This window comes from Thermosynechococcus sp. M3746_W2019_013 (assembly GCF_015296045.1).
GTDB lineage: Bacteria > Cyanobacteriota > Cyanobacteriia > Thermosynechococcales > Thermosynechococcaceae > Thermosynechococcus.
On record NZ_DVDW01000045.1, the window covers coordinates 1 to 41996 of the forward strand.

Below are 41996 nucleotides of genomic sequence, written 5' to 3' on the forward strand. Positions count from 1 at the left end.
AAATGGGGTAGAAGTGCAAGCCAATGGCGTTGCTAGAGGGGACAACGGCACCGGTAATGATGTTGTTGCCATAGAGCAAAGAGCCGGCGACAGGCTCACGGATGCCATCGATGTCCACAGGGGGAGCAGCGATGAAAGCAATCACAAAGCAGATGGTAGCAGCGAGCAGAGTGGGGATCATCAACACGCCGAACCAGCCCACATAGAGGCGGTTGTTGGTGCTGGTGACCCAGCTACAAAATTGCTCCCACAGGTTCAGTTGCTCGCGACGTTGTAAAACAGTCGTCATAGTGATAAGTCCTGTTGAACAAAATGAATGAGGGTTACAAACCGCTCACAGGGCCAAACCGAATGCCTGAGAGGCTTCAGGAGCACTCGCTGGCTGTGCAACGGAATGTAACCCTATGTTAATCAATCTCTCAGAAAAATGTAAAGGGTTATGTCTGAATTTTATATTCTGTTAAGATTTTCTCAGGGATCAGGGGGGTCCCGGCGCGATCGCTGGCTGGGGATCCAAGCAATAGGCAAGGTCAATAGATAGCTGGTTAGAGTCGCGATCGTAATCAGGGGCAGCATTGTCGTATGGGAAATCACCGTCAGAATTATCGCCAGGCCCAAAGGCGTTTTGGTAACCACCACCGTGACTGCCGCCATCATGCCAGCCAAGGCCACACTCAAGGGCGTATTCGGGAGTGCTTGGTGCACAGCCATACCCACACAAGCACCTACAAAAAATAGGGGAAAGACTACCCCCCCACGGAACCCTCCCCGCAGACAAAGACTCAGAGCAAGGAGCTTAAAGAAGGCAACCCTCAGCAAAATGCCAATGCTGTAGCGGTTCACCACTTGGATGACTTGTTCAATTTGGCGCTCACCGTAGAACAGCGTGATTGGGTGAATCAGGGCAATTAAGCCAATCAGAAACCCCACTGCCACGATCAAGAGGAGAGGATATTGCCGATAGGGGGTCAGCCAGCGTTGAATCTGCTGATCTAAAAAGACAAAGAGCGTTCCCACGGCTGCGCCAATGATGCCGATCAACACTGCAAAGCCAATATCCTCAGGACGCAGGCTATCGTAGGTAGGAAAGCGGTAAATGCCGCCAATGGTTGTGCCTGTAATCACCCGAAAAAGGGTAAACCCAGCAACAGCAGAAATCAAGGCTGGCAGGATTGCCTCATAAAACTCAAGACTACGGCGATGGGGGAGTTCCAAAACGAATAGCGTTGCACCAAGGGGCGACTCAAAAAACACGCCCATGCCCGCTGCCATCCCACAGAGGGTGAGAATGCGGGTGCTATCTGGGGATAGATGCAAACGAGCTGCCAACCAAGTGCCTAAGCCACCATTGATGTCAATCATTGGACTTTCAGGGCCAGCACTACTGCCAAATAGCAAGGATAGGCCAGAAGCCAATGCCATACCGGGTAGAAAGCGATAACTGAACCGACCCTCATGGTGTAACTCTGCGATCGCCGCCGCGATCTCCCCCTTTGCCCCAAAGAATTTGACCGATAAACCCACCAGCAAGCCGCCAAAGGCCGTAACCAGCGGAATGTAAGGATAGAGATGTGCCCACGTGCCAATGCTCACTTGGTTAGGCTCAGTCCCCCACAACAGCGCAAACCCTAGCTTGAGACCCAGATAAAAAGCCGTGGCCACACAGCCGCCGAGAAGACCAATGATTAGGGCATACAGGAGCAAACGGGGATAGGGGCAGGAGGCTCTTGCCATGGCAAAAGTGTTAGCGTCGCCGCCACCAGACAAAGACGGCAGAACCAAACCCGATAAGGGGCAAGAGAAAGACGCTGATAATCTCTAACCAACGACTGGTGGTGACATTGAGTTGAAGGCGGCGATTCGTGGTTTGGCGAGGACGAATCGAGAGTGCCTTTTGGTCGCGATCGCCCAACCAGAGTACGGAATTGACAAAGAGATCACTATTAATCCCTTGATAGGCAATCACGCCATCGGTAGCAAACTCCGAATCTCCAAAGACCACTAGGCGGGCTTCCTTCGGTGGATTGTCACTCAACTGACGGGTAATAGCCACGCCAATCGGCAGCGGGCCTTTGGTATCTACGCCTTCGGTGAATTCAAGGTTGCCCGACTTCCAATCGGTTTCTGCCCAAGTTTGCGAGCCCGAAAGGGCAATTTCAACAATGTTATCGTCCTTTACAGGATTAATGCGAATGGCTTGCGCTCGGGGAAAGACGCTGGGACCTTGGGCAAAGCGCTCAGTAATGGGGTGATTGCCATAGGTAGTGACAATAATTGTGTCGGGCCCAAGTCCCACCTGCTGACCCACACCAGAGCCATCAATGACCCAGCGATTATCGAGGGTGAGTCCCCAGTTTTTCAGTAAATCATCAAGACCTGCGTTGACATCCACATCAAGCATCAGCAAAAGGCTACCGCCACGATTGAGGTACTCCTTGAGAAGATCCTGCTCAAGGCGTAAAAAAGGCTGCCGGGGTCCAGCGACAACAATCACATTGGCATCCTCGGGAATTCTCCCCGTCTCCAGCAAATTCAGGGGCAGGAGTTTCACCTCCCGCTGTTCGAGGAGTTTGGCCACTTCACTGAGGCTGGCGGCCCCACCAGTGAGGGGGAGTTCATTGTGTCCTGTGGTGAAATAGGCGCGGATCGTGCGATCGCTAGTGACGCGAATCAAGGCGGGGGTGAGGTTGCTTTCGGAAAGGTCTTCATCAATGCGCTGGGTTTTCTCACCGGCAACAACAATCACTTGTCCCACTTGAGTCACGTTGTACTTTTTGGCAAGGGCGGGTTGCTCTTGGGGGTCAATGAACTGGAAGGAAAAGCGGTTATGAGCCTGACGGCGATACTGTTCCAACAGCAGGCGATCGCGACTGGCAGCATTGGCATCAAACACCAACACCTGCACCGGCTGACCCAGATTTTGCAGAACATCACGGGTTTCTGCCGCTAGGGTAAAGGCACGGTTTTCGGTGAGATCGATTTCAACACTGTAGCGATCGGCCAAAAAGTTAATGATGCCCAATAGCGCAATCACCGCAACCACAGTCAAGATAGCATTGGCATTTGTTTGGGTGGAACGCCGTCCCCAAAACCCTGTGGAGACCCGACTTTGCTGGATTAGCCATAGCAGCAGGGCAATCCCCCCTAAGGCTAAAAGACCCAAGGGCAGCCAATTCCAGCGGTTGGTGACGAGGCCAGCACTCAACCCAGCGATGATGAGCAGTGGCGCCGCCCACAGGAATACCGTGGTCCATCGTTCGGGTGAGCCTAGGGCAAAGCGTTTCATGACCTGTACTCCCTAATTGCGCTGGTAACGAAAAGCATCAATGGACTGGGCTGTGAGGAAAATGCCTAGGAAAACGTAACTGCCAAAAACAAAAAGGCTACTGGTGCGGAAAATACCTCGGCTCAGGTTGGTAAAGTGCTCTAGGGGTGAGAGGTAGGTGAGGATATCACTGAGGTTTCCGCCAGTATTTTTAGCCAAGACGTCCAGCACCCAAAGAATTAGCAACACAGCAAACCCCAAAATGGCTGCCAGGATCGTGCTATCAGTCAAGGACGAGAGAAACATCCCAAGGGAGAGAACTGCCGCCGCCAAGAGAATCAATCCGCCATTGCCCGCAAGAATGAGCCAAAGGGAGAGGGGGGGCGTACTCTGCCGCAGGGCTACAAATTGGTAGACAACCACGGGCAGCAGAAGCGTGGTATAGAAGGTGAGCACTGCTAGGAGCTTACCCGTTGCCACACACCAGTTCGTAATCGGCGAGGTGGCTAGCAGTTCAAGGGTGCCGCGTTTACGCTCTTCGGTGTAGAGTCCCATTGAGAGCATCGGCAAAATAACTTGGGAAATGGAGCCTAGGAGTCCAAGAAAGCTTTCGAAAATCAGCTTGGGCACGTCAATGGCTTGGCGCGGCGCTCCAAACTGCTGTTGGAGCAAATCCTGCTGAGCCACTTGGCTAATAATTGTCGTCATCACAGTGAGGAAAAACAGGCCGCTGAGGAGCCAGAACACCCCCGCAATCACATAGTAGAAGGGGGTACTAAAGTAACTTTGGAGTTCACGGCGATAGATGGCAAGAATGTTGGCAAGAAGGACACGCAGCCCGTGGAGGGAAACGCTAAGCATGGGCTTCTTCGGTGGCATCACTGGGTTCTGCGGTGGGTTCATCGGTCGTTAGCTTCAAGAACACCTCCTCTAGGTTGGCACGGGAGCGGCGCATTTCAAAGAGTTGCACCCCATTTTGGACAAGGAGACTGGCAAGATCGGCGCCAATTTCTGAAGGACTGCTGACCTGAAGCTGCTGTCGTCCCTGAAGAGGGCGATTTTCCCATGTAATCTGTTGCAGCTCAGGCAACTGTTGCAGGAGGGATTGAATTTGGGCGCGATCGCCTGCCAGTTCAAGGTCATAGGTGTAGTTACTGCTGAGGCGTTGCAGCAGTTCATCTAGCTTGCCTACCCCTGCCACTTCGCCCTTGTGGATAATCACGGCGCGATCGCAGGTCATGCTCACTTCCGCCAAAATATGGGTGGAAAGAATCACTGTGTGCTGTCCTGCCAAGTTTTTAATCAGGTTGCGCACCTCAATAATTTGGCGCGGATCCAGACCCACCGTGGGTTCATCCAGGATGATGGCTGGCGGATCGTGAACGATCGCTTGGGCAATGCCGACCCGCTGCCGGTAGCCCTTCGAGAGTTTGCGAATAATTGTCCGTTGCTGATCCCAGAGACCACAGCTTTTGAGGGCGTATTCTACCCGCTGGGGGCGATCGCCCGCACTGACGCCCTTGATGCGAGCCACAAAGTGCAGATAGCCCGCCACCGTCATTTCGGTATAGAGGGGGGGATTTTCTGGCAGATAGCCAATGCGCTGCCGCACTGCCATCGGATCTGTGTGGACTTCATAACCGGCAATGGTTGCAGTGCCACTGGTTGCCGGCAAATACCCCGCCAAAATCCGCATTGTGGTGGTTTTACCGGCGCCATTGGGGCCAAGGAGACCGAGAATCTCACCACTAGTGGCTGAAAAGCTGACATCCCGTAGGGCTGTGGTTGTACCGTAAACCTTGGTCAGGTGTTCGACCTGAATCATGGCGTTTCCTCAACTCGCTACTGGTTCTACGGGAAACACTGACACAAAATATAGCCTTTTTTTAATCAAATGCTGAGGACTTGAATAGTGGTCTTCTGGGGCAGATTGGCTGCCGATAGACTGAGGGCAGCACCCCCACTGCGGCGAACTGGGGTTCCCTCCATGACTTTCAAAAAGTCCTCTAGCCCCGCCAGATCACAATTATTGGGGTCAGCGGCAGCGGTTCGATAGTGGCAAGGAATAACCAAACGCGGTTGTAAAACTTCAATGGCCGCCTTGGCGTCCTCAGCCCTATAGGCTTTGGCACCGCCTCCCACTGGCACGATCATGACATCAGGTTGACCCATAAGAATGCGTTGCTCGACGGTGATGGGCATCGCAATGCCGCCCATGTGCAGGAGGTTGATGCCCCCCTGCTGCCAGCGCCAAACCACATTGATACCAAAGCGGAAGCCACCAAAACGATCATGACTGGTACGAATGCCCTGAATACTTAAACCATTGACTTTATAGGAGCCTGGCTGCAAGAGCAGTTTAGGCCGACCGGGCAAGCCTTGGATGTAGCCCTCGTCCAAGAGGCGACTGCTAATCATGACAATATCAGCGGTGACGCGGGGAGGCCGCAATCCTTTGGTGCAACCAAGGGGGCGGAAGGGATTGACGAGTACCCGCTGACCACTGCCGGTAAAGAGAAAGCAGGTGTGGCCAAACCACTGGAGAGAGAGACTACCCCCTTGGGCATGGGCTGCCCAGTGTCCACCAAGGCTGGCGATCGCGCCCACTTGAGCCAAACGCAAGAACTGCCGCCGTTCCATTTTTTCTCCCCACACTCCTATTCCAGCTCAGTGTACCGAAAAGTGGCGGGCTCACAACGGTGGACTGGACAGCCGTCGCAAAAAGTTCCGTAGCAGGTCTTTGCCGCAGGTGGTGAGAATGCTCTCGGGATGGAATTGCACCCCTTCCAGCGTCGGATATTGGCGGTGGCGCACCCCCATAATTAGGCCATCCTCCGTCCAAGCGGTAATTTCCAACACCTCGGGGCAACTGTCGCGATCAATGACGAGGCTGTGGTAGCGAGTGGCACTAAAGGGTTGAGGCAGGTCTTGAAATACCCCCACACCCTTGTGGTAAATTTCCGACGTTTTGCCGTGCATCAGGGTTGGTGCGAGCGTCACCTTACCACCAAAAACCTCACCAATGGCTTGATGTCCCAAGCAAACCCCCAAGATGGGCAGTTGTCCAGCATAGCTACGGATCAGGGCTTCGGAAATCCCCGCATCCGCAGGGCGACCAGGGCCGGGAGAAATCACGACACCCGCAGGGGCAAGGGCAGCAACCTCATCGAGGCTGATCTTGTCGTTGCGAAAGACCCGCAGATCCCCAGCAATTGGGAACTCCCGCGCTAGCTCCCCTAAGTATTGGACAAGGTTGTAGGTGAAGCTGTCGTAGTTGTCAATAACGATAATCAAGGGAGAAGGGTCCTCTCATCTTCTGTGTGTCTTGATATGTGTCTTGATCCTACTACTCAAGGGGTTGGGGGAATGGTGCAGCTATGGTGTCAGGGACACTGTTTTCGCCCTATAGCAGCGGTGATCTTTGACAAGGATGGCACACTAGCCGATGTTGCCCATTACCTGAGGGTGGTGGCGATCGCCCGTGCTGTGAAAATTGCCGAACCCTTTCCCAATCTTAAGGAGTCGTTACTTCAGGCTTTTGGGGTGATTGGTGATCACCTTGATCCAACGGGGTTGCAAGCTGTGGGGACACGGCAGGAGAACCTCATTGCCGCCGCCGCCTTTGTAGCCACACAGGGAATTCCTTGGATTGCTGCCTTAGAACGGGCCAACGCTGCCTTTGGGGAAGCAGACCGAGAATTTAGCGCCAAAGCACCGTTAACCCCACCCCTACCGGGGGTCATTGAGCTAGTGCAACGGCTCCATCGGTTAGGATGTGCCTTGGCAATTATCTCTAGCGATCGCACCTCAGAGATTGAGGCTTTTTTAGACACCTATCACCTGAAGCCCTTTTTCCAACTCTGGCAGGGGGCAGATGAGCTACCCACGAAGCCCGATCCGCAGGTATTCCTGAGGGCGTGCGATCGCCTGGGGGTGCGGCCCGAACAAACCGTCGTCATTGGGGATGCCGACAGTGATGGCCTCATGGCACAGCGGGGAGGCGCAGCGGCCAGCATTGGTGTCACCTGGGGTTGGCATAGACCACCAGCGTTGAATTATTGTGATTGCATCCTTGCCTCACCCTTGGAGATCCAGATCAGGAGTGATGAGAACTAATTAGACTCAGTGGCAACAAAGGGTCAAGGGTAACTAAGACGATAGTGGAGATAAACCTCATTGCCCACCGGCAAGACATTCAGGAGGCTTAACCTCCCTGAGCAGGGGATCTCCTCTGGATAGAGGCGAGGGGCTGCCGATCCAAGGAGGAGTGGGCAGAGGGTCAACCACAATTCATCAATGGCAGCAATTTGTAACAGGGAAGCGAAAAGCTGTCCTCCCCCCAGCACGGCCAAGGTTTGCACCCCAGAGGCTTGAAGGTGGGCAAAAGCCTGCGGCCAGTCAATCGCCTCTCCCCTAGTGCACCAACAGTGATCAAAGGCAGTGGATCCTTGCCAACGGCTGGCGCCTTTCTCGGTCGTCAGTAGGGCACGAGGAATCGGCTGGCGAAAGAAGGGAAGATTGAGGTCTAGTTCACCACTAGCAGAGCAGACAATTTGCAAGGGTTGGGGCGATCGCCCTTGATGTTCGCGCTCAGCAATCAGATGAGAAGATTGAAGGCGCATCGCTGTCCCCCCCAAACGCAGTGTTGTTGCCCCAAAGAGTACCGCATCCACCTGCGCTACCTGCTGTTCCAGGTGCTGAAAGTCATAGGCCGAGGCAATGCGCTGACCGCGGGCATCGGCCCGAGCTAGGCAGCCATCTAAACTACTGGCCAAAATTGCAGTCGTGTAGGGGCGGGAAATGGGCTGGGGCTGGCTCAAGGGATCATCACTTTTTCAGTCGCTGGTGCCGGAGTCTCATTGAGCAATTCTAGCCGTTGCTGGCTGGCAGGATCACTCGGAAAAAAATTATCTCCCCCCTCTTGCACCAATAGCTCACTACAGGGGATCGTGTCGGAGAGAATGGCACTCGCCATCATGCCGCTGTGAACTTCCAGCTGTCCTGCCCGTGGCGATTCAAACACCAGTCGTTGCCCCGGGAAAACCACCCGCTCGAAATACCAGTTGGCAATATTTGTAATGCGTACCACCTGAATTTTGCTGGTGGCATTGACGTAACAGCAGAGGATGCGATCGCAACTATCGCTGGGGACGGGATCAAAGATTTGCGGCATAGGGATTAAGGATTTGTTATAGGACATGTCTTTACCCTTGTTAGCCTAACATTGCCAATTCGATGCAGTTGTAAACTCAACTACAGGATCGACAGTTGATCCCTTCCTTGAATTACCGTGATCCCCTGCTGGAAAGGCGCAAATGTGTTAAAAACTAAACAGCTATAGAGATTTATTAAGAATTTAGCGTTTCCATAGATCTTGTCTTGGGCTAACCTATGTCGCCGCGTGTCCTCTACGTCCGTCTCCCCTGTAACCCGATTTTTCCCATTGGGGTTGTCTATCTTGCAGACTATATTCATAAGCAATTACCAAGTATTGAGCAACGGATTTTTGATTTGGGGACAGTGCCGCCCCTCGATTTTCGGCCTGCCCTCGCCCAAGTCATTGATGAGTTTCGACCCACCCATCTGGTTTTTTCTTGGCGAGATATTCAAATCTATGCCCCGGTGGGCGGACGGGGGGGCAATCCCCTGCAACATGCCTTTGAGGTCTATTACGCTCGCAATCCTTTGGTGAAGCTGCGGGGAGCGATCGGGGGTCTGCGGGTGATGAGTGCCTACTATGGTGAACTTTGGCGCAACCTCAATTTGATCCGCTTAGGACTCCACCATGCCAAGCGTCACCATCCGGAAGTCACAACCATTGTCGGTGGCGGCGCAGTGAGTGTCTTCTATGAGCAGTTGGGCTCTCAACTGCCCAAAGGCACCATTGTTTCCGTTGGCGAAGGGGAAACGCTGCTGCACAAAGTCCTAACGAACCAACCCATTTCCGGGGAGCGTTGCTATGTTGCGGGTGTTGACAAGCCCCGCGATCGCCTCATTCACGAATGGCCAACCCCCATCGAAAAAACCGCCTGCAACTACGACTACATTGAGACCATTTGGCCGGAATTTGAGTATTACCTTCAGGGGGGCGACTTTTATATCGGGGTGCAAACCAAGCGGGGCTGTCCCCACAACTGCTGCTACTGCGTCTATACCGTGGTTGAAGGCAAACAGGTGCGCATTAACCCTGCTGAAGAAGTCGTCGCTGAAATGCACCAGCTCTACAATCGCGGTGTGCGCAACTTTTGGTTTACCGATGCCCAGTTTATCCCCGCTCGTAAATTTATCCCCGCCGCGATCGCCCTGCTGCGGGAAATCCTCAAAGCAGGCATGAATGATATTCACTGGGCGGCCTACATCCGTGCCGACAACCTCACCCCCGAGCTGTGTGAGCTAATGGTGCAAACGGGGATGAACTACTTTGAAATCGGCATCACCAGTGGCTCCCAAGAACTGGTGCGAAAAATGCGCATGGGCTACAACCTGCGAACAGTGCTGCAGAACTGCCGTGATTTGAAAGCCGCTGGGTTCAACGCCCTTGTCTCTGTGAATTATTCCTTCAATGTCATTGATGAACGCCCCGACACCATTGCCCAAACCATTGCCTACCACCGCGAACTGGAACGCATCTTTGGTGCAGACAACGTTGAGCCAGCCATTTTCTTCATTGGTCTGCAACCCCATACCCACCTTGAGGAATATGCCCTCGAGCGCGGCATTTTGCGTCCTGGCTACAACCCCATGAGCCTCATGCCGTGGACGGCCAAAAAACTGCTTTGGAACCCGGAACCCATGGGATCCGTCTTTGGGGAGGTGTGCCTTGCGGCTTGGCGACTCAATCCCAATGACTTTGGCCGCACCGTGATGGATTTACTGGAGGAGCGCTTTGGCCGTGCCCCTTTGGCGGCGGCCTTATCTGCTCCTCTTGAGGAACCTCCTTTGGTGCATCGTTAAAAAAAGCGAAATAAAATGACCATTCCCCCTTAGAATGTTTCCTAGATCATTTCTGGCCATGAGTTAGTAAACAGAGGAAGGGATCAGGTGGTTAGAGTCGCTATCAATGGTTTTGGGCGCATCGGTCGGAACTTCATGCGTTGCTGGTTACAGCGGAAAGCCAATAGCAAGCTAGAGATTGTAGGCATCAACGATACCTCCGATCCCCGCACCAATGCCCATTTGCTAAAGTATGACTCGATGTTAGGCATTTTCCATGATGCCGAAATCACTGCTGACGACGACTGTATCTATGCCGGCGGCCATGCGGTTAAATGCGTGTCTGATCGCAACCCTGAAAATCTGCCTTGGAGCGCTTGGGGGATTGATCTGGTCATTGAAGCCACGGGGGTCTTTACCAGCCGCGAGGGGGCAAGCAAACACCTGAGCGCTGGTGCAAAAAAAGTGCTGATCACAGCACCCGGCAAAGGCAATATCCCCACCTATGTGGTCGGGGTGAATCACCACACCTACGATCCCAGTGAGGATATCGTCAGCAATGCCAGTTGCACCACCAACTGCCTAGCCCCGATTGTCAAAGTGCTCCATGAAACCTTTGGCATCCAGCAGGGGATGATGACGACGACCCACAGTTACACCGGGGATCAACGCCTGCTCGATGCGAGTCACCGCGATCTGCGGCGAGCCCGGGCAGCAGCGATGAACATTGTGCCCACTTCTACGGGGGCTGCTAAGGCAGTCGGGCTGGTGATTCCCGAATTGCAAGGGAAACTGAACGGGATTGCCCTGCGGGTACCCACCCCCAATGTTTCTGTGGTGGACTTTGTTGCTCAGGTGGAAAAACCCACCATTGCTGAGCAGGTCAACCAAGTGATCAAGGAGGCCTCTGAAACCACTATGAAGGGGATTATCCACTACAGTGAACTGGAGCTTGTGTCTTCCGACTATCGGGGTCACAATGCCTCCTCAATTTTGGATGCGTCCCTAACGATGGTGCTGGGGGGTAATTTGGTAAAAGTGGTAGCTTGGTACGATAACGAGTGGGGCTATAGCCAGCGGGTTCTGGACTTGGCAGAGCACATGGCCACCCACTGGTCTTAGTTGTTTCATTACTTAGGAATTGGTTCGCAACTCACAATGCAAGATAAGTCGATGTTAATGATTCCGGGTCCAACGCCGGTGCCGGAATCGGTTCTTCTGTCTCTCAGTAAACATCCTATTGGCCATCGCAGCGGTGACTTTAGCGAGATCATGGCAGCGGTGACGGCAGGGTTGAAATGGCTGCATCAGACGACGAATGATGTGCTGATTTTGACGGCCAGCGGCACAGGGGCAATGGAAGCCGGAATCATTAACTTTCTCAGTGCGGGCGATCGCGTCCTGGTGGGCTGTAACGGCAAATTTGGCGATCGCTGGGGAGAAGTGTGCGATGCCTATGGCCTGAAGACGGAGCGCATTACTGCCCCTTGGGGACAACCCCTCAACCCCGATGACTTCAAAGCAGCCCTCGAGGCGGACACGGCTAAAACCATCAAAGCGGTAATTGTTACCCACAGCGAAACCTCAACGGGGGTGATCAACGACTTAGAAGCGATTAACCGCCATGTCAAAGCCCACGGCCAAGCCCTAATCATTGTGGATGCCGTCACCAGTCTTGGCGCTGTGAATGTCCCTATTGATGAGTGGGGACTAGATGTGGTTGGTTCTGGTTCCCAAAAGGGCTATATGATTCCACCGGGATTGGCCTTTGTCAGCGTTAGTGCCAAAGCATGGGAAGCCTACAAAACCGCAACGCTGCCCAAGTTCTATCTTGACCTTGGCAAATACCGCAAAGACGCCGCCAAAAACACAACCCCCTTTACGCCACCAGTGAATCTCTTTTTTGCCCTAAAGACGGCACTGGAGATGATGCAGGCGGAGGGTCTAGACAGTATCTTTGCTCGCCACCAGCGCTTGATGCAGGCCACCCGTGCGGCCATGAAGGCACTCAACTTGCCCCTCTATGCGCCGGATGACTGTGCCAGTCCCGCCATTACTGCCGTGGCACCCCAAGGGGTAGAGGCCGAAAAAATTCGCAACCTGATGAAAAAACGCTTTGACATTGCCCTCGCGGGGGGCCAAGATCACCTGAAGGGACAGATTTTCCGCATAGGTCACTTGGGCTTTGTTAGCGATCGCGATATTTTGGCAGCTATCAGTGCCCTCGAAGCTGTGCTGGGGGAATTGGGCTACAGCAACTTTACTCCAGGGGCCGGGGTGGCCGCCGCTAGTCGTGTATTGACCGCAGCCTAAGGGATGGAACCTTGGTTACAGCCAGCAGCACTCCGGCAGGCACGACGCATTTGTGTCAGTTTTCAGCGCTGGACGGGGCGATCGCTCCTCCCCAATCCTGCTGAGGATGACTGGAGCCTAGGGCAGCAATTGTTTGACTGGTCCCAGCCTGTTCTATCCCATGGGAGTGAGGCAGATCCAATTCTCAATTACGGCAACCAAGCTGCCCTCACCCTCTGGGAATACCTTTGGACGGAATGGGTGCAGCTTCCCTCCCGCTTTACGGCTGAACCGATGGCTCAAGCTGAACGGTCAACACTCCTAGCCCAGGCTGCTCGCCAAGGGTATACCAGTCACTACAGTGGCATTCGTATCTCCCGCACGGGGCGACGGTTTCGCATTGAAAATGCTTGCATTTGGACAGTCCTAGATGAGGCAGGCAACCCAGTGGGACAAGCTGCCACCTTTGATCACTGGCGTTTTCTGTAGGATTGATTTAACTAATTCTGCTTTCCTCTGAATTCGTCAGATCACCTATGAAAGAACTCTTTCTCCATTGGTTGCATCAGCTACAAGCCTTCCGCTACCATCGCCGCAAGCCAGAAAGCCTCGATCAGCTGACCCGCACACTTGATGTGGAGTCCCGTTTGAGTGTTCCCTATATCGTCTTGATTGTCACCTCCTGCGCGATCGCTACCCTTGGGCTACTGGCCAATAGTGCAGCGGTGATTATTGGGGCAATGATTATCGCCCCCTTGATGGCACCCATTCGCGGGCTAGCCTTTGCCTCTTTAAGTGGGAATATCAGACTCTTTCGAGAGGCAGCTTTCGCTCTAGGTACAGGCACCTTACTTGCTATTGGGATATCATGGCTGATTGGCCTATTTGTGCGTCTTGAAGTGTATGGGAGTGAAATTATGGCTCGCTCCCAGCCTACGCTCCTTGATCTTGGTATTGCCGTCGTGGCCGGTGTTGTGAGTGCTTACGCGATCGCCGAGCCTCGTATTTCCAATACCTTAGCCGGAACTGCCATTGCGGTTGCCCTAATGCCACCAGTGTGCACGATTGGCCTAGGGCTTGCCCAAGGGAATGCCCGCCTCACCCTGGGGGCTATCCTGCTGTATCTCACCAATCTGCTGGGCATTGCCCTTGCCTGTATGGTTTTCTTTGTTATCACCGGCTACATTCCCCTCCACCGCAGTCGCCGTCCACTGCTTATTGCTGGGGCCTTAACGGCTGTCTTAGTCGTACCGCTGGCAATTAGTTTTAGTCGCCTTCTGCAACAGGCACGCCTCCAGTATCAGGTACGGCAAGCGCTGGTGCGGGGTACGCTCACGTTTCAGCGACTAGATTTACTGAGTAGCGAGACCGACTGGGTCAGTGATCCACCCATTGTGCTCCTGAATGTGCGGGCCCGTGAACCTGTGACACCCAAGCAAGTCAGGCTGATGGAAGAGTTTATCCATCAGCACATGGGTCGCCCTTTTCGCTTAGTCCTACAGGTGTCTAGTGTGCAAGAAGTAACCGCAGAAGAGTCAACGCCCTAGTTTTTTGAGCGTCAAGCGAAAATGTTAAACTATTGGGACTCCACCCTAATTTCGGTGTCATCTGCTCTTTGTCAACGCTGCCTATTCACGCATGAGTGATTTTCTTCCCTATGCCTACCTCAAGGGTCAATTTGTGCCCTTTGAAGAAGCCAAAATTTCCGTGGCCACCCATGCCCTCCACTATGGAACAGCCGCTTTAGGCGGCTTGCGTGGTCTTCCCAATCCTGCCAATTCAAAGGAAATTCTCCTTTTCCGTCTTGAGGATCACTGTCGGCGCCTCAGTCGCAGTGCCCATTATCTGGGCTATGAATTGCCAACCAGTGACATTAAAGCAAGAATCATTGAGTGGGTGCAGAAAAATCAGCCCAGCGTGCCTTTCTATATTCGGCCCTTGGTTTATACCTCCGGGTTAGGAATTGCACCCCGGCTCCACGATATTGAAAAGGATTTTCTGATTTACGGCATGCCCCTTGGGGATTATCTTTCAGCCACTGGTGTTACCTGTCGTATTAGCTCCTGGCAGCGGCAGTGCGATCGCTCCTTTCCCCTCCGGGGCAAGCTCACCACCTCCTACATTGTCTCCGCCTTGGCCAAGACAGAAGCGGTTTCCTCGGGCTTTGATGAGGCGATTCTCCTCAACGCTCAAGGAAAAGTCTGTGAAGCGTCGGGGATGAATCTCTTCTTGGTGCGGGATGGACAACTGATTACGCCGAGCGTGGATCAGGATATTCTTGAGGGGATTACCCGCCGCAGTGTCATTGAACTGGCGCAAGCAGCTGGGGTCAAGGTGATGGAGCGACCCGTGGATCGCACGGAACTGTTGATTGCGGATGAGGTCTTTTTAACCGGCACGGCTGCGCGAATTGTGCCCGTCAGTCGTATTGAGACCTACACTCTGCCTAGCGATCGCCCCCTGACACTCCAACTGCAAAAACAATTACAGGCGATCGTTGAAGGCCGAGAGCCGCAGTATCGCCATTGGATTGATGTCATTCCGCTCTAGCTCAAGCGATTCTGATCGGTTGGGGTGAGATACTTGCACAGCCTCAGTTCAGTACCCTGGGCATTCCAATAGACCTCATCAAAGATCGCATAGATTAAAAATAAGCCCCGACCACATTCACAGTCGGCGGCTGGCAACAACTCATCAGCGGTTTCAGAAACATTACTGGGGGGGGAGAAGCCATCCCCCTGATCCGTAATCACCCACCAGCACTGATCAGGCGCAAAGGTATAACGCACCAGAACTAACTTCTCGGGGTTGAGTTGATTGCCGTGGCGAGCCGCATTAACGAGGGCTTCTTGGAGGCCGAGCCTAATTTCGTCTTTGTATTGGGGGGGAAGATCACTGATGAGAATCTCGAGGATGGGTTGGAGAAAAAGTGTCGAGGGAAATGCTAGGGTCTGCCACTGAGGCGCAACGTACATTAACGTCATAGACGGCATAACCCGCGAAGGCTAACTGGGCAGCGGGATACAGATCCGAGACAGATGAGAGTCATTGGCGGATAACCGAACCCCTCTCCCTTTAGCTTAGCAAGGGAGTTGTTGCTCACACAACCGCCGCCTGGCTGGCCAATCTTTGGGGGGCCTAATGCAGGCGATCGCCAAAATAGCGGCGGTAAAGATCACAGCGCACCTTAGCCAAATTCCCCTCTAGGGTAATCAGTCCCAAACTGTGGAGCTTAAAGCCAATAGTGCTATCAACAACACCGCCGTTGTCTGCTTGCAGAATCTTCCTAAAGGCGGGTACCAGGTCTTTTTGCTGCTGGAGATGCCACCACTGTCGCCGCAGGTGATCTCGATATAACCCCGTTTCTGAGGCTGCATTGGCCATTAGCTCCTGCCATGTGAGGTCTTGGCGGGCGAGATGATAAAGACTCAGACGAATCAGGTAGGGATGCCCCCCCACCAAGTGCTGAAGGTCTTGAAGCTGCTCTTCTGAGAGACTCAGGCCGTGAAGGCGGCACAACTCAGCAATTTGTGCTTGGGTGAATTCCGGCAGATCAACGGCTAAGCCAACGTTAAAGGGAGATTGGTTAATATCCAGGGGAATGTAAACCTCGGTGCCATGCACCACAATTAGACGGAGATTGCGCCAAATATCGCGGTTTTTGCCCTCCTCATGCCATGCCCGCAACAGGCCAAAGAAATCACTGGCCACTTCCGGATATTCAAACACCCGATCCACTTCGTCTAGGCCGAGAACAAGGGGGCGACCCTCAAATTGTGTCCCCGGTTTCTGGCAATTGGGTAAGAGATACTCCTCAAAATAGGCAGTGCAGTTATATTTACTGCCAAAAATGTCATCCCAATACTCATTGAGGCGGTTTTCTAGCCCTAGGCGCCGTCCAACACTGGCACAGAGCCAACGCAGTAGTTTTTCCAAATCACTGAAGACTTGGGCATCCGCCAGTTGGAAACTGAGAGGAACAGTGCCATAGCCCTCTTGGGTGGCACGGTAGAGCAGCCGTGCCATGAGTGAGGTTTTGCCCATTTGGCGGGGAGCTTTGATGCGAATCAGGGAGCCGGGTTGCAAGAGGGTTTCCCGACAACGCTGCTCAATAGGAGGCCGCTCAATATAAAACGCCGAGGCCACTTCCACTTGCCCTTCCGGCAGTTCTGGCTCAGCCACGGGAACAGGGGCACTATCACCAACGAATGTATTCTTTTGATCGGGTTCAGCAATGGTTTCTTGGGGGGCATCGCTACTGGTGGCCACAGGGGCCGTGGTCGCATTCACCAAGTCGAGAATTTCTTGCAGCAGGGTGTCGGTATCCGCTGGCGATCGCCAGAAGCGCTGTTGCAGTCGATGCAGGTAGCCCCGCAACTCATAGTTCAAGGGCATATCCAGCGGAAAATTGACCCGCACAGGCAAGATAAAGGGACGGCGATCGCCCCGGTGGGCTTGCAACTGTTTGACGGTGCGGACTTCCTCGAGCACCATTTCACTTTGAGCTGCCGTTTGCGAGAGCAACAGAACAAAAAAATCACACTGTTTGAGCTCCTGATCAATCCGCTGTGCCCATGCTTCCCCGAGACGGATACTTTGGCTAGCCATAAAGGGTTGGTGACCCGCCTTTTGCAAGGCCTCTTGGAGCGCACTTGCCAATTGCAAATCGGTGCCGTGACTGGAGTGACTGATAAAAATACGGCGACCTTGGTTGGGAAAGGCGGCGGTGGCTGCCGGTGGTGAGGACAGCGGTTTGGGTTCGGTGGCTTTGGGGGGTAGCGTGGAAACAGGGGGTAGTGGACGGGGTGGCGCCTCACCTGCCTTTGGCGATCGCCAGAGGTCTTGAACGGGAGTTCTGAGAAATTTGCCAAGGCGAAACCAAAAAGATTTGGGCACCTCTACCTGTTGCAGACTGGCAAGGGCATCGGCAGCCGTAGCAAAGCGTTCATAGGGAGAAGGGTGAATGAGCTTATTGACAAACTGCACTAGGCGATCGCTCACCGGTTCAGTGGCTTGCCAACACCAACAGCCGTAGGGGTTTTGGGTGAGTTGCAGGGGACTCAACCCCGTTAATGCCTGTACAGCCACCATTCCCAAGGAATAGAGATCGCTGGCCGGGCGGGGCCGTCCTTGGGCTTGCTCTGGTGCCATATACCCCGGTGTGCCAATGGCGATCGTCTGCGGATTCGCATCTCCCACTAAGGTACCACCGCCAATGGAGACCCCCATTTCCTTCACAGCACCAAAATCAATGAGGACCAAGCGGTGATCCAATTGGCGACGAATTAAGTTATCGGGTTTAACATCACGGTGGATGACACCACATTCATGCACAAAGCTGAGAACTCCGAGGGCATCTTGGAGCAGCTCAATCACCCGTGCCTCTGACCACGCACAGCCCGGCAACAATTCCTGCCGTAGGACTTGACCCTCAACGAAGTCTTGGACAAGGTAAAACTCGTTGTCCTCCTCAAAGTAGGCAAGGAGGCGGGGGATTTGGTCATGAGTGCCCAGCCGCTCTAGAATTTGTGCCTCGCGCTGAAAGAGCGATCGCGCCAAGGGGAGAAAGGCCGCATCCCTACGGGCAGGGCGCAGGTATTTAACAACACACTTGGCCCGAATAGGCCGATGAACATCCTCTGCCAGAAACGTTTGGCCAAAATTCCCAGCTCCCAAGACTCGAATGAGTTTATAGCGCCCGCCAAGGGTTTTCCCAATCATGATAATTGTTTTTTACCGGCGTCTCCTTGTTGATATATCTTGGCACAGCCCTTCCCCGCTCCACCATCAGAGTGCCCCCATGGGGTATTTGGCGCTAAGGATCGCATGCCGCACAGGAGATAGGAAAACCACCCTTGCACTCCCAGACATTGCAAAACCAGACATTGCAAAAGAGGAGATAAAAGGACTCGATGCCGCTACCGCAGGATCATGAATAGACTGACGACGAGGCTCAGTAGGAAACAGCCCACACTCCCAATGGCATGGGCCGGGAAAACTCAAAGGCCTCCCTTGAGCGATCGCCCTGGGGACAGTATTTCCTCAAATTTCTCAAAGAACTAGCTCGGTACCTTGGGCGCTGGATTCTTGCATTTTACACCTGCCACTAGGGGAAAGCAGCCTTTATAGCCTTAGCGGAATAATTTGACCAAAAAGGCCGAGGCTCCAGATGGTTTGAATGGGCAGTTCAGTTACAAAGAGGGTGGCAACGCCAAGGTTATAGGCTTGGGTGTTGTAGGCGATGTAACGTTCAATCTCTTCTGCTGGGCGGGATTCGAGTTGGTCACAGACTTCCAAAGCCACCATAGCTATGCCGCTATTGCGATTGATGATCTCTGGGCACACCTGAGTCAGAAGGAAGGTATTGATTTCCGTTGCGGTATGGCGTTGATAGTCGGCAGGGGTGGGATTGGTGAGGCAGGCCGCAATAATCCCCAACAGCAAGAAGGCACCACCGCTGCACCAGAGAGGGCGTGCCCTGATTTGGGAAAGGAGAGGCACTTTCATGGGAGAATTCTCTATGCTATGCTAGAAAACTAGCTTAGGAAGCATGGCGAGCGTAGCCAAGTGGTTAAGGCAGTGGATTGTGGTTCCACCATTCGTGGGTTCGAGTCCCATCGCTCGCCCTTTATTCTAGTGGATAATGTACCGAGCGGGTGTGTCTGTGGCACAACGGCTACTGTGGGGATGTCTTGTACTGTTGCTGAGCCTGCTGCTGGTTGCCTGTGGCGGTGAGGGGTCGCGCCAAGGGGATCACAGTCTTGTCATTGGCACCACGGCTCGCCTGCGCACCCTCGACCCCGCTGATGCCTACGAAAACTTGGCGGGCCTGCTTCTGTTCAATTTGGGCGATCGCCTCTATACCTACAAAGGCAAAGACCTCATTCCCCAACTGGCCACTGCCTTACCCGAAGTTAGCGAAGATGGCCTCACCTACCGCATTCCCCTTCGGCGGGGGGTTTACTTCCACGATGGGACGCCCTTTAATGCTGCGGCCATGGCCTTTTCCCTGCAGCGATTTATGAATAGTGGTGGCCAGCCCGCCTCCCTGCTCGCAGGACGAGTCAAAGAAATTAAGGCGATCGCCGAGGACTTGCTGGAAATTCGCCTTAAGGAACCCTTTGGGGCTCTTCCCCATTTGTTGGCCTTTAGTGGTTTGTGTGCTGTTTCTCCTACGGCCTATGGCGCAGCGGGCAATCGCTTCTTGCCGACCCAATTTGTGGGCACAGGCCCTTACCGCCTAGCGGCCTACAGGACGGATGGGGTGCGCCTTGAACCCTTTGCTGACTATTGGGGCACCAAACCCGAAAATGCTGGCATTCGTGTGCAAATTTTCTCCAGTAGTGCCAATCTCTACAATGCCTTTCGCACGGGGGCAGTGGATGTGGCGATCGGTGCTCTCGATCCCAATCAAATTCGCGCCCTCAAGAGGCAAGCGCCAACGAAGCACTGGCAGGTAATTACGGGGGCAGGCAACGCTGTGACCGTCCTGAGCATCAATGTGCGCCAACCCCCTTGGGATCAATTGGCGGCGCGGCAGGTTTTGGCTGCGAGTGTCAATCGTCAGCGCCTCGTAGAACGAGTCTTTTTGGGGGAAGCAGAACCCCTGTACTCCTTAGTGCCGAGTTTATTTCCTGTGAGTGAGCCCGTCTTTCGCGATCGCTATGGAGACGGCGATTCTAGCCAAATAGAGCACTGGTTGCAGAACACGACTATTTCACCGCAGCAGCCCTTGGTGGTGAACCTTTGGTACCGTGCCAATGTTCCCAGTAATGTCTTGGCGGCAACGGTTCTGAAAGCCTCCCTAGAGCGGGATTTGGGCGATCGCGTTCAGGTGCAACTAGACAGTGCCGATTCCGCCACGATCTACCGCAATTTAGAAAGTGGAGCCTATCCCTTGGTCTTGCTCGACTGGTACGGTGATTTCTACGATGCCGATAACTACCTTGAACCCTTCCTGAGTTGCGATCGCGGTTCCGTAGCCACCGGCTGTGAAAGGGGTGCCAGTGCTGCGTGGGGGTCGTTTTTCTACAGTCCTGAGGCCAATGCTCTCATTGTTGCCAGTCGCCGTGAGGCCAATCCCCAACGCCGCGGCGCCCTCTTGCGTCAGCTTCAGGAACTCAATGCTGAGGCCGTGGCCTTTTTGCCCCTGTGGCAGAGTCAAACCACCCTCTTTGCCCAACCCCAGTTGCAGGGGTTAACCCTTGATGTCAACCAGCTCTTTGCCTTTGCCCCCCTGCGGAAGAATCAATGACTCCCCGAAAGCAACGCTTGGATAGTCTTCTTGTGGAGCGGCATCTATGTGAGAGCCGCCAACAGGCACAACGCTGGATTCGTGCTGGCGAAGTTCAAGTCAACCATATTCCCATTGATAAGCCGGGGACGCTGGTGGCTGTGGATGCCACAATTCAGCTGAAAGCAAAACCCGCCTATGTTTCGCGGGGGGGTGAAAAGCTTGCCCATGCCCTGGGGGTCTTTCCGGTGGTGGTGCGCGATCGCGTGTGTTTGGATGGCGGTATTTCCACAGGCGGCTTTACGGATTGTCTGCTGCAAGCGGGAGCCCAATTGGTCTATGGCATTGATGTGGGCTATGGCCAAGTGGATTGGAAACTGCGCCAGGACCGGCGCCTTATTCTCAGGGAACGCACTAACCTGCGTTACCTAACCCCCGCTGATCTGTACACCGACGATGGACCCCGACCCGATCTGGGGGTGGTGGATGTCTCTTTTATTTCCTTAACTAAAGTGTTGCCGGCCCTATGGGAATTACTGCGGCCGCCGCGAGAGCTTATTGCTCTAATTAAGCCGCAATTTGAGGTGGGGCGCGATCGCCTCGGCAAAAAGGGTGTAGTGCGCGATGCCAAGGCGCGTCAAGAAGCGGTGGATCAGGTGATAACCGCAGCCGCAGCTTTGGGGTGGCAGTGCTACGGTGTCACTCCCTCGCCGATTTTGGGGCCTGCGGGCAATCAGGAATTCCTTGCCTACTTTTCCGGTGGTGCGAATGGTGTCCTGGAAAACAAGATGGTATCATCCTCCTGACAAAAATGACGGTTTTCTGAGAAGGCAGCAGGTGGCACCGTTGGACAAACGGAAGCCAGCCTCAGCCTCGGTCTCTCGGGTCGGCAAACCCTATGGCAATTATTCTTCCCCAAGCCATTTTGATTATCCTGCCCCCTTTACCAATAACTTCATGACGCTGATACAGGACGGCCCTCTTTTGGTGGGGATTGGGGTGCCCGAACTGCAAAATATGACGAGCGCGTTTGCCAATTCCATGACAAATCCGCAGCAGAAGCTCTTTGTTTATATTTTGGGGGCAATGTTCTATTTTGCCCTCTCTTTCCCCTGTCACGGCTCTGCCGCTTCCTTGAGCGGCGGTGGCAGCGATCAACTATTTCATAATCAAAACCGTTATGAGTATGATATATTAGGCATAGCTGTTAAAAAATGTAAACAGCCCTATTCAACCTATCCTAGTTAGGAGTACGAGGTTTTCTATGTCTGACTGTCTGCGTGTCGGTCAACCCGCCCCCGATTTTGAAGCGGTTGCTGTTTATGACCAAGAGTTCAAAACCATCAAGCTCTCGGACTATCGCGGTAAGTACGTTGTTCTCTTCTTTTATCCCTTGGACTTTACCTTTGTCTGCCCCACGGAAATTGTTGCCTTTAGCGATCGCTACGATGAATTTGCCAAATTGAACACCGAAATCCTTGGCGTGTCTGTGGATAGCCAGTTCTCCCACTTGGCTTGGACACAGACCGATCGCAAAGCTGGTGGTGTCGGCGATCTCAAATATCCCTTGGTGTCTGACCTAAAAAAAGAAATCAGCACTGCCTACAATGTGCTGACCGAAGAAGGGGTGGCCCTGCGCGGCCTGTTCATCATTGACAAAGAAGGGATTATCCAACACGCAACAATCAATAACTTGGCCTTTGGCCGCAGCGTTGATGAGACCCTGCGGGTGCTCCAAGCGATTCAATACGTTCAAACTCACCCCGATGAAGTCTGCCCTGCGGGCTGGCAACCTGGTGACAAAACGATGAACCCTGACCCCGTCAAATCCAAGGTCTATTTTGAAGCAGTGGGCTAATGGTCCCTCTTTCTTAGACTGATTCCTTGGGAACCTGCCCTTGAGGTGGGTTCTTTTTTGCTTCGCCAAGACCCGTGGGAAAACGCTAGGGTGGAACAAGAGGGGTTTTGCCGAATAGGGAGGCAAACATGACGGTTGATCGCCGCCTGATGCAGGCTGTAGACACACTGGGGTACCGAGTTACCGCAGGGGATGTGGCGGGTACAGTGGGATTACCGCTACAAACGGCCGAAAAAGGATTAATGGCCCTGGCTGCCGATGTTGGGGGAACGCTGCAAGTGGCCGAAAGCGGCGATATTGTCTACGTCTTCCCAAGAAATTTCCGCAGTATCCTGCAAGCAAAATACTGGCAACTGCGCCTGCGGGCGGTAGCGCAGCGGGTTTGGGGCATAGTTTTCTATCTCATTCGCATTTCCTTTGGCATTTTTCTCATTATTTCGATTGTCCTGATTTTTCTGGCGATCGCCATCATTTTGATTGCCCTTTCCAGTCAAGGGCGAGATGGTGACGATCGCGGCCAAGACAGCTCTTGGGGGGGCGGTGGCATCAATTTTTGGGTCTTTCCTGACTTTTGGTATTTCTTTGGCGATCCTTTCCCCCAGCGATCGCGCTCCCCATCAAGGGAAAATGGCGAGGAAATGAGCTTCTTTGAGGGGGTCTATTCCTTCCTCTTTGGCGATGGCAATCCCAATGCTGACCTTGAAGAACGCCGCTGGCAACTGATTGGCCAGGTCATTCGCAACAATGGCGGGGCAGTTACGGCAGAGCAAATTGCCCCCTATCTCGATTTAGAAACCAATCCGGGGGACGATGAGTGGTACATGCTGCCTGTGCTCACCCACTTTAATGGTCGTCCGCAGGTTACAGAGACAGGGCAAATTATCTATTGCTTTCCTGAGTTACAAACGACGGCGCAAACTCGCCAAGGGCCACAGCCGACACTTCCCCCCATCTTGGAGGAGCAGCTCTGGCGCTTTAGTCGGGCGCCCGCTTGGCAAGTTATGGTGGCCATTGGCTTGGGCTGTGTCAATCTCATCGGTGCACTGATGCTGTGGTACCTGCTGGGAGATGGGGCGATCGCCCAAGAGCTGGGGGGACTGGTGGCCTTTGTTGCCTCGATCTTTTGGATTTTACTTGGCTATGGCATTGGCTTTTTGGGGGTTCCCTTGGGGCGGTACTACTGGTTACTGTGGCAAAATCAACGCATTCGCGATCGCAATGCCCGCCGCTACCACTTCGCTAATCTCTTGGCCAATCCCACACCCCAGTTGCGTGCCAAATTACGGGCCGCTCAAGCCTATGCCCAGCAGCGGCAAATCCGTGAACAGGATGTCATTTATCGCTCAGATCAGGATTTAGTGGAGCAGGAACTCCCCCAATCGGAAGCCATTGATCGCGAGTGGTTACGCCGCCTGGAATCGGAATAGATCATGACCCGCTCTGCTCTACGCCGAGTAGCTGCCACAGGGAATCTCGAGGCCATTCAAGCCCTCCTAGCAGCGGCCCTTGCCCCCCAGGGGATAGGGGTCACAGTGGGTCAGCAGCCAGAATCTCTCCTGTTGCGCCTGCAGTGTCCAACGGCTGTCCCGGCTGCGATTGTGCTAACACTACTTGCTCGCGAACTGATCCATTGGCCAAGCTATGCCCACAGTAGTCTCCTGATCACAGCCTCCCAAGACAGCAACGATCTCTGGGAAGCGGTGCTTGACCTGACCCGTCCCCATGAGTTACTGCGCCTTGCCAAGGGGGAGCACCTGCGTCAGCAGCTCCCCACCCCTCCCCGCAGGGAGGAGTTTGGCATTCCTGTACAACCCCTCAGCACCCAAGATGGGCAAGTGATCGCAGCCGGGTTGGGTCTATCGCTTTTGCTCCTTGCTTCAGAGCAGGTGACATTTTTGCTCAGTCCGCTGGTGACTCTGGTTCACGAGCTGGGTCATGCAGTGATGGCGTGGTTCTTTGGCTATCCAGCGGTTCCGGCCTTTGATTTTCGCTACGGTGGTGGCGTCACCCTCCATGGCGATCGCGCAGGGGGTTTTGTCCTGCTCATCTATGCAGGATTACTGGCCTTGGCCTATTTCTACCGTCAAAATCGGCTTACCCTTATTTGCCTTGGGGTCTTGACGCTGCTCTACAGCCTTGTGGCCTTTAGTCCTATCCATGAAATGCTTTTTGTGGCCATGGGGCATGGCTTTGAACTGATTTTTGCCGTGATTTTTCTCTACCGTGCCCTCAGTGGTTGGGGGTGCCGCTACCCCGTTGAACGTCCCCTCTACAGTATGCTGGGGTTTTTCATTGTGTTTTTTAATATGCGCTTTGCTTGGCAGTTGCAGTTTAATCCTGTGTTTCGGGAGATGTACCTCATGGGTAAGGGGGGCATTGATCACGACTTTGTTCGCCTTGCCCGCGACTTTTTCCACACCGATTTAGCCACCGTGGTCGGTCTCTACGGCTTTTTTGTGGTTCTGACACCGGCGATCGCCTTCCTGCTCTATCGTTATCGCCAGCTCATGCTGTACCTATTGATTCGCCTCTTTTTCTCTAAGGGCTAGAGGCTACTCCCCTTGGCCACCTCAGCAGGTGCCAAACTAGGGGAAGATAGAAGTGGTCAACCATTGGGAATTGCTCAAAGATGTCCCTAACCCCTGGGGCGATCGCTCCCCCCTTTGAACTGGCGGATGCCACTGGTCAGCTGGTGCGTTTGGCTGACTTTCAAGGTCAGTGGGTGATTCTCTATTTCTATCCCCGTGACAATACCCCTGGCTGCACCAAAGAAGCCCGCGCCTACCGTGAGGTTAGTGCCACTTTGGGCGATCGCAACGTCGTTATCTTAGGCATCAGCCCCGACAGTGTCGCCTCCCACGCCAAATTCCAGCAAAAGCTCGACTTGCCCTTTCGGCTGCTGGCAGATGGGGATGCCAAGGTTGCCCAGGCCTACGGCAGCTATGGCCCGAAAAAGTTCCTGGGCAAGGAATATCTGGGTGTCTATCGGGATACGTTTCTCATCGATCCCACGGGTAAAATTGCCGCCATTTATCGGCGGGTCAAACCCGATGCCCACGTGGCGCAAGTGCTAGCGGATCTGGAGCGGCTGCAAGGGTGAGTGGGTTTTGGCGAGTTCTACGCTTTTTCCTGAAGGGATTCTGGCGGCATCCCTTTGTGGCGGTGTCAGTCATTGCCTTGACCGCAGGCGATCGCCTGATTTTGGTGCAACGCCGCGATACCGGTCAATGGTCGCTGCCCGGGGGTATGATGGATTGGGGAGAAACCATTCTTGAGACGGGCGCCCGCGAACTGGCAGAAGAAACAGGGCTGCGCCTCCAGAGCTTTGAAGGCCTAGTGGGGGTTTACTCTGACCCGAAGCGAGATCCCCGTGTCCATGCCGTGTGTATCGCGATCGCTGCCCGGGTGGTTGGTGAGCCGCAGGTGTTGGACGCCAAGGAAGTGCGGGCAGTAGAGGCTTTTCCCCTGAGTGACCTGCCTTTAGCCGATCTAGCCCACGACCATGCCCGACAGTTACAGGACTATTTGAGTGGACATCTAGGATTGACCTAGGCACTCGAGAACATTCTCCAAGATTGGGCGCCGCTTCCAAACAATGAGCAGCGAAAAGTAGGGCAGGGTTAACTCTGGATAGTTTGTAAGGGGGGTGTAGATTTGTTGTTTGGGCGTTGTTGCCCAGCTCACCACTGCCGCCTGTTCCAAGAGATTATGTTCCTTGAGCCAATGCCAGACGGAGCCATACACCGATCGCACCTTCATTAAAACCACCACCTCTGCCCATGCCCATACCCGTGGGAGCTCATCCCCGTGGTACATCGCTGGCAAAATCGCTAGGCGCTCCCTCCCCAAGGTGAGGGGCACCCCTAAACTGGCCGCTGCTGCCAAGGGGGAGCAAACTCCCGGAATCACCTCAAGGGCAATATGGGGGTCAAGGTTCTGGACGGCTGCTGCTAGATAGGAAAACGTACTGTAGAAACTAACATCCCCCTCAGACACAAAGACCACATCAGTGCCCTGAGCAAGGTATGCATAGACTTGATCGGCTGCCTTTTGCCATGCCCGTTTTAAGATATCTTGCTCAAGAACATAGGGGAACTCGAGGGGAAGGTAAATTTGCTGGGGTTGTTTGTAGGGAGAAATAATCTCCTCGGCAATACCACGCCGTTTCTGTAGCCCCGCCGGAAAAGCAATCACCCTTGCTTGTTGTAGGCGTCGCCAACCTTTAAGGGTAATGAGTTCGGGATCGCCAGGTCCTATGCCAATGCCGCAAAGAGTGGTCACTAGCCCCATCCCCACCAGTGCCCAAGCTGATACACACTGCCACTGACGACCCACGCCATTACCAAGGCATAGAGGATAGCAAAAATTGTAAACTGCTTGCGTTTGGATTCACTCCAGAGGGTGGCAAGGGTGCTGAGACAGGGGGTATAGAGGAGAGTAAAAAGCATAAAGCTGTAGGCCTGCAGCGGGGTCAAGTCCTGGGCGATCGCCTGCTGTAGGGAGGTACCCGAAAGGTGATAGATAACTGCCAACGCGCCAATGACAATTTCCTTGGCCACAAAACCGACAATGAGGGCGATCGTCAGTTCAGGGGTAATGCCCGCCGGTGCTAAAAGCGGTTGTAGCGCTCTTCCCAGTTGGCCCGCCCAGGTTTCTGGGCTGGCGGGCGTTGCATTCAAGGGCAAATGGGTCAATGCCCACACCCCTAAGACACCGATCATAATGAAGCCCGTTGCCCGCGAGAGAAAGTGCCGCACCTCGCCCCACGCCCGCAGGAGCACCTGTTGTGCCGTCGGCCAACGATAGGGGGGCAACTCCAGCAAAAAGGGATCCGTATTCGGGAAATAGCCCTGAAAACAGAGGGCAGTGAACAAGGCTGCAAGGATGCTCCAACCATAGAGGGACAGCAGGACGGCTGCCCCCCACTGCGGTGGAAACAAGCAGGCAATGAGAAAGACAAACACCTGTAGCCGTGCTGAACAGAGGGAAAAGGGAATGATCAGCATTGTCAGCAGCCGCAGCCCCGGCGAGCGAATAATCCGGGTGGCCATCAAGGCCGGCACATTGCAGCCAAAGCCCATCAAGCTGAGAACAAAACTGCGGCCGTCCAAACCCAAGCGTGCCATCAAGCCATCCATGAGATAAGCAGCACGGGCCAGGTAGCCACTGTCCTCGACGATCGCCATCACAATAAAGAAGATGGTTACTAAGGGCACAAACGCTGCCACTGTGGTCATGCCGCCATAGATGCCCTCGATTAGCAAACTGCTGAGCAAGGGGGGAAGCCCTGCGAAGAATGGCGCCAGCACCTGTGCCTGAAAGGCTTCAAAGGTGTCACTGAGCCAGCCTTGAAGCCCTAGGCCCAGTACCCACACCCCTTGAAAGACAAGGTATAGCCCCCCAAAAAAGAGGGGCAATCCCCACAGGGGGTGTAGCAACCAGTGATCCAATTGCTCGGTTAGTCTGCGAACGGTGCGACTGGGGAAAGTGACGGTGTCCGCCAATAGGGGGGCGATCGCTCCCAAATCAAGCTCTGGTAACGTTGGCTGGAGGAGCGGGTTTTGGGGAATAGGTGCTTCCTTGAGAGCATGGCAAATGGTTTCGTAGGCCTCCCAATAGCCACCACCGTATTTGGCACTGAGAGCAACGACGGGCACCCCCAGGCGATCGCTCAACTTCTCAGTATTAATCTGAATCCCCAGTTGCCGAGCTTCATCAGCCATATTCAAAAGCACCACCATGGGTAGCCCCCAAGCCTTCACCTGAAGGGCTAAGGCCAATTGATGCTGAATCTGACTGGCATTGAGAATCACTAACACCAACCGCACCGGCACGCGTTGGAAAAACTCACGCACAATGGTTTCATCGGCAGCTGTCCCCGCCAGATCGTAGATGCCCGGTAAATCCACCAGCTTAACCCTCTCACCATTGAGGAAAATCTCGGCTTCTGCTAAGTCCACGGTAATCCCCGGCCAGTTGCCCACATGGGCACGGGCAGCAGCAATGCGATTGAAAAATGTCGATTTACCAGTGTTGGGGAGCCCCAGAAGGGCGATCGTGCTGGGGGTCATTGGCGTGGCTGTGAAGATTGCAGTTCGAAGGTACCCGTGTCGCCATTATTTAGGGGAATGAGCAGACGACTCAGGAAGCGGCCATCTTCTAACTTATACATGTCGAGGCTGTAGCCTAGGCGTTGACAAAGATGGCAGCAAATTTTGAGGTGGCGCCCGGGGGGCTGATCAAGGCTAGAGGGAGCAAGCCAGTCAAGATGCTCCAGTTGGTGCAGTTTAATGAGTAACTGTGGCTCCACTTCCCCATTGTCGGTAATGGAGAGTTCCAGCCAAGACTCCATTTTCCCCCCCTGACCCATACCTTCCATTTGCTGGCACCAAATGTCAATGCGGCCTTGGGAGGGCGATCGCTGGCAGGCAAAAAGCAGCAATTCATAGAGGATTAACTCCAGCTTGCTAAGGTCACCATTGAGGGTGAGCACAGGTTGATTGTGAACTTGAATCCACAGTTGTTTGCGCTGCTTCCAGTTTTCAATGCGATCCATCACTCGCTTGAGGACTACCGCTAGGCCGGCTGTCTGGGTGGCTTTGTCCAGTTGCCACACCTCATGGCTCAAGAGAGGATGGAGAGATTCCAGCTGGGTTTGCAGGAGCGTGCCCAACCGCCGCAGCAGTGAATCTGCCTCGGGGTGCTGCTGAACCCATTGCGTCAACTGATTGCAGAGACTCGCGAGTTGACCATAGACCTGTTCAAGGCGACGGTGTTTGTACCAGTTGAGGGTTTCAAGGGTCTGCCAGCCTTGGGTGAGCATCTGAATGAGGGAGGTGCTGCGGTGTGCCCAAGCTAAATGGTTGACAAGGGTAATGAAGGCCTCTAGGTGCAAGGTTGACCAGAGGCGATCGCGGCGATCGGCAACAATCAGCACTCCCGAAGGTTCATATTCTGGATCAGTGCGCAGGGCGATCGCCAAAATCTGGCCCATGTCTGGGCCTGACAGCCACTCACGGGTACGGGGATCCAGTTCAGCGGCCGTGGTTTGAATCAACCAAGCGTAGGGATTGCCACTGACGTCGGCTTGGGAGGCCATCAGGGCACTGTGGATCAAGGGATCCTCGTAGATAGCAATCTCAGTGTTGTTGCGAATGGCAAACTTGGGATGGCTGGGGGGCGGTGCCACAATTGAGCCAACGGTTTGACCGGGTCGCCAAGTCACTAAAGCCACAAGGGGCACCTGCATCAAATTCATGAGCTGCTGCAAGCCCGTCATTTCAAGACGCTCGAGGTTTTGGGTGCGTTGCAGGGCCCTTAACCCCGCCAACATTGCCGATCGTACCTGCTCCTGCTGCGTATTGGTGTTTTGCAGTTGCCACTGATGGCTAATCAGGCCAAGGATACGAGCCACCTCCTGCACAAGAGTTTGCTGACTTTTGCCCCAAACGGTGGGTTCAGTGCGCCCCGCCAGCAGCAGCGCCTCCAAGGAATGGCCAGGGGTGGTGGTTGCCACCAGAAGGGACTGGATATTCAGCTTGCTGAGAACCTCCCTCCAAGAGTAAAGGCGCAATTCATTGCTGTAGTCCTCAAGGGCAATGGCGGTTGTGGCTGTTTCCAGAAGCTGCCAATCCATTTTTGGCAATGGCGGGAAGGGCGGATGGCGATCGCGCCCCCGGGGAGCGGGATACTGAAACAGGACATCAAAGGCTTGGGTCAGGGAGTTATAGGTCAGCAAAAAGACCCACTGCGCCCCTAGATCCGCCGCTAACTTTTCGCCCGCCCGGTGGAGCACCCGCCTCCAGTCCTGCTCCTCACAGATGGCTTGAGCCAACTCACTCGCCAAGCTTTGGGCATGCCGGGTTTGGGCCAAGAGATGTTCCAGGCGTTCAGTGGGCGCTGCCAAGGCCAATAGCTCTGCGGTGACTTGCAGGAGTTTCTTCTCGTTGTCGTTCCAAGGGTAAGGCTCATTGCGCTCGAATGTGAGAAAGCCCACGACATCCGTGCCCACCAGAATCGGGGTTGCCAGAAGGGCACGGCAGTTGAGCATTTGCATCAGCCGCAAGGGTGCGGTGGCACTGACGACACTTTGACTATCGCTGACGCTCACGATTTGGCCACTGGCAAAGGCAGTATAACAACCGGCTAACTCCTGCTGCGTAATCGCTAGGGGTTGCCGCTGGCTCTCGCGGCCCTGGGGTTTACCCACAGTGTAACTACGCCGCCGATAGAGGGGTTGCTCCAAATCTCGCCAAAAGAGGCTGGTACGTTGAGGTTGAGAAAATTGGTGTACTGCCAGCAACAGCGCTTCAATACGTTGGCCGAAGCTATTGGCACGGCTGGCCTCCTGCAGCAGATGGCGTATGGGGTCATCACTGGTAATTGTGGGAGCAGCCGCTTGCTTTGCTTCTGGTACCGCTTTCGTTGCTTTGGTCGCTGTTAGGCGTTCCAGTTCCGGGCCCAGGGCACTGACTAGGAGGCTCATGTGGGCCAAATCATCTCCCCGCAGTGTATCGCCCCATGTGGTGGAGCCAATTATAAGAATGCCAAGGGGTTGACGATGGCGGACAATGGGATAGATAGCGGTGCCTTCAATACCCAAACGGGTAGCGGCTTCCCGTAATTCTCCTAGGCGAGGTTCTTCCTTGAGACTGGGCAAACTAATGGGCTTGCGGTTCATCAACACCTGATCGAGAAGGCTGCCTGCAGCAAGGGTCAGTTTCTGTTTGAGAAAGGGATGATCACCGAGGGGCGTTGTGCCCCCTTGGCCAATGAGTTGTTTGGAGCCTTCATTGTACAGCCCCAACCAAAGAAAGGACATGCCAAGGGCTTCTTGGGCAAAGCTCACCAAAGGAGCAATGAGTCCCCCAATTTGCTCTTGCTGTTGTAACTGTTTGATGGTGTTGACCAGTGCCGCCAAGGGGGGGCTGACCTTCGGGGATTTCGCAGAGGTCATAGGGGCGATCGCAACCGAGAAGGATGTTTTCTATTGTAAACTTTGCTCCTTCGCAATCCTGTGCTCGAGTTCACAGCAGGCAAGGAGAAAGTCGGGGGGCACAGGGGCAGGCCATGTACCCTCAACACGGCGATCGCCCAACACAATCAGATGCAGGCTATAGGCATGGGGATAGCCCTCCAATTCCAAGTGCACCGCGTCGTTGCTACCACTGAGGGTAATCATTTCCTCGGGCATCAATTCCGGGGCGATCGCCTGCAGCTGCCCATGGAGTTGGCGAAATAACTCCACAAATGCCCTAAACTCGCTGTCAGTGAGTTCGGTGGCCCAATCCTCTGCCCCCACTAGACCTGCATAGTGTTGATCACTGCGCCGGCCCACCCGCCAGCCTTGTCCGACTCGCAGTTCCATCGGCCAACCCTCTACAACGGGGGTACGAGGCTACTGTTGCCGCCAAAGAGTGCCCAAGACAGGAAAAAGTTGAGAATAAAAATGGCCAGGAGCGAGATCACCACCGCCGCCGTGGTGGATTGACCGACGCCCTTGGCGCCCCCTGTGGTTGTAATGCCCCAATTGCAGCCAATGATGGCCACCACACCACCAAAAATGCCCGATTTGATAATTGAGCTCCAAAGATCCCAAGTTTGCAGAAAGTTCTGAATGGACTCAATATAGATCGCCCGGGGAATACCGTAGAGATAATCAGCAATAATCAAGCCCCCCCACAAGCCCGTTACCAGGGCTAAGATATTAAGAATTGGCAACATGAGCACACAGGCAATAAACCGTGGCACCACCAAGTAATCTACGGGATCAGTGCCTAACATATAGAGGGCGTCAATCTGCTCAGTGACTTTCATAGTCCCAATTTCAGCCGCAAAGGCGGAGCCCACCCGCCCGGCGAGCACCACTGCTGTCAGCACAGGCCCTAGTTCCCGTGCAAGGGCGATCGCCAGCACCCCACCTACCGCAGAGGTGGCACCAAAGGTAATAAATTCACGGGCGACCTGAATCGTAAACACCATACCCACAAAAGCGGCTGTAATCAGGGCAACACTGAGGGAAGCAGGCCCCACCAAAGCCATTTGCTCAATCAAGTTCCGCAGAGCAATCCGCCCCCGCAGCAAATGATAGGTGACTTGACCCGCTAAGAGAAAGGCTGTACCCAAGCGTTGTACACCCTGACTTGCACGCCAGCGTAGCCGTGGCCACTTCATCGCCTTCATGGTTGCGTCCTAGAAATTACCGGTTTCACCCGCAGCACCATTACCCAAGCCTGAGAGTTTGAGGAAGAGGTTTTTATCCGTTGTGCTCTGATAGACACAGCTAATTTCAGGCTTGGCGTCTAGGTTGCCGACATAGCCAAAGGTATTCAGCCGTTGGCGACAACTGCGCAACTGTTCACCCGTAATGAGTTGTCGCTGTTCTAGGAGGGCAACGTTATTGGCCCGCAGAACACAGCCCGGTTGCATAGAGGGTTGGGACACAAAAACTGAAAAGGGATTAAAGGTCACAAAAATCCGCGTATCCACCGCGATCGCGCTCGCACCAAATTGCACGCAAATATCGGGATTGGGTGCTGCTTGATCAATAAACTGCGTCGAGGCCACATTATCGGGGTTAAGGGTCGTGGTTTTGCTAAAGGTGACGCCAACGCCAACCCCAATAATGAAAACGCCACCTAAGATTGCCAAGGTACGGGTGTTCACCGCTGACTTGGATTCTGGCTCTGGCGGACGACGAGTTTGGGGACGGGGACGCGGTGGAGATGGCGAACGTCGAGGCATAGCAGCAAAAGTGAACAGCACTTCCCTACCAGTATGCCCTTATAAGGAAGAGTTTGCCTGCCCCCCCGCCTGTTTTGGCTTGGCCTTGTTCACTTTCAGGACTCGCCCTAGCCATGTAGCACCATCAAGATCATCAATGGCAACGGCCTCCTGAGTTTCATCTGCCAGTTCAACAAAAGCAAAGCCCCGTCGCTTACCGGTTTCGCGATCCACCGGCAACACAATCCGGCGAATGGCACCATATTTTTCAAAAACTTCGCGAAGATCGTTTTCAGTGGCCTCGTAGGAGAGGTTGCCGATGTACAGTGTCATAACCCGAACTCAGACGCAATTTGACAATCATGATAGCCTTTTGCCTTGATTTCTCTGTGCGATCCAGGCTACACAACCGAGGACTTTGCAAAGAAAATTAACGTTTTCTATCGGACTTAAAATATATGGAGATTAAAAAGAAATTAATCCTTCCCTCTCAGTCAACTGTAATAGCTGACTACAGCAGTTCAGGCAAAAAAACAGGCGCCCTCAGGGCGCCTAGGAAAAGTGGATTATGGTTTGGATTATGGTTGAATGTTGGGCTTCACACAGCAGCCAGTGACGACCAGCTTAGCATTTAGCACCGCCGTATCGTCTTGAACCAGGAAGCTCAGCCGGTAGCCGTTCAGCCAAGAGGGCGCAATCGGAATCGTGAGGGTTGTTGTCGTGCCGGCACTCACCCCAGTGTTGGGCCACAGGTACTGCCAGTACAACACACTGCCGTTTTTCCAGAGGGAGATCTTGTCATTACCTGCATCAGGGCTTTGGTGCGATTGGCCATTCTGTAGCGCCTTGACGGTGACCACTAGCTTAGCCTTTTGCACCTCGCAGCAGCATTCTTTGCAGCCCTGCCACTGGAAAGTATGCCGCACTTGGCGGTTTGGTGTCGTACCGTTGAAGTTCGGCTCTATCCATTGCGGACCGGGTGTGCTAGGGAAGTCCGGGCCATAGGGCGTGGTGGTCGGGGGCGGGGGCGCCTGGAGGACAATGGTCTTTGGACAGGGCTTTTGGGGAGCACTCTTCAAGTCGGGTGAGGCTTGGCGCTCCTCGATCTCATCGGGTATGGGTAGCGGCTCCGGTTGACGCGGCGGCACAGGTGATTTCAGAAAGGGTGGGGTTTCGAGCTCTGGCGGCGCAACCGGTCCCTCAATCTCGGGTTTATTCGGCAGCGTCCGGTCGTTGATGACGTTTGGGGTAAACATGGGCGGAGGCCCCTTTCGCTTCGAGGGCGTTTGGGCTAGGGAAAGTGTTGCGCCAAAAGTGATAAAAAGAAGAGTAACAATGAAGTTAAGTTTTGTGTTTCTCGAAAGTTTCATAGTCATCTCCTCCTCCCTCCCTACATTGGGGAGGGTCTGATGCAATCAATAATCGGTAATAATACGCAAACCCTTGATGTGGGCGGCTTTAGCAGCTTTTGACGTGCTAGACGCTCCTATGGCCGCTTGTGTTCCTGTTCTTGTTCCCGATGAAATGGTCACTCCTGAGCATTCCGTCAATTTGTGCCTGTGCCACTGCTGGCATACTTCCACCCACAGACCGCGATAAACCTGTCACGATCTAAAGTATCAGCGTTACCTCACTGCCCTGCCCTAGATTGACACCGCAGAATGCTGGTTTAAGCCACTTCTCGTTTCAGGTAGGACAATAGAATGACTGCCTTGGCACGATTGAGCTGGTCACTGTCGGTTTTACTGAGAGCTATTGCCCTTTGGTCAGCCAGTGGGTTGGCGATCGCGGGACCGACACTCCCTTTAGCAGGACAACATCAATTGCCGTTGGCGAATGGACTCTACCTCTTTGGTGAATCTCCCCAACCGCAGCGAGTAGGTCGTAGTTACATTGTCTTTACAGTGCAAGATCGTAAGGTTTACGGGGCGCTTTATCTGCCCAATTCCTCCTTTGATTGTTTTCGGGGTACCGTCGGCGATCGCCAGCTGCAGGTGACGGTTCTGCCTACCTATGAAGAAGAGCCCTACCAAGCAGAAATTGATTTACTCAGTTTCTATAGTTTGCCTCGCTTGAGCCCTAGCGATCGCGCCATTTTGGCCACCTGCGCAGCCGAACCACTACCCATTGTCACCCACACAGGAAGCTAGGTAGAGGTGTTATCATCAGACAGTACCTTTTGCCATTAAATTTTAGATGGTTAAGCTAACCCCGACGCCTGCCTATAGTCTGACCCTGCGATTAGAGACCTCCTTAGATCCGACGGAATTGGGCACTGTTTTGCAGATCATTGGCGGGCAACACGGGCAAGTGGATTCCATTACGCTCATTGAGAAAACCGCCAATAAAATCCTACGGGAACTGGTGGTGGTGGCTGCCAGCCGCGATCATGCTGAGGCCATTGTCAATGCTGTCAAATCTGACACCCAAGCCACAGTGCTAGAGGTGAGCGATCGCACATTTCGCCTCCATGAGGGGGGCAAAATCACCGTTAAAAGCAAGCATCCTCTGCAAGGATATGACGATCTGGCGATGGCCTATACGCCGGGTGTGGGTCGGGTATCCCAGGCGATCGCTGACGATCCAGACTTGGTTCACAAACTCACGATTAAAAGCCATACCATTGCCATTGTCAGTGACGGGAGCGCTGTGTTGGGATTGGGCAATATCGGCCCAGAGGCTGCCCTACCGGTGATGGAGGGCAAAGCGATGCTCTTTCAAGAATTTGCTGGCTTGGACGCGTTTCCCATCTGCTTGGCCACCCAAGAGGTGGATGAAATCGTTGCCACTGTGAAGCGGATTGCCCCTGTCTTTGGGGGCATCAACCTGGAGGATATTAGTGCCCCCCGCTGCTTTGAGATAGAAGCCCGTCTGCAGGAAGAATTGGATATCCCTGTGTTTCACGATGACCAGCATGGCACTGCTATTGTCACCCTCGCTGCCCTCAAAAATGCCCTGCAATTGGTGGGTAAATCCTTAGAAACGGTGCGCATTGTTATTAATGGTGCAGGCGCAGCTGGGATTGCCGTGGCACGACTCCTGCGCAAAGCTGGGGCCAAAGACTTAGTTTTATGTAATCGCCGCGGGATTCTCTCGGTGCAGGCAGACCTAACTCCTGCTCAACAGGAATTTGCTGTTGCCCAAACAGGAACCCTTGCCGATGCCCTTGTGGACGCCGATGTTTTCATTGGCTTGAGTGCCCCTGGCGTCCTCACCGTGGAAATGGTGCAGCGCATGGCCAAGGAAGCGATTGTTTTTGCGATGGCCAATCCCGTTCCGGAAATCCAACCCGAACTCATCTCTAACCATGTGGCGGTGGTGGCTACCGGCCGCAGTGACTATCCGAATCAAATCAACAATGTGCTGGCCTTTCCGGGGGTGTTTAAGGGTACCCTTGCCTGTCGGGCACCGCGAATGACCGAGGAGATGTTCCTCGCGGCAGCGGAGGCGATTGCGGCCTTGGTGAGTCCCTCTGAACTACAGGCCGCCTATATTATTCCCTCGGTGTTTGATCCACGGGTGGCAGCGGCGGTGGCCCAGGCAGTGGAGGCCTGCGGGCGATCGCTGGGGTTAGCGCGTGCCTAGTCTCTATTGCGGGACAGTAAAGGACTGAGTCAGGGTCAGGCCCAAATCCGTATTGGCATCAACAACCACTAGTTGCCGCACGGCCGGATCAATCACACCCCCAATCGTGGCACCGGCGGCAGCACCGGTAATCACTTTTTCGGGCGTAATCTTGCGATCGCCAATCACCGCCGAAGCACCGGTGGCAAGGGCTGCCCCAATTAGGGTATCCCGAATAATTGAAGTTGCCGGACGCTCCTGATTGGTTTCAATGGCTGCGCCCGTTGCTGCTCCCGTAAGGACCTTCAAGGGGGTAATCTTTTGATTGCCCAGCAGGCCAGACAATCCAGCAGCCACCGCTGACCCAATGGCCGCATTGCGGAAGACATTGCCAATGTTGGGGTCACGGGCATCGCGAATGGTGCGAATGATTTGGGAATTGGCGGCGATCGGTAGCTGGCGGTTATTGATCACTACTGTATTCGCCACAAACTGGGAGCCTCCTTGGGCGGGCTGGATCTGGCCAAAAATTTCACTGCCCACGGGAATCACGACTCGACCCCGACTATCGCGGACATCGGCAGCCGTCACCAAGCGCAGGGCAAGCGTTTCACTGGGACTCAGAACAATCCGCTCTGCATCGGGAAAACGAGCCGGAATCTGTTGACCAGCCGGCAGTGCAATGGGTGAAGTGGTGACTGCACCCGCAATGTATTGTGTTGGGACAAGGGCTTGGGCACCGGGGGCACGGGTTGCCTGACAAAGGAATGCCGCAATATCGGCACGGGTGGCCAGTTGATTAGGGCCAAAAACTTGCACATTGGGATAGTTGACCACCACCTGTTTAGCTGTAGCCGCAGCTACACCGGCTCGTCCATAGGCGGGAATCGCAGCCGCATCATTGAACTGGGCTAAGACCCCCTCCACAGAAGGCGGTGTGGGATACTGCAAGCCGCTGGCAAGGGCAACAATTGCCTGAACGCGAGGAATATTTTGATTGGGCTGAAAAACATTGCCGGGGTAGCCACTCAAAAAGCCGGTACGGGTGGCGTTTTGAATCGCACTCGCTGCCCAAAACGTGCTGGGGACATCGTTAAACGTACCGGGGGCGCGTACCACTGGGGCATTGGGAAACGCCTTCCCCAGCATAGCTGCGTATTCAGCCCGCGTGACTGCCGCAAAGGGGCGAAATGTGCCATCGGGATAGCCGCTGATAATGTTGCGATTGGCAAGGTGGTCAATACAGGCCTGTGCCCAAATACCTTGGGTATCGGTAAAACGGGATTGGGCTTGAGCCGGAACAGCGACCAGAAGGGCAAGGGTACTAGAACTCATTAAACCGCAGCTCAGAAGGGCCAAGCTGCGCTGTGCTAGGCTCTGCATTGCAAATCTCTCCAAGTAAGACGGTATTAAAGACTTAGCTGCGAGGGTTGACCCCTCAGCGGCTTTGACAGGGAAAACAGGCCAAGGGGCGACTCTGCTGATTCCTATGGACGCAGCGCTGTAGATTAGGTTCCTTTGGGGGTAGGGGCTTCACTGGGGACAAGAACTGATTCCACTTGGGTATTCATCTGCCAGCCAGAAATAAGGGCCGCCGGCAGTGTGTGGGGTTTGGGGCTGTGGAGCAGGTAAATCAGGCGATCGCCCACTTGCCACTCTTCATTGGCTCGCACCACCCGCAATCCCTCTGGCCGTTCCACCAGGAGGGGAAGCACTTTTCCAGAGCGTATCAAGGCGTCAAGGTGCTGGCGTTGCAATTGCGATCGCTCCTCCTCAATGACCAGTTCCCCAAGACGAACTGCCTCCGTGTTGATATATTGATTCCATTTTTTGATCGACAGTTGTAGGGCAAAGGCTGGACTCAACCCCAAGGGACAATCCTCTAGCTCAAGGGCAGCCAGGACCCGTGGCGGGTGAAATTCTTCGAGGACGCGCTGTGCCAACACGGCATTCACCTCTGTGTTACTGGTAACCGCCAAATAGGTGCCCAACTGGGTAATGCCGGCCTCCTGCAAGATATTCAAGTCAAGGCCACTGCTGAGATAGACGGGCAGGTGGTCACGGCGAGCCTGCTCCACCGCCTCTGGATCGGTGTCAATCATCACTACCTCTTCGCCGCGATCGCGCAAAATCCGCGCCAGCAGCCTACCGAGGGGGGTACAACCGGCAATCATCACCCCTGAAGCCCCTTGGGCACGGACATGCAGTTGAGTGGCCACCCAACGCGCTGTTAAGCCTTGGCCAAACACCGTCATCAGGATCGTTAGAAAGACTTGTCCCTTAATGGCATCCCCGCCACTCATGCCAGCATTGGTCAGGGTAATGGCAAAGAGCGATGCCACCGAGGCCGCCACAATTCCCCGCGGAGCGATCCAACTGAGGAAGGCCTTCTGTTGCCAACTGAGATCACTGCCCCAGGTGCACAGAACCACGCCGAGGGGACGAATGATCAACATCAAACACAAAACCGTGAGCACCCCCGACCAACCCAGCTCCAACAGACCCGCGATCGACAGATCGGCAGCCAAGAGCACAAACAACACTGAAATTGAAAGGGTACTTAATTGTCCCTTAAAGCGGCGCAGCAGTCGCTCCCCCGGCACTTCACCCCAGCGCAGTACCAAGCCGAGAACGACCGCCATCATCAGACCCGACTCGCTCACCAGTTGATCCGAGAGCCAAAACAAGCCCCAAAGAACCGCCAGCACCAGTAAATTGCGGAGATCGTCGGCGAGAAACCAAGCGCGACGCAGAAAACGGCTGAGAAACCAGCCGCCGATGCCCCCCATCAAGGCACCTACAGCCAAGCGCTGACCAATACCAAGGGCGATCGCCCCCATGCCGAGGTCTTGATTGAGCACTACGTTCAGCACGACGACCGCCAGAATGGCACCAATGGGGTCAATGAGCACACCTTCCCCTTCCAGAATCACCGCCAACTTGTGCTCAACACCCACTTGGCGCAACAGGGGACCCACAACCGTCGGTCCCGTCACCACCACAAGGGAGGCATAGAGAAACGCCAGTTGCCAAGGGAACTCACCAATCCAGTGGGCAGCCATTGCCCCAGCCACAAACGTCATCAATCCCCCCACCGTCACTAGCTTCCACAGGCTACCTGTAATATCTTGGTCGGCACGACTGAGATCTAAGCTCAGCCCCCCTTCAAAAAGAATGAGTGCGACACAGAGGGGAACCAAAACTTCTATGCCCTCCCCTAACACTTCGGGATGAACCCATCCCAAGCCACTTGGCCCTGAGAGAATTCCTACCAGTAACAACAGGACAATACTGGGCAGCCGTAGCCAGTGAGCAGCCACTTGGGCACCAATGCCCAGAACAACTGTGATCACGAACAAGGCGGTGAGTTCGGCACTACTTTCCATCGCAGCCTCCACAGAGGTTTAGGCGTTTAGGGCTAGACTGGCGGGCAAGCATTCCTCCTTGTTTTATGTCAAAGTTCAATACTGGACCGTTGCATTTGTTACACCCCATGGCAGGGGAACCTGATTACAGGATACTGGAAGTCCTTGGGCACTGCCAATTTCAGTTAATTTTGCTAAGGTTTGCCTCCAGAAAGGGGCTACAGCGCGCTTTGGGATCGCCACCAGAGCCAGGCCGCTGCACCACAGAGGGTACAGTTGCCAAAGAATGTGAGCAGGGCTTGCAAATCCACCAACCAAGCTAGTGTCACTGCATTATCGAAGTAATGCCACGTACAGGCACACATGGCACTCACTAAAGCCGGTAGCATTGCCCAGGCTAACCATCGCCATCCTTGCTCTGGACAGCGGCGATCCAGTTGTGCCACAAACCAAATGGCTGCCATCCACTCCAGCACACTGGAAATATGCACCATCCACGTGGGAATTGATAGAGCGTGCATTAGGACTCTGGATAGATGAGGATTTTGTAAGTTTCCGGGGTGGGATGCACTGCCCGTTCCACTGCCTCAGCTAGTTGAGCCAAGGGATAGCGATCGCTGACGAGGGTTTTGACGTCAATACGGCGGTTAAAGATAATGTCGCAGGCAAGGGACTGCAAGCGATAGGAGGAACTGTAGCTCCCCATGAGGTCAATCTCGCGCCGGTAGAGAATGTTGGGATTGAGGGGAATCTCCACTTCATCGGGAAACTCCGCAAAAAACAGGATTTTGCCCCCCTTGCGCGTACACTCTAGGGCTTGGCAAAAGGCTTTTTCACTGGGGACCGCCAAGAGACTGACATCTACCCCCAAGCCTTGGGTCAGGGCCTGCACCTTGGCACTCAGATCCGGATCGCGGGCATCAAAGGCAGCAGCAGCCCCCACTTCTTTGGCTTTAGCAATCCGCGAGGGTAGGAGATCGGTGGCGATCGCCCGCGCTCCAAAGAGATTCACCAACATAATGAACATCAGACCAATAGGCCCTACTCCCGTAATCAACACCGTTTGACCGGGAGCGATCGCCGCTTTCTTCACTGCCTTGAGACAACAGTTGGTGGGTTCAATGAAGCTGGCTTCCTCATTGCTAATATGATCGGGAATGGGAATCAGTCCCCCATGCTGCACGATGTGTCCCGGCACTTTCACATACTCAGCGAAGCCACCACCACTGGGAATAAAGCCTGCCGTTGTCGTTACTGTTTTATAAACATGACACATGGAGTAGTTTTCGTTCAAACAGTAGGCGCAGCGCATACAGGGGATGTGGTGCATGACCACCACCCGCTGACCCACTTGCCAACCCGTCACCGCATCGCCCACCGCGGCAATTTCACCCACTGTTTCATGGCCAAAAATACGGGGCGGCTCATAGAGGGGATAGCGAATTTTCTTGATGTCCGATTGGCACAACCCAACCACCCTGACCCGCACTAATACTTCATCAGCAGCAATTTCAGGAATCGGAATCTCTTCGTAGCTGAGTTGATTTACCCCTCGGAACACTTGGGCTTTCATTGAGACCTTTGCAAACTCGTCACCCCTAAAGATAATTGTCCCTTGCGCTGAGAGCAAGTCTTGATGATATCGCTTTTTGACTTCACGCAAAGGAGAACCCTGGTGCTTTTGCTGCGGATAAACCAACACTCAACTGAGGTGACTTGCATTGTGCTGTGCTCAACGCCTTACGGCATCAGAGGTAGAGGCAC

General features: G+C 54.2%; 40 protein-coding genes, 1 tRNA gene and 1 pseudogene. 18 read left to right on the forward strand and 24 right to left on the reverse strand.

The features are described 5' to 3' along the window. From IGQ16_RS08110 to IGQ16_RS08140, 7 genes and pseudogenes are all read right to left on the reverse strand, one after another. Nucleotides 1-289 (reverse strand): annotated as a pseudogene (locus IGQ16_RS08110) (photosystem II q(b) protein); the annotation flags it as partial. 182 nt (nt 290-471) lie between these two features. Continuing rightward, the gene (locus IGQ16_RS08115; RefSeq protein ID WP_297060978.1) at nt 472-1734 is read right to left on the reverse strand and encodes a chloride channel protein; all 1263 of its coding nucleotides are present in this window, start codon (nt 1732-1734) and stop codon (nt 472-474) included. 10 nt (nt 1735-1744) lie between these two features. Continuing rightward, a complete protein-coding gene (locus tag IGQ16_RS08120; RefSeq protein WP_297060980.1) occupies nt 1745-3286 on the reverse strand; it encodes a Gldg family protein in 1542 nt (513 codons plus the stop codon). Between the two features lie 12 nt (nt 3287-3298). Beyond that, complete coding sequence (locus IGQ16_RS08125) at nt 3299-4126, reverse strand: ABC transporter permease subunit (RefSeq protein ID WP_024124330.1); 828 nt, start codon at nt 4124-4126, stop codon at nt 3299-3301. Next, on the reverse strand, nt 4119-5090 hold the full coding sequence (locus tag IGQ16_RS08130) for an ABC transporter ATP-binding protein (RefSeq protein WP_297041225.1): 972 nt from the start codon (nt 5088-5090) through the stop codon (nt 4119-4121). Before IGQ16_RS08130 ends, IGQ16_RS08125 begins: the two co-directional genes overlap by 8 nt. Before the next feature lie 65 nt (nt 5091-5155). Next, nucleotides 5156-5905 (reverse strand): MBL fold metallo-hydrolase, encoded by a 750-nt coding sequence (locus tag IGQ16_RS08135; protein WP_297060981.1) that lies wholly within the window; start codon nt 5903-5905, stop codon nt 5156-5158. A gap of 51 nt (nt 5906-5956) precedes the next feature. Then, entirely contained in the window at nt 5957-6559 is a 603-nt protein-coding gene (locus tag IGQ16_RS08140) for an aminodeoxychorismate/anthranilate synthase component II (protein WP_024124327.1), read from the reverse strand. A gap of 72 nt (nt 6560-6631) precedes the next feature. On the opposite strand from IGQ16_RS08140, the gene IGQ16_RS08145 reads away from it, so the two are divergent. Continuing rightward, nucleotides 6632-7381, forward strand: a complete 750-nt coding sequence (locus IGQ16_RS08145; protein WP_024124326.1) for an HAD family hydrolase — start codon at nt 6632-6634, stop codon at nt 7379-7381. Nucleotides 7382-7404: 23 nt separating this feature from the next. Here the strand turns inward: IGQ16_RS08145 and IGQ16_RS08150 are convergent, their stop codons facing one another. After that, nucleotides 7405-8085 (reverse strand): RibD family protein, encoded by a 681-nt coding sequence (locus IGQ16_RS08150; RefSeq protein WP_297060983.1) that lies wholly within the window; start codon nt 8083-8085, stop codon nt 7405-7407. Beyond that, complete coding sequence (locus IGQ16_RS08155) at nt 8082-8438, reverse strand: DUF1830 domain-containing protein (RefSeq protein ID WP_051372764.1); 357 nt, start codon at nt 8436-8438, stop codon at nt 8082-8084. Before IGQ16_RS08155 ends, IGQ16_RS08150 begins: the two co-directional genes overlap by 4 nt. A gap of 218 nt (nt 8439-8656) precedes the next feature. On the opposite strand from IGQ16_RS08155, the gene IGQ16_RS08160 reads away from it, so the two are divergent. From IGQ16_RS08160 to IGQ16_RS08185, 6 genes are all read left to right on the forward strand, one after another. Next, entirely contained in the window at nt 8657-10219 is a 1563-nt protein-coding gene (locus tag IGQ16_RS08160) for a photosystem II high light acclimation radical SAM protein (RefSeq protein WP_024124323.1), read from the forward strand. Between the two features lie 87 nt (nt 10220-10306). Further along, nucleotides 10307-11320 (forward strand): type I glyceraldehyde-3-phosphate dehydrogenase, encoded by a 1014-nt coding sequence (locus IGQ16_RS08165; RefSeq protein ID WP_297060985.1) that lies wholly within the window; start codon nt 10307-10309, stop codon nt 11318-11320. A 36-nt stretch (nt 11321-11356) separates the two neighbouring features. Further along, nucleotides 11357-12511 carry an alanine--glyoxylate aminotransferase family protein gene (locus IGQ16_RS08170; RefSeq protein ID WP_041429016.1) on the forward strand — a complete coding sequence of 385 codons (1155 nt, stop codon included), beginning with the start codon at nt 11357-11359 and terminating at the stop codon, nt 12509-12511. Between the two features lie 3 nt (nt 12512-12514). Next, nucleotides 12515-12979 (forward strand): MEKHLA domain-containing protein, encoded by a 465-nt coding sequence (locus IGQ16_RS08175; RefSeq protein ID WP_024124320.1) that lies wholly within the window; start codon nt 12515-12517, stop codon nt 12977-12979. Between the two features lie 47 nt (nt 12980-13026). Next, nucleotides 13027-14037 (forward strand): DUF389 domain-containing protein, encoded by a 1011-nt coding sequence (locus IGQ16_RS08180; RefSeq protein WP_024124319.1) that lies wholly within the window; start codon nt 13027-13029, stop codon nt 14035-14037. A 91-nt stretch (nt 14038-14128) separates the two neighbouring features. Then, a complete protein-coding gene (locus IGQ16_RS08185; protein WP_024124318.1) occupies nt 14129-15040 on the forward strand; it encodes a branched-chain amino acid transaminase in 912 nt (303 codons plus the stop codon). On the opposite strand, the gene IGQ16_RS08190 is transcribed toward IGQ16_RS08185, so the two are convergent. The 3 genes from IGQ16_RS08190 to IGQ16_RS08200 all read right to left on the reverse strand — a co-directional run bounded on the left by IGQ16_RS08190 (nt 15037) and on the right by IGQ16_RS08200 (nt 18997). After that, complete coding sequence (locus tag IGQ16_RS08190; protein WP_024124317.1) at nt 15037-15465, reverse strand: ATP-binding protein; 429 nt, start codon at nt 15463-15465, stop codon at nt 15037-15039. The genes IGQ16_RS08185 and IGQ16_RS08190 overlap by 4 nt on opposite strands. Nucleotides 15466-15628: 163 nt before the next feature. Beyond that, nucleotides 15629-18211, reverse strand: coding sequence for an AAA-like domain-containing protein (locus IGQ16_RS08195; protein WP_297060988.1), 2583 nt, complete (start codon nt 18209-18211; stop codon nt 15629-15631). 402 nt (nt 18212-18613) lie between these two features. Beyond that, a complete protein-coding gene (locus IGQ16_RS08200; protein WP_024124315.1) occupies nt 18614-18997 on the reverse strand; it encodes a DUF4359 domain-containing protein in 384 nt (127 codons plus the stop codon). 46 nt (nt 18998-19043) lie between these two features. Here IGQ16_RS08200 and IGQ16_RS08205 point away from each other — a divergent pair. The 9 genes from IGQ16_RS08205 to IGQ16_RS08245 all read left to right on the forward strand — a co-directional run bounded on the left by IGQ16_RS08205 (nt 19044) and on the right by IGQ16_RS08245 (nt 26133). Continuing rightward, nucleotides 19044-19116, forward strand: a tRNA-His gene (locus tag IGQ16_RS08205). A gap of 38 nt (nt 19117-19154) precedes the next feature. Continuing rightward, a complete protein-coding gene (locus IGQ16_RS08210; RefSeq protein WP_297060989.1) occupies nt 19155-20744 on the forward strand; it encodes an ABC transporter substrate-binding protein in 1590 nt (529 codons plus the stop codon). Continuing rightward, nucleotides 20741-21529 (forward strand): TlyA family RNA methyltransferase, encoded by a 789-nt coding sequence (locus IGQ16_RS08215; RefSeq protein ID WP_297060991.1) that lies wholly within the window; start codon nt 20741-20743, stop codon nt 21527-21529. Before IGQ16_RS08210 ends, IGQ16_RS08215 begins: the two co-directional genes overlap by 4 nt. 31 nt (nt 21530-21560) lie before the next feature. Further along, nucleotides 21561-21971, forward strand: coding sequence for a hypothetical protein (locus IGQ16_RS08220; RefSeq protein ID WP_297060993.1), 411 nt, complete (start codon nt 21561-21563; stop codon nt 21969-21971). A gap of 16 nt (nt 21972-21987) precedes the next feature. Next, nucleotides 21988-22581, forward strand: a complete 594-nt coding sequence (locus IGQ16_RS08225) for a peroxiredoxin (protein ID WP_297060994.1) — start codon at nt 21988-21990, stop codon at nt 22579-22581. A gap of 128 nt (nt 22582-22709) precedes the next feature. Continuing rightward, nucleotides 22710-24008, forward strand: a complete 1299-nt coding sequence (locus tag IGQ16_RS08230; RefSeq protein ID WP_297060996.1) for a hypothetical protein — start codon at nt 22710-22712, stop codon at nt 24006-24008. 3 nt (nt 24009-24011) lie between these two features. Further along, nucleotides 24012-25130 (forward strand): hypothetical protein, encoded by a 1119-nt coding sequence (locus IGQ16_RS08235; RefSeq protein ID WP_297060998.1) that lies wholly within the window; start codon nt 24012-24014, stop codon nt 25128-25130. 80 nt (nt 25131-25210) lie between these two features. Further along, nucleotides 25211-25681 carry a thioredoxin-dependent thiol peroxidase gene (gene bcp, locus IGQ16_RS08240; protein ID WP_024124309.1) on the forward strand — a complete coding sequence of 157 codons (471 nt, stop codon included), beginning with the start codon at nt 25211-25213 and terminating at the stop codon, nt 25679-25681. Beyond that, complete coding sequence (locus IGQ16_RS08245; protein ID WP_297060999.1) at nt 25678-26133, forward strand: NUDIX hydrolase; 456 nt, start codon at nt 25678-25680, stop codon at nt 26131-26133. The genes bcp and IGQ16_RS08245 overlap by 4 nt, the downstream gene beginning before the upstream one ends. On the opposite strand, the gene IGQ16_RS08250 is transcribed toward IGQ16_RS08245, so the two are convergent. The 8 genes from IGQ16_RS08250 to IGQ16_RS08285 form a co-directional block, all read right to left on the reverse strand. After that, nucleotides 26119-26871, reverse strand: a complete 753-nt coding sequence (locus tag IGQ16_RS08250; protein ID WP_024124307.1) for a precorrin-2 C(20)-methyltransferase — start codon at nt 26869-26871, stop codon at nt 26119-26121. The genes IGQ16_RS08245 and IGQ16_RS08250 overlap by 15 nt on opposite strands. Beyond that, nucleotides 26862-28652, reverse strand: coding sequence for a ferrous iron transport protein B (gene feoB, locus IGQ16_RS08255; RefSeq protein WP_297061002.1), 1791 nt, complete (start codon nt 28650-28652; stop codon nt 26862-26864). Before feoB ends, IGQ16_RS08250 begins: the two co-directional genes overlap by 10 nt. Then, complete coding sequence (locus IGQ16_RS08260) at nt 28649-31537, reverse strand: GAF domain-containing protein (RefSeq protein ID WP_297061004.1); 2889 nt, start codon at nt 31535-31537, stop codon at nt 28649-28651. Before IGQ16_RS08260 ends, feoB begins: the two co-directional genes overlap by 4 nt. 30 nt (nt 31538-31567) lie before the next feature. Further along, the gene (locus IGQ16_RS08265) at nt 31568-31948 is read right to left on the reverse strand and encodes a DUF1818 family protein (RefSeq protein ID WP_024124304.1); all 381 of its coding nucleotides are present in this window, start codon (nt 31946-31948) and stop codon (nt 31568-31570) included. Between the two features lie 11 nt (nt 31949-31959). Next, nucleotides 31960-32754, reverse strand: a complete 795-nt coding sequence (locus IGQ16_RS08270) for an MlaE family lipid ABC transporter permease subunit (protein ID WP_051372878.1) — start codon at nt 32752-32754, stop codon at nt 31960-31962. Nucleotides 32755-32772: 18 nt separating this feature from the next. Then, the gene (locus tag IGQ16_RS08275; RefSeq protein WP_024124302.1) at nt 32773-33324 is read right to left on the reverse strand and encodes a DUF3172 domain-containing protein; all 552 of its coding nucleotides are present in this window, start codon (nt 33322-33324) and stop codon (nt 32773-32775) included. A 39-nt stretch (nt 33325-33363) separates the two neighbouring features. Beyond that, the gene (locus tag IGQ16_RS08280) at nt 33364-33636 is read right to left on the reverse strand and encodes an RNA-binding protein (protein WP_024124301.1); all 273 of its coding nucleotides are present in this window, start codon (nt 33634-33636) and stop codon (nt 33364-33366) included. A gap of 245 nt (nt 33637-33881) precedes the next feature. Further along, the gene (locus IGQ16_RS08285) at nt 33882-34559 is read right to left on the reverse strand and encodes a hypothetical protein (RefSeq protein WP_297061006.1); all 678 of its coding nucleotides are present in this window, start codon (nt 34557-34559) and stop codon (nt 33882-33884) included. 447 nt (nt 34560-35006) lie between these two features. On the opposite strand from IGQ16_RS08285, the gene IGQ16_RS08290 reads away from it, so the two are divergent. Continuing rightward, complete coding sequence (locus tag IGQ16_RS08290) at nt 35007-35453, forward strand: hypothetical protein (RefSeq protein ID WP_297061008.1); 447 nt, start codon at nt 35007-35009, stop codon at nt 35451-35453. A gap of 46 nt (nt 35454-35499) precedes the next feature. Continuing rightward, entirely contained in the window at nt 35500-36888 is a 1389-nt protein-coding gene (locus tag IGQ16_RS08295; protein WP_297061010.1) for an NAD-dependent malic enzyme, read from the forward strand. A 3-nt stretch (nt 36889-36891) separates the two neighbouring features. Here IGQ16_RS08295 and IGQ16_RS08300 read toward each other — a convergent pair whose 3' ends face one another. The 4 genes from IGQ16_RS08300 to IGQ16_RS08315 form a co-directional block, all read right to left on the reverse strand. Continuing rightward, on the reverse strand, nt 36892-38202 hold the full coding sequence (locus IGQ16_RS08300; protein ID WP_297061012.1) for an S-layer homology domain-containing protein: 1311 nt from the start codon (nt 38200-38202) through the stop codon (nt 36892-36894). Between the two features lie 173 nt (nt 38203-38375). Next, complete coding sequence (locus IGQ16_RS08305; protein WP_024124296.1) at nt 38376-40253, reverse strand: sodium:proton antiporter; 1878 nt, start codon at nt 40251-40253, stop codon at nt 38376-38378. A 197-nt stretch (nt 40254-40450) separates the two neighbouring features. Further along, nucleotides 40451-40753, reverse strand: coding sequence for a DUF2499 domain-containing protein (locus IGQ16_RS08310; protein WP_041429011.1), 303 nt, complete (start codon nt 40751-40753; stop codon nt 40451-40453). Next, nucleotides 40753-41805: a zinc-dependent dehydrogenase gene (locus IGQ16_RS08315; protein ID WP_297061015.1), complete on the reverse strand. Its 1053-nt coding sequence runs from the start codon at nt 41803-41805 to the stop codon at nt 40753-40755. Before IGQ16_RS08315 ends, IGQ16_RS08310 begins: the two co-directional genes overlap by 1 nt. Nucleotides 41806-41996 lie beyond the last annotated feature (191 nt).

What these genes read in the sequence shown, in the direction of transcription:
- IGQ16_RS08135 (WP_297060981.1), bottom strand. Translation starts at nt 5,905, where the DNA reads ATGGAACGGCGGCAGTTCTTGCGTTTGGCTCAAGTGGGCGCGATCGCC.
- IGQ16_RS08285 (WP_297061006.1), bottom strand. Translation starts at nt 34,559, where the DNA reads ATGTTTACCCCAAACGTCATCAACGACCGGACGCTGCCGAATAAACCC.
- IGQ16_RS08250 (WP_024124307.1), bottom strand. Translation starts at nt 26,871, where the DNA reads ATGGGGCTAGTGACCACTCTTTGCGGCATTGGCATAGGACCTGGCGAT.
- IGQ16_RS08180 (WP_024124319.1), top strand. Translation starts at nt 13,027, where the DNA reads ATGAAAGAACTCTTTCTCCATTGGTTGCATCAGCTACAAGCCTTCCGC.
- IGQ16_RS08130 (WP_297041225.1), bottom strand. Translation starts at nt 5,090, where the DNA reads ATGATTCAGGTCGAACACCTGACCAAGGTTTACGGTACAACCACAGCC.
- IGQ16_RS08315 (WP_297061015.1), bottom strand. Translation starts at nt 41,805, where the DNA reads ATGAAAGCCCAAGTGTTCCGAGGGGTAAATCAACTCAGCTACGAAGAG.
- IGQ16_RS08310 (WP_041429011.1), bottom strand. Translation starts at nt 40,753, where the DNA reads ATGCACGCTCTATCAATTCCCACGTGGATGGTGCATATTTCCAGTGTG.
- IGQ16_RS08215 (WP_297060991.1), top strand. Translation starts at nt 20,741, where the DNA reads ATGACTCCCCGAAAGCAACGCTTGGATAGTCTTCTTGTGGAGCGGCAT.
- IGQ16_RS08305 (WP_024124296.1), bottom strand. Translation starts at nt 40,253, where the DNA reads ATGGAAAGTAGTGCCGAACTCACCGCCTTGTTCGTGATCACAGTTGTT.
- IGQ16_RS08275 (WP_024124302.1), bottom strand. Translation starts at nt 33,324, where the DNA reads ATGCCTCGACGTTCGCCATCTCCACCGCGTCCCCGTCCCCAAACTCGT.
- IGQ16_RS08235 (WP_297060998.1), top strand. Translation starts at nt 24,012, where the DNA reads ATGACCCGCTCTGCTCTACGCCGAGTAGCTGCCACAGGGAATCTCGAG.
- IGQ16_RS08295 (WP_297061010.1), top strand. Translation starts at nt 35,500, where the DNA reads ATGGTTAAGCTAACCCCGACGCCTGCCTATAGTCTGACCCTGCGATTA.
- IGQ16_RS08270 (WP_051372878.1), bottom strand. Translation starts at nt 32,754, where the DNA reads ATGAAGTGGCCACGGCTACGCTGGCGTGCAAGTCAGGGTGTACAACGC.
- IGQ16_RS08115 (WP_297060978.1), bottom strand. Translation starts at nt 1,734, where the DNA reads ATGGCAAGAGCCTCCTGCCCCTATCCCCGTTTGCTCCTGTATGCCCTA.
- IGQ16_RS08230 (WP_297060996.1), top strand. Translation starts at nt 22,710, where the DNA reads ATGACGGTTGATCGCCGCCTGATGCAGGCTGTAGACACACTGGGGTAC.
- IGQ16_RS08120 (WP_297060980.1), bottom strand. Translation starts at nt 3,286, where the DNA reads ATGAAACGCTTTGCCCTAGGCTCACCCGAACGATGGACCACGGTATTC.
- IGQ16_RS08185 (WP_024124318.1), top strand. Translation starts at nt 14,129, where the DNA reads ATGAGTGATTTTCTTCCCTATGCCTACCTCAAGGGTCAATTTGTGCCC.
- IGQ16_RS08175 (WP_024124320.1), top strand. Translation starts at nt 12,515, where the DNA reads ATGGAACCTTGGTTACAGCCAGCAGCACTCCGGCAGGCACGACGCATT.
- IGQ16_RS08160 (WP_024124323.1), top strand. Translation starts at nt 8,657, where the DNA reads ATGTCGCCGCGTGTCCTCTACGTCCGTCTCCCCTGTAACCCGATTTTT.
- bcp (WP_024124309.1), top strand. Translation starts at nt 25,211, where the DNA reads ATGTCCCTAACCCCTGGGGCGATCGCTCCCCCCTTTGAACTGGCGGAT.
- IGQ16_RS08195 (WP_297060988.1), bottom strand. Translation starts at nt 18,211, where the DNA reads ATGATTGGGAAAACCCTTGGCGGGCGCTATAAACTCATTCGAGTCTTG.
- IGQ16_RS08145 (WP_024124326.1), top strand. Translation starts at nt 6,632, where the DNA reads ATGGTGCAGCTATGGTGTCAGGGACACTGTTTTCGCCCTATAGCAGCG.
- feoB (WP_297061002.1), bottom strand. Translation starts at nt 28,652, where the DNA reads ATGACCCCCAGCACGATCGCCCTTCTGGGGCTCCCCAACACTGGTAAA.
- IGQ16_RS08260 (WP_297061004.1), bottom strand. Translation starts at nt 31,537, where the DNA reads ATGACCTCTGCGAAATCCCCGAAGGTCAGCCCCCCCTTGGCGGCACTG.
- IGQ16_RS08125 (WP_024124330.1), bottom strand. Translation starts at nt 4,126, where the DNA reads ATGCTTAGCGTTTCCCTCCACGGGCTGCGTGTCCTTCTTGCCAACATT.
- IGQ16_RS08155 (WP_051372764.1), bottom strand. Translation starts at nt 8,438, where the DNA reads ATGCCGCAAATCTTTGATCCCGTCCCCAGCGATAGTTGCGATCGCATC.
- IGQ16_RS08170 (WP_041429016.1), top strand. Translation starts at nt 11,357, where the DNA reads ATGCAAGATAAGTCGATGTTAATGATTCCGGGTCCAACGCCGGTGCCG.
- IGQ16_RS08265 (WP_024124304.1), bottom strand. Translation starts at nt 31,948, where the DNA reads ATGGAACTGCGAGTCGGACAAGGCTGGCGGGTGGGCCGGCGCAGTGAT.
- IGQ16_RS08200 (WP_024124315.1), bottom strand. Translation starts at nt 18,997, where the DNA reads ATGAAAGTGCCTCTCCTTTCCCAAATCAGGGCACGCCCTCTCTGGTGC.
- IGQ16_RS08225 (WP_297060994.1), top strand. Translation starts at nt 21,988, where the DNA reads ATGTCTGACTGTCTGCGTGTCGGTCAACCCGCCCCCGATTTTGAAGCG.
- IGQ16_RS08190 (WP_024124317.1), bottom strand. Translation starts at nt 15,465, where the DNA reads ATGTACGTTGCGCCTCAGTGGCAGACCCTAGCATTTCCCTCGACACTT.
- IGQ16_RS08290 (WP_297061008.1), top strand. Translation starts at nt 35,007, where the DNA reads ATGACTGCCTTGGCACGATTGAGCTGGTCACTGTCGGTTTTACTGAGA.
- IGQ16_RS08300 (WP_297061012.1), bottom strand. Translation starts at nt 38,202, where the DNA reads ATGAGTTCTAGTACCCTTGCCCTTCTGGTCGCTGTTCCGGCTCAAGCC.
- IGQ16_RS08280 (WP_024124301.1), bottom strand. Translation starts at nt 33,636, where the DNA reads ATGACACTGTACATCGGCAACCTCTCCTACGAGGCCACTGAAAACGAT.